General features: G+C 67.6%; 50 protein-coding genes and 5 pseudogenes. 26 read left to right on the top strand and 29 right to left on the bottom strand.

Going from position 1 to position 55,738, the window contains the following annotated elements; translation table 11 throughout:
* Positions 1 to 59 precede the first annotated feature (59 nt).
* Both ACFYXC_RS38285 and ACFYXC_RS38280 read right to left on the bottom strand, forming a co-directional pair.
* The gene (locus tag ACFYXC_RS38285) at positions 60 to 506 is read right to left on the bottom strand and encodes a DUF742 domain-containing protein (protein WP_389557325.1); all 447 of its coding nucleotides are present in this window, start codon (positions 504 to 506) and stop codon (positions 60 to 62) included.
* Positions 481 to 984, bottom strand: coding sequence for an RNA polymerase sigma factor (locus ACFYXC_RS38280; RefSeq protein ID WP_389557323.1), 504 nt, complete (start codon positions 982 to 984; stop codon positions 481 to 483). The genes ACFYXC_RS38285 and ACFYXC_RS38280 overlap by 26 nt, the downstream gene beginning before the upstream one ends.
* 932 nt (positions 985 to 1,916) lie before the next feature.
* On the opposite strand from ACFYXC_RS38280, the pseudogene ACFYXC_RS38275 reads away from it, so the two are divergent.
* Positions 1,917 to 2,142: pseudogene (locus ACFYXC_RS38275) on the top strand (transposase); the annotation flags it as partial.
* Between the two features lie 62 nt (positions 2,143 to 2,204).
* Here ACFYXC_RS38275 and ACFYXC_RS38270 read toward each other — a convergent pair.
* Complete coding sequence (locus ACFYXC_RS38270) at positions 2,205 to 3,110, bottom strand: oxidoreductase (RefSeq protein WP_389557321.1); 906 nt, start codon at positions 3,108 to 3,110, stop codon at positions 2,205 to 2,207.
* A gap of 131 nt (positions 3,111 to 3,241) precedes the next feature.
* Here ACFYXC_RS38270 and ACFYXC_RS38265 point away from each other — a divergent pair, with 131 nt between their 5' ends.
* Positions 3,242 to 4,117 (top strand): helix-turn-helix transcriptional regulator, encoded by an 876-nt coding sequence (locus tag ACFYXC_RS38265; protein ID WP_389557320.1) that lies wholly within the window; start codon positions 3,242 to 3,244, stop codon positions 4,115 to 4,117.
* Between the two features lie 216 nt (positions 4,118 to 4,333).
* Here ACFYXC_RS38265 and ACFYXC_RS38260 read toward each other — a convergent pair whose 3' ends face one another.
* Complete coding sequence (locus tag ACFYXC_RS38260) at positions 4,334 to 4,567, bottom strand: cold-shock protein (RefSeq protein WP_389557318.1); 234 nt, start codon at positions 4,565 to 4,567, stop codon at positions 4,334 to 4,336.
* Positions 4,568 to 5,294: 727 nt separating this feature from the next.
* On the opposite strand from ACFYXC_RS38260, the gene ACFYXC_RS38255 reads away from it, so the two are divergent.
* Together ACFYXC_RS38255 and ACFYXC_RS38250 are read left to right on the top strand one after the other, a co-directional pair.
* On the top strand, positions 5,295 to 5,489 hold the full coding sequence (locus ACFYXC_RS38255) for a hypothetical protein (protein ID WP_389557316.1): 195 nt from the start codon (positions 5,295 to 5,297) through the stop codon (positions 5,487 to 5,489).
* Between the two features lie 1,673 nt (positions 5,490 to 7,162).
* Positions 7,163 to 8,053 (top strand): MerR family transcriptional regulator, encoded by an 891-nt coding sequence (locus ACFYXC_RS38250; protein ID WP_389557315.1) that lies wholly within the window; start codon positions 7,163 to 7,165, stop codon positions 8,051 to 8,053.
* 546 nt (positions 8,054 to 8,599) lie between these two features.
* Here ACFYXC_RS38250 and ACFYXC_RS38245 read toward each other — a convergent pair.
* Complete coding sequence (locus tag ACFYXC_RS38245) at positions 8,600 to 10,045, bottom strand: MFS transporter (RefSeq protein ID WP_389557313.1); 1,446 nt, start codon at positions 10,043 to 10,045, stop codon at positions 8,600 to 8,602.
* Between ACFYXC_RS38245 and ACFYXC_RS38240 the strand changes: the two genes are divergently transcribed.
* A complete protein-coding gene (locus ACFYXC_RS38240) occupies positions 9,996 to 10,754 on the top strand; it encodes an AraC family transcriptional regulator (RefSeq protein ID WP_389557312.1) in 759 nt (252 codons plus the stop codon). The two genes, ACFYXC_RS38245 and ACFYXC_RS38240, sit on opposite strands and share 50 nt — an antisense overlap.
* Positions 10,755 to 11,195: 441 nt before the next feature.
* Here ACFYXC_RS38240 and ACFYXC_RS38235 read toward each other — a convergent pair whose 3' ends face one another.
* Positions 11,196 to 12,131, bottom strand: a complete 936-nt coding sequence (locus ACFYXC_RS38235) for an NAD-dependent epimerase/dehydratase family protein (protein WP_389557310.1) — start codon at positions 12,129 to 12,131, stop codon at positions 11,196 to 11,198.
* 266 nt (positions 12,132 to 12,397) lie between these two features.
* Here ACFYXC_RS38235 and ACFYXC_RS38230 point away from each other — a divergent pair, with 266 nt between their 5' ends.
* Complete coding sequence (locus ACFYXC_RS38230) at positions 12,398 to 12,622, top strand: hypothetical protein (protein WP_389557308.1); 225 nt, start codon at positions 12,398 to 12,400, stop codon at positions 12,620 to 12,622.
* A gap of 194 nt (positions 12,623 to 12,816) precedes the next feature.
* Here the strand turns inward: ACFYXC_RS38230 and ACFYXC_RS38225 are convergent, their stop codons facing one another.
* The 5 genes from ACFYXC_RS38225 to ACFYXC_RS38205 all read right to left on the bottom strand — a co-directional run bounded on the left by ACFYXC_RS38225 (position 12,817) and on the right by ACFYXC_RS38205 (position 17,108).
* Positions 12,817 to 13,890: a CU044_5270 family protein gene (locus ACFYXC_RS38225; RefSeq protein WP_389557306.1), complete on the bottom strand. Its 1,074-nt coding sequence runs from the start codon at positions 13,888 to 13,890 to the stop codon at positions 12,817 to 12,819.
* Entirely contained in the window at positions 13,887 to 14,519 is a 633-nt protein-coding gene (locus ACFYXC_RS38220) for an RNA polymerase sigma factor (protein ID WP_389557332.1), read from the bottom strand. Before ACFYXC_RS38220 ends, ACFYXC_RS38225 begins: the two co-directional genes overlap by 4 nt.
* Positions 14,520 to 14,825: 306 nt before the next feature.
* Positions 14,826 to 15,122 carry a hypothetical protein gene (locus tag ACFYXC_RS38215; RefSeq protein ID WP_389557304.1) on the bottom strand — a complete coding sequence of 99 codons (297 nt, stop codon included), beginning with the start codon at positions 15,120 to 15,122 and terminating at the stop codon, positions 14,826 to 14,828.
* Positions 15,123 to 15,226: 104 nt separating this feature from the next.
* A complete protein-coding gene (locus tag ACFYXC_RS38210; protein WP_389557302.1) occupies positions 15,227 to 16,444 on the bottom strand; it encodes an IS110 family transposase in 1,218 nt (405 codons plus the stop codon).
* Between the two features lie 181 nt (positions 16,445 to 16,625).
* The gene (locus tag ACFYXC_RS38205) at positions 16,626 to 17,108 is read right to left on the bottom strand and encodes a hypothetical protein (protein ID WP_389557334.1); all 483 of its coding nucleotides are present in this window, start codon (positions 17,106 to 17,108) and stop codon (positions 16,626 to 16,628) included.
* A gap of 118 nt (positions 17,109 to 17,226) precedes the next feature.
* On the opposite strand from ACFYXC_RS38205, the pseudogene ACFYXC_RS38200 reads away from it, so the two are divergent.
* Positions 17,227 to 17,355 (top strand): annotated as a pseudogene (locus ACFYXC_RS38200) (IS5/IS1182 family transposase); the annotation flags it as partial.
* Positions 17,356 to 17,639: 284 nt separating this feature from the next.
* Here ACFYXC_RS38200 and ACFYXC_RS38195 read toward each other — a convergent pair.
* On the bottom strand, positions 17,640 to 18,302 hold the full coding sequence (locus tag ACFYXC_RS38195) for a hypothetical protein (RefSeq protein ID WP_389557301.1): 663 nt from the start codon (positions 18,300 to 18,302) through the stop codon (positions 17,640 to 17,642).
* Between the two features lie 55 nt (positions 18,303 to 18,357).
* Positions 18,358 to 18,922, bottom strand: a pseudogene (locus ACFYXC_RS38190) (transcriptional regulator); the annotation flags it as partial.
* 264 nt (positions 18,923 to 19,186) lie between these two features.
* Here ACFYXC_RS38190 and ACFYXC_RS38185 point away from each other — a divergent pair.
* The 3 genes from ACFYXC_RS38185 to ACFYXC_RS38175 are packed head-to-tail and all read left to right on the top strand — an operon-like array spanning position 19,187 to position 24,884.
* Positions 19,187 to 19,849: a DUF7019 family protein gene (locus ACFYXC_RS38185; protein WP_389557300.1), complete on the top strand. Its 663-nt coding sequence runs from the start codon at positions 19,187 to 19,189 to the stop codon at positions 19,847 to 19,849.
* Between the two features lie 5 nt (positions 19,850 to 19,854).
* Positions 19,855 to 24,171: a protein kinase gene (locus ACFYXC_RS38180; RefSeq protein WP_389557298.1), complete on the top strand. Its 4,317-nt coding sequence runs from the start codon at positions 19,855 to 19,857 to the stop codon at positions 24,169 to 24,171.
* Positions 24,168 to 24,884 (top strand): hypothetical protein, encoded by a 717-nt coding sequence (locus ACFYXC_RS38175; RefSeq protein ID WP_389557297.1) that lies wholly within the window; start codon positions 24,168 to 24,170, stop codon positions 24,882 to 24,884. Before ACFYXC_RS38180 ends, ACFYXC_RS38175 begins: the two co-directional genes overlap by 4 nt.
* Positions 24,885 to 25,243: 359 nt before the next feature.
* Here ACFYXC_RS38175 and ACFYXC_RS38170 read toward each other — a convergent pair whose 3' ends face one another.
* The 7 genes from ACFYXC_RS38170 to ACFYXC_RS38140 all read right to left on the bottom strand — a co-directional run bounded on the left by ACFYXC_RS38170 (position 25,244) and on the right by ACFYXC_RS38140 (position 30,438).
* A complete protein-coding gene (locus ACFYXC_RS38170) occupies positions 25,244 to 25,834 on the bottom strand; it encodes a hypothetical protein (RefSeq protein WP_389557296.1) in 591 nt (196 codons plus the stop codon).
* Positions 25,835 to 26,029: 195 nt separating this feature from the next.
* Entirely contained in the window at positions 26,030 to 27,097 is a 1,068-nt protein-coding gene (locus ACFYXC_RS38165; protein ID WP_389557330.1) for a transposase, read from the bottom strand.
* A 165-nt stretch (positions 27,098 to 27,262) separates the two neighbouring features.
* A complete protein-coding gene (locus ACFYXC_RS38160) occupies positions 27,263 to 27,448 on the bottom strand; it encodes a hypothetical protein (protein ID WP_389557295.1) in 186 nt (61 codons plus the stop codon).
* Positions 27,449 to 27,733: 285 nt separating this feature from the next.
* A complete protein-coding gene (locus ACFYXC_RS38155) occupies positions 27,734 to 28,231 on the bottom strand; it encodes a DUF5994 family protein (protein ID WP_389557293.1) in 498 nt (165 codons plus the stop codon).
* A 363-nt stretch (positions 28,232 to 28,594) separates the two neighbouring features.
* Positions 28,595 to 28,852 (bottom strand): helix-turn-helix transcriptional regulator, encoded by a 258-nt coding sequence (locus ACFYXC_RS38150; RefSeq protein WP_389557292.1) that lies wholly within the window; start codon positions 28,850 to 28,852, stop codon positions 28,595 to 28,597.
* 107 nt (positions 28,853 to 28,959) lie between these two features.
* Positions 28,960 to 29,703, bottom strand: a complete 744-nt coding sequence (locus ACFYXC_RS38145; protein WP_389557290.1) for an ANTAR domain-containing protein — start codon at positions 29,701 to 29,703, stop codon at positions 28,960 to 28,962.
* A 3-nt stretch (positions 29,704 to 29,706) separates the two neighbouring features.
* Positions 29,707 to 30,438 (bottom strand): ANTAR domain-containing protein, encoded by a 732-nt coding sequence (locus ACFYXC_RS38140; protein WP_388924497.1) that lies wholly within the window; start codon positions 30,436 to 30,438, stop codon positions 29,707 to 29,709.
* Between the two features lie 729 nt (positions 30,439 to 31,167).
* Here ACFYXC_RS38140 and ACFYXC_RS38135 point away from each other — a divergent pair.
* A complete protein-coding gene (locus ACFYXC_RS38135; protein WP_389557288.1) occupies positions 31,168 to 31,584 on the top strand; it encodes an STAS domain-containing protein in 417 nt (138 codons plus the stop codon).
* A gap of 826 nt (positions 31,585 to 32,410) precedes the next feature.
* Here ACFYXC_RS38135 and ACFYXC_RS38130 read toward each other — a convergent pair.
* On the bottom strand, positions 32,411 to 33,361 hold the full coding sequence (locus ACFYXC_RS38130; RefSeq protein WP_389557286.1) for a LysR family transcriptional regulator: 951 nt from the start codon (positions 33,359 to 33,361) through the stop codon (positions 32,411 to 32,413).
* Positions 33,362 to 33,444: 83 nt separating this feature from the next.
* Here ACFYXC_RS38130 and ACFYXC_RS38125 point away from each other — a divergent pair, with 83 nt between their 5' ends.
* Positions 33,445 to 34,206: a sulfite exporter TauE/SafE family protein gene (locus ACFYXC_RS38125; protein WP_389557284.1), complete on the top strand. Its 762-nt coding sequence runs from the start codon at positions 33,445 to 33,447 to the stop codon at positions 34,204 to 34,206.
* A gap of 55 nt (positions 34,207 to 34,261) precedes the next feature.
* On the top strand, positions 34,262 to 34,792 hold the full coding sequence (locus ACFYXC_RS38120; RefSeq protein ID WP_389557282.1) for a hypothetical protein: 531 nt from the start codon (positions 34,262 to 34,264) through the stop codon (positions 34,790 to 34,792).
* A gap of 358 nt (positions 34,793 to 35,150) precedes the next feature.
* On the opposite strand, the gene ACFYXC_RS38115 is transcribed toward ACFYXC_RS38120, so the two are convergent.
* Complete coding sequence (locus ACFYXC_RS38115; RefSeq protein ID WP_389557280.1) at positions 35,151 to 35,657, bottom strand: hypothetical protein; 507 nt, start codon at positions 35,655 to 35,657, stop codon at positions 35,151 to 35,153.
* Between the two features lie 574 nt (positions 35,658 to 36,231).
* On the opposite strand from ACFYXC_RS38115, the gene recA reads away from it, so the two are divergent.
* Entirely contained in the window at positions 36,232 to 37,308 is a 1,077-nt protein-coding gene (recA, locus tag ACFYXC_RS38110) for a recombinase RecA (RefSeq protein WP_389557279.1), read from the top strand.
* 969 nt (positions 37,309 to 38,277) lie between these two features.
* On the opposite strand, the gene ACFYXC_RS38105 is transcribed toward recA, so the two are convergent.
* The gene (locus ACFYXC_RS38105; protein WP_389557277.1) at positions 38,278 to 38,730 is read right to left on the bottom strand and encodes a hypothetical protein; all 453 of its coding nucleotides are present in this window, start codon (positions 38,728 to 38,730) and stop codon (positions 38,278 to 38,280) included.
* Positions 38,731 to 39,780: 1,050 nt separating this feature from the next.
* Here ACFYXC_RS38105 and ACFYXC_RS38100 point away from each other — a divergent pair.
* From ACFYXC_RS38100 to ACFYXC_RS38065, 8 genes are all read left to right on the top strand, one after another.
* Positions 39,781 to 40,128 (top strand): STAS domain-containing protein, encoded by a 348-nt coding sequence (locus ACFYXC_RS38100; RefSeq protein WP_389557275.1) that lies wholly within the window; start codon positions 39,781 to 39,783, stop codon positions 40,126 to 40,128.
* A gap of 337 nt (positions 40,129 to 40,465) precedes the next feature.
* The gene (locus tag ACFYXC_RS38095; RefSeq protein WP_389557274.1) at positions 40,466 to 40,984 is read left to right on the top strand and encodes a hypothetical protein; all 519 of its coding nucleotides are present in this window, start codon (positions 40,466 to 40,468) and stop codon (positions 40,982 to 40,984) included.
* Between the two features lie 202 nt (positions 40,985 to 41,186).
* Entirely contained in the window at positions 41,187 to 41,492 is a 306-nt protein-coding gene (locus tag ACFYXC_RS38090) for a hypothetical protein (protein ID WP_389557272.1), read from the top strand.
* Positions 41,493 to 41,625: 133 nt separating this feature from the next.
* Entirely contained in the window at positions 41,626 to 41,748 is a 123-nt protein-coding gene (locus ACFYXC_RS38085; RefSeq protein ID WP_389557270.1) for a hypothetical protein, read from the top strand.
* 559 nt (positions 41,749 to 42,307) lie between these two features.
* The gene (locus tag ACFYXC_RS38080) at positions 42,308 to 43,594 is read left to right on the top strand and encodes an ice-binding family protein (RefSeq protein WP_389557268.1); all 1,287 of its coding nucleotides are present in this window, start codon (positions 42,308 to 42,310) and stop codon (positions 43,592 to 43,594) included.
* 95 nt (positions 43,595 to 43,689) lie between these two features.
* The gene (locus ACFYXC_RS38075; RefSeq protein WP_389557266.1) at positions 43,690 to 44,439 is read left to right on the top strand and encodes a DUF5819 family protein; all 750 of its coding nucleotides are present in this window, start codon (positions 43,690 to 43,692) and stop codon (positions 44,437 to 44,439) included.
* Positions 44,429 to 45,559: an HTTM domain-containing protein gene (locus tag ACFYXC_RS38070; RefSeq protein ID WP_389557264.1), complete on the top strand. Its 1,131-nt coding sequence runs from the start codon at positions 44,429 to 44,431 to the stop codon at positions 45,557 to 45,559. The genes ACFYXC_RS38075 and ACFYXC_RS38070 overlap by 11 nt, the downstream gene beginning before the upstream one ends.
* Positions 45,560 to 45,972: 413 nt before the next feature.
* Complete coding sequence (locus ACFYXC_RS38065) at positions 45,973 to 47,211, top strand: PP2C family protein-serine/threonine phosphatase (RefSeq protein WP_389557329.1); 1,239 nt, start codon at positions 45,973 to 45,975, stop codon at positions 47,209 to 47,211.
* A 31-nt stretch (positions 47,212 to 47,242) separates the two neighbouring features.
* On the opposite strand, the gene ACFYXC_RS38060 is transcribed toward ACFYXC_RS38065, so the two are convergent.
* The 5 genes from ACFYXC_RS38060 to ACFYXC_RS38040 form a co-directional block, all read right to left on the bottom strand.
* Positions 47,243 to 47,410 carry a hypothetical protein gene (locus ACFYXC_RS38060; protein ID WP_389557262.1) on the bottom strand — a complete coding sequence of 56 codons (168 nt, stop codon included), beginning with the start codon at positions 47,408 to 47,410 and terminating at the stop codon, positions 47,243 to 47,245.
* A 295-nt stretch (positions 47,411 to 47,705) separates the two neighbouring features.
* Positions 47,706 to 48,062 carry a PRC-barrel domain-containing protein gene (locus tag ACFYXC_RS38055; RefSeq protein WP_388924419.1) on the bottom strand — a complete coding sequence of 119 codons (357 nt, stop codon included), beginning with the start codon at positions 48,060 to 48,062 and terminating at the stop codon, positions 47,706 to 47,708.
* A 159-nt stretch (positions 48,063 to 48,221) separates the two neighbouring features.
* Entirely contained in the window at positions 48,222 to 48,398 is a 177-nt protein-coding gene (locus tag ACFYXC_RS38050; RefSeq protein WP_389557260.1) for a helix-turn-helix domain-containing protein, read from the bottom strand.
* 364 nt (positions 48,399 to 48,762) lie between these two features.
* On the bottom strand, positions 48,763 to 49,203 hold the full coding sequence (locus tag ACFYXC_RS38045; RefSeq protein ID WP_389557258.1) for a VOC family protein: 441 nt from the start codon (positions 49,201 to 49,203) through the stop codon (positions 48,763 to 48,765).
* A 236-nt stretch (positions 49,204 to 49,439) separates the two neighbouring features.
* Positions 49,440 to 49,946: a GNAT family N-acetyltransferase gene (locus tag ACFYXC_RS38040; RefSeq protein ID WP_389557256.1), complete on the bottom strand. Its 507-nt coding sequence runs from the start codon at positions 49,944 to 49,946 to the stop codon at positions 49,440 to 49,442.
* Between the two features lie 151 nt (positions 49,947 to 50,097).
* Between ACFYXC_RS38040 and ACFYXC_RS38035 the strand changes: the two genes are divergently transcribed.
* The 4 genes and pseudogenes from ACFYXC_RS38035 to ACFYXC_RS38020 all read left to right on the top strand — a co-directional run bounded on the left by ACFYXC_RS38035 (position 50,098) and on the right by ACFYXC_RS38020 (position 54,277).
* Complete coding sequence (locus ACFYXC_RS38035; protein WP_389557254.1) at positions 50,098 to 50,685, top strand: hypothetical protein; 588 nt, start codon at positions 50,098 to 50,100, stop codon at positions 50,683 to 50,685.
* 838 nt (positions 50,686 to 51,523) lie between these two features.
* Positions 51,524 to 52,660 (top strand): annotated as a pseudogene (locus ACFYXC_RS38030) (amidohydrolase family protein).
* Positions 52,661 to 52,816: 156 nt separating this feature from the next.
* A pseudogene (locus ACFYXC_RS38025) lies at positions 52,817 to 53,645 on the top strand (transposase family protein); the annotation flags it as partial.
* Positions 53,646 to 53,767: 122 nt separating this feature from the next.
* Complete coding sequence (locus ACFYXC_RS38020) at positions 53,768 to 54,277, top strand: hypothetical protein (protein ID WP_389557327.1); 510 nt, start codon at positions 53,768 to 53,770, stop codon at positions 54,275 to 54,277.
* On the opposite strand, the gene ACFYXC_RS38015 is transcribed toward ACFYXC_RS38020, so the two are convergent.
* Positions 54,216 to 55,025 (bottom strand): IS5 family transposase, encoded by an 810-nt coding sequence (locus tag ACFYXC_RS38015; protein ID WP_389557252.1) that lies wholly within the window; start codon positions 55,023 to 55,025, stop codon positions 54,216 to 54,218. The two genes, ACFYXC_RS38020 and ACFYXC_RS38015, sit on opposite strands and share 62 nt — an antisense overlap.
* Between the last annotated feature and the right edge of the window lie 713 nt (positions 55,026 to 55,738).

Raw genomic sequence — 55,738 nt, 5'->3', positions numbered from 1 at the left:
GGCTCAAGACGGGCCCACTGGTCGTTCGTCAGATCCCCACGTCCCACAGGATGTGATCATCAACGAACAAGATCCACTTTCGCAACAGACCCTAGCCCTTCCGCTGTCATGTCGGCGATGAGCATGCGTGCGACGCCAAGAGACACGCGGAGAAGTGCTGAGACCTCAGCAACCGACTTGATCTTCCGGCACAATTCCCAGATGCGCACGTGCTCGGGTAGTTGTCCCTGTACCTGGGAGCGGTCTGCCACGCTGCGCACCAGCGCTTCCACTGCGAGGTTGGGGTGTCGCCCGGCTGACCCACTCGCCGCATACAGGTCGGAAAGCGTGGCGGCCCGGCTGGCATACACACGTTCCGCGGCCTTCCGCTGGCGGGCCTGCGCCGTGACGCGTTCGAGCGCGGCAGCGACGGTCTGCGGCCTGGAGTACCGGGCGACGAGCTGCGTGTAGGTGGTGTCGGTGTCAGCCGACTCGGGCTCATCAAGGGTGCTGCGTGTCGGGTCCACCGCCGGCCTCCTTCTGGATCGCGCTGCTGACTGCCCGCTGTGCGTGGGCGAGATTGTCTCGCGCTTGTCCCGGGGTGCATCCCAGAACTTCGGCGATCTCCGAGGGCGTCATGTCGACGAGCGTCAGCGTCATGACTTCCCGCTGCCGCGGGGGCAGGACCGCGATCGCGGAACCGGTGATCAGCGCCAGTTCCACCGCCGCCAGGTCGTCCACCGCCCCGTGATCGACGACTGCCGGGTCGGGCAGCAGGGCCTGCTGCTTCTTTTTCAGGAGGTAGGCATGGCGTAAGGCGACGGTTCTCACCCAGGCTTGCGGCATGGCCACCTTGCGCCAGTGAAGAAGAAGGCGCGTCATGGCTTCGGCCGCAGCATCTTCTGCGATCTCCGGTGTGAAACCGCGGTAGGCGATCAGCATGGAGACCACCCGGGGGTACTGATGCTGGAAGAACGCCGTGTACTCGTCGGACTCACTGTCCACTCCGATCGTCCTTCCGGCCCGGGCGGGCCTCGCGTCCGTTCCTGAGCCCCACAGCGAGGACCACGACGATGATCAGCAGAATCAGTACGGCCGAACCGAGCGTGACAGTAGCCGACTTGGTGGTTACGTAGAAGGTTCCCAGGCCCCCGAGAACAGAGTTGACGAGCAGCACCAGGCCCGCCATCCCACTCCGCCACAGGCTGCCCTCTTCCGCCCCTGCCCCACCTGCCCCCCGGGTACCTCTTCCTCTTCAGCAGATCCGGCCACCCGTCCGGCAGCGGAATCAGGAAGTCCAGGAAGCCGCGGGCTGTTGTCCGTCATACCTCTCTGGAGCCTGCAGATCCCGCTCGCAGGAAATGTGACACCGGTCACTACCGGGAGCCGCAGGGTCACAGCAGAGCGAGAGGGGGACGCCCAGTACCGCGAGGCGCGCCGACCCGTCTCGTTCGTCCCGTCTCCTTCTACTGCAAGGCGGGGCGTGAGGGGAGCTCGGCTCACGTGGGAGCTCTTGCTCGGATACGCCGGATCGGCAGGTCACACGACTGGTCGCGGGGATTCCGGAGAGCAGGGCACCTTTATTCCTGACTCCGACCCGGCAGAGGAAGGGAAGAGGTCCCCGACCTCCACCCCCCAGCAGCGTGGCCTGACGATCGGAATGCTGGCCCGCATGCGGAGCGCCACCGCGTCGCAGATCGCCACCGTGACGACGGAGAACCGGGTCGGCGACGGCTGCGTCCGCCGGTCGCATCGCGACCTGGGGACCCTCGGGTTCGTCGGGTCACGGCAAGGCCGGCCGGCACAACGTCTACCACCTGACGACGTCCGGGCAGCGGGCTGCGCTGAAGAGCGGCGAGTCTGCCAGGTGGCGAAGTAGCCGTACACCGTCGCCCAGGGCGCGAAGTCGTGTGGCAGGTATCGATAGGGGATCCCCTATCGATGTCGAAGTCGTCCAACGCGACCCCAGCGTCAAAGGGTTCAGGGTGATCCCTCGACGTTGGATAGTCGAGCGGACCTTCGGCCGGCTGATGCACCACCGCCGTCTCGCCCGCGACTACGAGAGACCCCCACCGATCCGAAGCCATAATCCACGTCGCAATCATCGACCTCATGAGCCGACGACTCACCAGCGAATCCACTCCGAAGTGGCGCGACACCTGAACCTCGAACCAGACAACCTCGCCGGGACAAAACACTCTAACGCCGAAGGAAGATGCCGCCGGTCAGAGATAGCAGATGCCGGTCAGTTCTTCGGCCGCCGCCCAGAGACGCTTGCCAACAGCCGGGTCTGCCGCCTCCCGACTGAGCCGGGCGCCGGTGACCCGGCCCCTCGTCTCCCACAGCGCGGACGGTCCGAAGAACTGACCGCCCCGCAGGCCGGGTTCGGTCGCGGCGCGCAACTGCGGCAGCGCGCCCTGCTCCACGGACTGGGTGGCCAGGAGGCCGACCCACGCGATCAGCTGCCCGAACCGGCCACGGTGCTCCCAGGCGCGCGGGGTCAGGTTGGTGCGGGTGAGACCGGGGTGCGCCAGCGTGCTGACGATCGGTGATCCGGCGGCGCGCAGGCGGCGATCCAGTTCAACGCCGAAGACCGTCGTTGCGAGCTTGGACCGGCCGTAGGCGATAGCGGCCCGGTAGTCCCGCTCGAACATCAGGTCGTCGAAGTCGAAGTGCGCGTTCTTGTGGGTGATCGAGCTAAGATTGACCACCCGGGGTTCCCGCGCCACGGCCAGCTTGTCGAGCAGCAGGCCGGTCAGCGCGAAGTGGCCCAGCATGTTGGTGCCGAGCTGCAACTCGAAGCCGTCGACGGAGGTGCGGCGCGGGCCGAGCAACACCACGCCGGCATTGTTGATCAGCAGGTCAATCGCCGGGTGGTCGGCGGCCAGCTCCGCGGCGAACGCCCGTACCGAACCGAGGGAGGCCAGGTCCAGCTCCCGTACCTCGACGTCGCCGCCGATCCGGCGGGCGGCCTCCTCACCGGCGTCGGTGTTGCGGACGGCGAGCACGACGTGAGCGCCGTGGCGGGCCAGTTCGGTGGCGGTGACCAGGCCGAGGCCCGAGTTCGCGCCGGTGACGACGGCGATCCGGCCGTGCTGGTCGGGAATGCGGTCGGCGGTCCATCCGGTCATCCGTTGCTCCTGAGGGTATCCCTGCGGTACACCGACGAAGCTAGGAGCAGTACGCACGGGATCGGTCGTTCTCGGTTGCCTAGGTCTGCGGGACCTACCTTGCCTGCCCGGTGACGCGGCACACTTGGGGCATGAGCCATCCCTACGCTCGTGAGCTGGGAGATTTCCTGCGCGCCCGGCGCGGCAGACTGCGTCCGCACGACGTCGGTCTGGAACCCGGCGGCCGACGCAAGGTCACCGGGCTACGGCGCGAGGAGCTGGCACTTCTGGCCGGGCTGAGCACCGACTACTACCAGCGGATGGAGCAGGGCCGGGAGGTACGCCCGTCCGACGACGTCCTGGACGCGCTCGCCCACGCACTCGGACTCGACGACGAGGAGCGCCGGCACCTGTTCACGCTCGCCCACGCCGCCCGCCGACCCATACCCGCCCGGGCGAACCACGGTCCGGAAAGGGTGCCGGACAGCACCCGGCGACTGCTGCGGGTGCTGGACACCCCGGCGCTCGTACTCGGCCGACACCTCGATCTGCTCGCCTGGAACCCGATGGCGGAGGCGCTACTCGGCAGCCCTGACGCCCACCCGTCCGACCGGCTCAACATGCTCCTGCTGATGTTCGACGACACGCTGACCGGCGAGCGGAGCTGCCCGGACTGGGAGCGGCAGGCCCTGGACTACATCGGCATGATGCGCGCCGCCGTCGCCGCTGACCCCACTCATCCGCGCGCCACCGCCATCGTGGGTGAGCTGAGCATCCGCAGCGCCGAGTTCCGGCGGCTGTGGGCCCGGCACGACGTACGCGCGTCGGTCAGCGGCTCCAAGACCTTCCGAGTCCCCGAGGTCGGCGACATCGTCCTGGACTGGGACACCTATCCGCTGCCCGGCAGGCCCGGCCCGATCATGCTGGCCTTCACCGTCGAACCGGGCAGCCCCGACGCGGACCGGCTCCAGCTTCTGGCGTCTTTGCACGCGACCCGCTCGGCACGCGCCGACAAGCGCTCCTTCTAGAAAACGAGCGTTCGCCGTTGTGCAGCGCCCTCTCGCCCGGCCGGGCGACGAACCCGATGAGCCCGGCGTCCGCCTTCGACGTTAAACTCTGACCCATGGTGCAAATCGACCAGACCCGGGCACGCGTCTAAACCCAATGCCGTGACACTGTTGGCGAATCCGGTTCTGACGTGACGTCGGCCTACAAGATCACGTGCTGGACATACAAGGCCGACGTCATGGCGCGGCCGTGGCCGGGCTTATCCGGTCACAAAGGGTAGACGCCCTGGCCCGAGGGCCCTCAGCGCCCTGCGTCAGCTCGAAGCCGACCTTCTGCCTCTCCTCCAAAGACCTGTAGCCAGGGCTTGTGATGGCGGAGTAGTGGACGAACATCTCCGGGCCGCCACCGTCCGGCTCGATGAAGCCGAAGCCCTTCTCCGCGCTGAACCACTTCACTATGCCCTCTGCCATCGGCCAAACCCAACGTCCCCTGCCACCGCACGACGGCCTCGCCACACCGGCCGCACTCGGTAACCGCCGACACCAGCGCATGAGCCTTCCCCAACCACGGCCGCAAGGATGCACCGTTTCCCAGCCCCCGACCCTCTGGGGGTTTCCGACCTCACAGGTTCACGCCACACACGCGGTCCCGGATTCGTCAACAGCATCGCGCTCAACAACCGGGCCCTCTCTGGGCTTTTTGCCCAGCGTCTCGCCGGCGCGGTCGGCTGTCGCCCCGCACAGAAGTGAACCTGCGCTCTCGGCGCTCCGCTGCCAGCCCTCGCCCCGTTTCCTTGCTTTCCCGTATACGTCGGTCTGGTACGGCGCGGAGGCGGAAGCCGACGCGCAACGAGCGAGCCCGCGCCCGATCCCCCGGGATGCGCCGTCCCGCCCCGCCCTTCCCGTCTTCTTTCTCTTGGTCCGGGCGGAGGCGGAGAGGTGCACCCAGGGGGATGTCGGGCTGGCGACCACGGTTCACCCCGCCTGGTCACTCGCACTTTCGCCGTCTGCCGCCGGATGGGGTGCAAACAGTTGTCGGACCGGTCGGTGGCGGGGTTGTGGGCCCGGTCAAGGGTGGTCTTGTCGGATCGTGACCGTGGTCGGCCCTTCGTGGTAAGAGAACCGGTCGGGGTCGGCTGCTGCCGTGACAGGAGGCGCAGCACCCACCGGAGGGTGCTGCCGTGTCACGGAGGCAGCGATGGTGAACGTGGACGCGGGCGGCGCGGACCGGCTGGCGTTGGCGGTGCCGGCGCAGTACCGGATGGTGACGACCGAGCAGCTCTATCCGCTCACAGCCACGCAGGTGCGGATCGAGCAGACCCGGCGCCGGCTGATGAAGCTGCGCGGTGAAGGGCTGGTGGACCGCGTCACGTTGGCGGATCTTCCTTGGTGATGTGATGTAGCGGCGGACCAGCTACACGCCATGAGGTTCTCTGTAGCAGGGTCAGGAATGAACGCAGCCCCCTCCAGCACAGAGAACGGTGTGTTGCCCGGGGTCGGATGCGGGCGTGACCGACGCCTCCCAGGGCTGCGCGAGCTGCCCGCCGGCAAACGTATCGGGGTGATAACCACCCTGACCGTCTGCCAGAGCAACGCCGGAGTTCAGCGCGAACACGGACGTGATCGCCGCTGTCATGAGGACAGTTACTGCCCTTCGCCGCGTGATATACATGATCAATTTTCCTCCGTTTTCCATTCGTGCTCATGCCCCCGCCCGGGGGTTTGCTCCCGAGACTGCCGTCACCGAGGGCGGGCCAGGACCGCAACGACTCCAGGACGGCTGAGCGACTCCCACCGGCCCGAGTACCGTACAAAGGTGGGTTCTTCGCCCCACCATCGCCACCGGATCCTCATCGTGAGGCAGCTGACCGGGAAGCGGCATCACACTTCGGCCTCAAGCGAAACTCACCGAGGCGAACCGTGCGGTACGGCGATCCGAACACACTGATCGGTGATCAGTCCGATGCAGCGTTGCATGCCAGTGCCGCGACAGTCGCGTTGACACCAGTGCTGGCGAGGCCCGCGTAGCAGGCGAGCCAGCCGACTGTGCCGCTTTCACCGCTGTTGCAGTACTTGAGCCGATCCGGAGTGGTTGGGTAGTTGCTGGTGTTGAGGATGTACAAGCACTCACCGGCGCCGGCCGGGTTCGAAGGCGCCGCTGCCGCTGCCCCGGTACCCGACAGCGAGAGCGCCACGGCGGTAGTCCCAATCGCCGCTAAGAACCCTGCCCCGCGGCACGGAGTCCTTCTGGTGTTCACGCGCTCCCTGCTGAAACTCACTGTGCCTCCCGGAGGTGAGGATGGGCTGACCATGGTTTTGACCGACCGTCCACTCCCGGTATAGCGGCTCAAGCATTGTTCGTGTTCGGACCGTTGGTGCCGAACAAACCTCAGACAATAACCGACCCGATCTTCGGCAGCCGCAGACGCCAAGCGGACGGAAGGGAAGTCTGTGGCGCGTCGTACCCGGCGACCAGGTCCCGAAGAGCTGCCTCAAACGGCTCTGACTGCTCCGCATCATTCGGCGGGTGCGAGCGGCTGCTCCGACGAATCCGCACCACTGCTCCCGGCGTCGTGCGTGTTTCTGAACCCAAAGGCCGCAGGCGAACCCGCCAGTGTCCGAAACGCGAAGTTCGCCGAAGGGTTCGCAGAGCGGTCACCGTGACCGTTCGGCGAACGGAACTGCTGGAGCGAGTGGGACGGGCGGGGTGTTGTCCATGGAGAACGAGCCCCAGGAGCCGACGAGGCGGTCGGCGGACCGACCTGCCTTGATCGTGCTCAAGGTGGTGGCGACCACCTTGACCCAGAACCCACCTCGGAATCAGGCTACCGAAGCCGCCCACCCCGGGGTGTCGGCGGTCGGTGGGAATTCCCCAGCGGCGGCCACTCGGCGGGGAGCTATCTGGCCGCCGGTGGTCACTCTGAGTTGCCGAGTGGTTCGTCGTTCTTGATCGGTCCCGGCGGCAGCCAGGGGCTGGCTCCGGTGGCACCTGGATGAGGTTGTTGCACATGCCGTAGCGGCATGTGATGGGGTCGGGGCACCACAGCACGAAAGGCTCTCACTGCGATGTACCCCTCCCTCACGCCTCCCCGGCAAGTCAAGATCGGTGATGCCGCTGCGTTCGCCGGGATCACCCCACGCGCCATCCGTTACTACCACGAGATCGGTCTGCTGCCGGAGCCCGAGCGCGGCGGGGACGGTCGCCGGCGCTACGGCTATGACGACATGATCCGCCTGCTGTGGATCCGCAAGATGGCTGATGCCGGTATCAGCCTGGACGACATGCGGGCCGCCTTCGGCGAAGCCCGGGACAAGGCTGGAGACGATGCCCTGGACCAAGCCCCGGATATCGAGTCGGTCCTGAGCAGGCTTGAGGAAACCTTGGCGGCGCAGGAGGCCGCCGTCAAACGCCGGCGCGCGGCTGTCCAGCACCTGCAGGCGGTGGGCAGCCCGCTGGGGCTGCTCTCCGAACTGGTCACGGACCGTCTCAGCCACCTGCCCTCGGGCGCGTTGTGCCCCTCCGATCTGGATGCCCTGCTCATCACGGAACGGATCTTCGGGCCACTGGGCGCCGCCATCCAGGCCAGCACGTTCATCGTGCTGGCCACCCACCCCGCTCTGCGGGCCGAGGAGGACCGTCTTGAGGCGGCCGAGGCCACCCTCGACGACGGCGTCGAACCCGACGACCCGCGTGTCGAAGAGCTCGCCGTACAGCGATGCGCTCACCAAATGGCCCTGAATCAGGCCATCGAGGCAGCTGGTCTCGACGCGGCCGAGGAGAAGATCTTCGAGATCCACGACGCCGATCTGAAAGGGGAGGAGGGCACAGAGATGAGTGCCGCCGCAGCGATCACCAAGATGCCTTATGACTTCTCTCCTGCCCGGATGCGCTGCATGGAACTCGCCGGACGGCTCTTCGGTGAGGCCCTTGCCGACGCCCACTCCGCGGACAGCTGACCGCCCGTGCCTGGCACTGGCGTGGCCCGACAACCGATCGCGTTCATCCGCATGTGACCGGTCGGGGCAGACGTCGAGCCCAGGCCCGTAACCAAGAGTGACATCACAACTGGCCGTACATGGGGATTCCGAACTGGCCGCTGACACGGGGGCAGAAACAGGCACCGCGCTTGACGCTACCGCAGACGCCGCGGCGGGCGAGGCGGGAGCAGCGCAGCGACACGCTCCCACAGGTGATCACGCACAAGATCATCCGACACCCGCAGAACTCTGCCGCCACCAGCCCACCTGCCAAGCCTGGGAGCCAAACTCATTCTGAAACGATCAGTTGGAGACGCCGCCTCGCAGCGACCTGCCTCCTCATGCAGTTCGGCCATCCGACGGCGAGCGGTGGGTTCGGAGGGAAAGCAAGAATGGAGCCATGCAAGAACTCCATGTAAGAAGCGGGCCGTCGCGTCGGCAACTGACCGCGGCTTAGCTAGCTAGGCGGTTTCGTTCGGATCTCCGGGTGAACAAACGAGGGGAGACGGCCGTGACGCGCCAGTCCTATGGCTCGTGTGCGGCTTCGGGGCGCGTCGGCGCGAGCGGCTGTGCCGGGGTGACGGTGTAGCGCCAGAACGGTCGTACAAGCAGTGCTCCGATGATGACGACGATCATGCAGAGCAGTGAGCTGCCTGTCCACGCGACGCCGAGACCGGTGGCGGAGGCCATGGCGCCGGCGCGTAGGTCTCCGAGGCGCGGACCGCCGGCCACCACGACGGTGAAGACGCCTTGCAGACGGCCGCGCATGGCGTCAGGTGCGTAGGTTTGCAAAATCGTCTCGCGGTAGACCGCGCTGACGAGGTCCGCCGCTCCGGCAGCAGCCAGTAGGACTGCGGCAGCGAGGAGGTGGTGGACGGTGCCCGCGAGAGCGATGGCCGCCGCCCAGGCGGTGACGGCGATGGCCAGCGCTCGGCCTTGACGGCGCACGCGGCCGATCCATCCGCTGAACAGCCCTGCTACGACTGACCCGATGGCGATGGCCGAGTACAGCAGCCCCACTCCTCCGCCGAAGCGCAGCTGTGCCGCTGCCGGGAACAGAGCGGTCGGCATGGCCAACGTCATCGCCACGATGTCGACCGCGAAGGACATCCAGAGCACGGGGGCGGCAGCGATGAATCGCAGCCCGTCGAAGACCGAGCGCAGCCCACCAGTCCGGGTCTCCGAGCCAGTCGGCATGATCGGGGGCAGGTGAACAGCCGAGTACAGCAGGACGGAGAACAGCACGGCGTCGGCGCCGTATGCCCAGCAGTAGCCGTTCGGCAGCGAGATCAGGAGGCCCGCCACAAGGGGCCCGGCGACCTGCCCGACATTGCCGACGGTGAAGTACAGCGTGTTCGCGGCGGGTATCAAGGGAGTGGGAACGATGCGGGGAATGATCGCGCCCCGGGCGGCGGACGACACGGCGAAGGCGCCGGCCTGGACGGCGACGAGCGCGAGGATGAGGGGCACCGAGCGCAGATCGGCAACCGCCTGAAAAAGCAGGGCGAGTGTTATCACCCAGGTGAGGCATGCCGACGACAGGTAGAGCGTACGGCGGTCGAACCGGTCGGCGATGGCGCCGCCGTACAGGCCGAAGAAGACGAGCGGCACGAGGCCGGCCAGGCCCGTCAGCCCCACGGACAGCGACGACCGCGTCAGCGCGTATACCTGTACCGGGATGGTGACTCCGGTGACCATGGTCCCGACGTATGCCGCGCCCTGCCCGATCAGCAGGCGACGGAAGACGGGGTGCGCCAGCGGGCGGGTGTCGAGGGCAACACCGCGCAGACCGGAGGCCAGCCGGGCCTTCAGCGCCGACGGGGCGGCAGGAGGAAGATCACGCGGGGTGTGAGACGTCGTGGGCATGGTCACCACGCTGGCAGGACCGCACGGGGTACCGCTTCCGTTATTCTGCCGTTGCATGTCGGGAAACAGCCAGGCGGAGAAGGCGGCGGAACCCAGGGGCACCACCCACGCCCACCTCGCAGGTGAGGTCATCGGTCGCCACCAGCATGGCTATCACCAGCTCCTCTACGTCAGCGCCGGTGTGTTGGCGGTGCACACGGGTGAGGCTTCCTGGGTGGCATCCAGAGCGCGCGCCGTGTGGATTCCGGCGGGCATCTGGCATCAGCACCGGGTACACGGGCACAGCTCCGTGCACACGCTCGGCTTCGCCGCCCACGACACCCTGCTGAAGTCCAAGGCGCCGGTGGTCGTGGCCGTGGACGCCCTGGTGCGCGAACTGATCATCGCGTGTAGTGAACCGTCCCTCCCGCAGCAGGAGGCACGCCACCTGCGCGCCGTCCTGCGGGACCGGCTGCGGCGAGCCCTCGTGGAGCCATTGACGCTGCCTACCCCCAACACCTCCCTGCTGCGGCAGGCGTGCGCACTGGTGACCGACGATCTGCGGCAGCCGCGGACCGCCGCCTGGCTCGCACGGAGCATTGGCGTGAGCGAACGCACCCTGGCCCGGCTGTTCAGGACCGAGTTCGGCATGACCTATCCACAATGGAGGACCAACGTCCGGGTCTTTCACGCCATGGTGCTGCTGGCGGAAGGAGCAAGCGTCAGCGAAACGGGACGACAGTGCGGTTGGGCCACGACCAGTGCGTTCATCGACACGTTCAGCCGCACCATGGGCCAGACACCGGGAACTTATCGCGTCGGATCCGGTGGGTGAATCCACAAGCCGGCTGCGTGATCCAAAGGCCAACTCGACCTGGAGCAGCGCCGAGGGCGCACCCCCGGCGGTGCCATCACCCGCATCATGCGGCGAATTCTCGCGATGACCGCCGCGATCCGGCACAACGACCACACCGGACAGCCCGTCCTGCGCTCCCTGACCGCCTATGACCACTGACCCTTGGAATCGATCATCTAGGCGCGGTGACGGTCGGCGTACGCCTCGCGCACCTGGGCCGACCCCACCGGGCGGATCCGCAGGTCATGGACGTTCACCCAATCGCAGTTGGCCACTTTGCTCAGTCCCACTGCGGTCTCGACTGCGTCTGGATGCTCGAGGTCCCGCACGACGGACCAGCCCACGGTACGGACTCGCGGACCGCCTTTGTGCGACTTGTGCGGGCGCTTATGGGCTGTTCCCCCCGCGCTACGGTTCTGCTCACTGATCTGCCGTATCCGCAACCGGGACGAGGTCAGTGGTGAGCCAGTCCGTGATCGAGTGGTGCCGGGGGCGCCAGCCGAGGAGGCTGTGGGTGCGGGTGGTACGAACGCGGCTGTTGGAGCCCAGGGCGTGGCGGGCGAACTCGGGGTGCCAGAGGTTGTCCGGTGAGTCGGGGTCCCAGGGGCAGGGGTCGGGCAGGCCAAGGGTGGCGGCGATGGCGTCGGTCATCGCGGCGAGGGACTCCTCGCCGTTCTCCACGAAGTAGAAGGTGCCGGCGGGTGTCTTCTCCAGGGCGAGGAGATAGAGGTCGGTGACGTCGTCGATGTGGACGTTGGACCAGACGTTGCGGCCGGCGCCGACGCGCCTGACCACGCCGCCGACGCGAGCCTGGTTCACCAGCGCGGCGATCAGGACGCTGTCCCGGGCCTGGCCGCGTCCGTGGCCGTAAATGAGGCTGTTGCATAGAACTGCGGAGCGCACGTTCTGCTCTGCAGCGGCCAGGACCAGGCGGTCGACGGCGACGCGGGCCCGGCGTACGGGATGGTCCGGTTCCCAGGCGGATCTCTCATCGAGGATGTCCTCGTCGTAGACCGTGGCGGATGCCTCGCCGTCTGTGCCCACCCCCACGATGCTGGAGCCGCTGGTGTGGATCAAGGGTTTGCCCGTGCCCGCGAGCGCGGCAACGAATGTCTCGACGGCACCGTGGTGGTCGCTGTCGGCCGCGTTGACCACCGCGTCCGCGCGGCGCGCCTGCTCGGTGAGGACATTGGGGTCGTCCAGGAAGCCCACCACCGGCTGGACGCCGACGCGGGCGAGTGCCTTGGCCTTGGTCCGGTCCCGGGTCAGTCCGGTTACGGTGTAACCGGCCCGGACCAGGCGAGTGGCGACACTGCCGCCGATATAGCCGCTTGCGCCGGTAACGAAGATGCGCATCGGGTTCCTTCCGGGCTGGGGATTGTCTTCGCGTGCAGCCTCGGCCGGTACTTGGCACGACACCAACATCAGTTGCGGAAACGGCAAAGACCGCCCCCAGCTTGCGCCCCGCCCCTCAACGCCCAGTCCGCAGGCGGCCAACTACGGGAGTGTAAATCTAACGGCGGATCCGACGATCATGAGAGAGACGTCAAGTGACTGAGCCCGCGGTGGAGTTGGAGACCGTGAAACCTGTCTAGAGTGCCCAGTCTGGGCAGCCTGGGCCAGTGTCCGACGAGCAGCTGGTCGCGATGCTGGTGGAGCGGGGCCGGTCGGAAGGACTGCAGCTGACCGGGCAGGGCGGGCTGCTGCAGCAGCTGACAGTGATGATGCAGCCCGCGGCACCGCTTGGAAGTCTGACCCGGCAGCTGACCGGCACTTGGGTTGTCCTTGCCTGGAATTGTCGATCTTCCAAGTGGTGTCGCTGCGCGCGGCCGCGATCTCCTGGCTGAGCGCCGGGTAACGACGGGCAAGACGCCGCAGAACCACCCTGACGCGCCAATGGATGCACCCGTCCGAATCTAGGGGGCGCGGGCCGACGGGGCCATCAGGTGGGATAATCACCAGCGAGGGGCGACGAGTTGGGATCGCATCTTGCAGGGGCCCTCGATCCCTATCGGGACGAGAGTCCGCGCTGTCCCGTTGTTCAAGCCGTCTTTTGCTTGTCCGCAGGTTCGCGGTCGTCCCGGTCCACGACGCCGGTTTCCATAATGGCGGTGCTGTTGTAGAGAGTGGAAGGCTTGGTCCCGGCTGTATGCGTGAGGTAGGAACGCGAGCCGAGGAGTGTGAAACTGTTTCGGTCGAAGATCCACTCGTCTCGAGCTGCGGTGCCGGTCTCCTCGCGGGTGATTCCGATCCCGTGGCGCCCGGCAGCGTCGGTGGCGTCGGTGGTCACGCTCACGCCTGGGATCGTGGCGACAGTCTTGTACAGGGCTGCGGCAGTGGCCGGCGGCATGACTGTTTCGTTCAGGAGGCCGCCGATCTTCCTGAAGACGGCCTGGTCCTTCGATTCGTTTTCGAGGGGTCGAGTCTGGGCGTAGAGCAGTTTACGCAGAGCATCCGTGTCGGTGGGCAGCTTGGCCAACCACTGGTAGGTGGGACGGTCGATCCCGGCTGGGACTCCCTGCTGAGAAGCATTCTCGATGGGAATCCGCTGTCCGGACTTAGGAACGCCCTTTCCGGACTCACGGATCGTCCCGGTGCGGGTGACCGGTGCGGAGTCCTGCGACACCCAGATCTCGCGGCGGTGTGGAGCGCCGAGCCTCACCGGGCCGTCGAAGGTGCCTTCGTTGCTGCGGACCAGGCTCCGGACGTAGACGAACTGGTCGTCGCGGACCGGCTTGACGTCGACTTGCATGGACGCGGCAGCGATGCGGTCAAGCATGAGCACTACGTCCTTCGCTGCGGCCTGCTGCGCTTCGGTCGCCTCTGCCTTGGCTCCAGGTTCCTGCTCCGTGCCAGGAAGTGCGAAGACCAGAGCGCCGGTGAGGGCGACGGCCGTGGCGGGCAGCAGGAGGGCCGAACGCAGCCGCTGACGCTGGCGCGCAGGAGTTGCCGGGGTGGGGGCGGCCATCTGCTCCTGGTCGATCTCGCGCAGCAGTATGTTCCGGTGATGGAGGTGGCGGGCGGGCGGGAGGTCCCATTCGGGTGCGTCCGCCAACAGCCCACGCAGATGTGCGGCGTCGTCGCCGAAACCGTCATGGCAGTTTGAGGCAGTCATCGGTTTTCCTCCTGTGAACGTGTGGCCGCGAATGCGGCCTGCTTCTTTACCTCTCCGCGGGGGCCGTGCGGTTCCATGCTCTTTGCACTGAGCCGATCGAGCCGCCGGCGGGCGCGCGCGAGTCGGGAGCGCACGGTGCCAAGGGGAATGTCCAGTGCCTCGGCGCACTCCTGGTAGTTGAGGCCGGACCACACGCACAGGACGAGAACTTCACGGTCCTGACTGCGCAGCCTGCTCAGGGCGCTGCGGACCACGGCCAGCCTGCGGGCGTCGTCGATCCGGCCCGCGCTCTCCTCGGCGAAGTCCGTCACTGCAGGTGGAGCCGGTTGGCGTGAGAGGAACAGACGCTGTCGGCGCAGGCGGCGTGTGGCATTGTGCGCCTTATGAGTGGCGATCCCCAGGAGCCACGGTTTGAGCGACCCGCCCTCGGGGTGCAGGGAAGCACGGGTCCGCCACGCGGCGAGGAACGTCTCGGACATGATGTCCTCCGCCAGTGACCAGTCCCCGGTCAGCCGCAGCCCATGGTTGTACACCGCACGCGCGTGTGCGTCGTACAGGGCGCCGAACGCTTCGCGGTCCCCGGCTCTTATGCGTGCACGTAGCTCATCATCTCGATCTGTGTCTCTCACATCATGTACTCTCCGCAGCCCGGCCGGGGTTCCCGTGGCCTGCGTCACACCCATTCCGAACCGACACAACTCCACAGGGGGATCTCCCCTGCACCCGCGCAAACAGGCACACGCCCCGGAGCAGCGCCTTTCGACCACTATCCAGGGTGACCGGACCGCAGCGCGCACCTGAGACATGGCCGGACGCGACATCTGTCCCAGTGGCCTTTCCGACGTGCGGTGGGCACTGGATGAAGGGCGCGATCCCACGACGAGGGACGTGCCGCTCCGCCTCGGCCTGTCCGGCTCGCTGACTCGTTGGCCGCATCATCGCTTGCGGCGGCTCTGAACGAACGTCGTTCTGCACTGATCAACCCGCCGAGGGAGCCTGCGGTACCGGGCCCGGCGTAGTGCTTTGGCCAGCATCGCCTGGAGCTGCTGCTCGTCCCCCAGCGCCGACAGCGGGGAGCGGGGAGCGGGCTGCAACGAGGTCGAACAGCTGTTCATCATGGCACGGTCGGACAGTCCGAACAGGCCGGAGACAACGCCGGACAGTTTGATCTGGGCATCCTGCAGGATCTTGTCCACCTGCTGCTTGTGTCGGGTGCGTTCCTGGACGAACACGGTGCGGGTAATGTCCCGCAGTCCCCGGACCGGCTTGGGGGGGTGCCTCTATGTCCTTCGTCAAGGCGCCCAGGTTTGGTTTGGGGTGGTTTGACTTGGTGGGGTTATGCGGCGAGTTCGACGTCCTTGGGGACGCGGGGTTCGTAGAAGGTGCCGTCGCGGAGCATGGCGAACAGGACGCTGATGCGTTGGCGGGCGAGGCGGAGGAGGGCCTGGGTGTGGGTTTTGCCGCGGGCCCGCTGGCGGTCGTAGTAGGTGCGGGAGGCCGGGTCGGCGTTCATGCAGGCGAAGGCGGAGAGGAACATGGCGCGTTTGAGCTGCCGGTTTCCGCCTCGGGGTGCATGTTCGCCGTGGATCGAGGTCCCCGACGACTTCGTTGTCGGGGCGAGTCCGGCGTAGGAGGCCAGGTGGGCGGCGCTCGGGAAGCCGGTGCCGTCGCCGACGGTGACCAGCAGGACGGCGGCGGTCCTGACGCCGACGCCGGGCATCGACGTCAGGACCGGGGAAAGAGGGTGGGCCTCCAGCAGGGTGTTGATCTGGGCTTCCAGGGCCCGGCGCTGGGTGTGGACGGTGGCCAGGGAGGCGGCCAGGGTGGGGATGACGATGTCGAGGGTGCCGGTCCCCGGGACCACGACGGTCTGCTCGTCCAACGCCTCGAAGACATCGTCGATCAGCCGCTGGGCCATGCGTGGGGCCTTGGGCCGGATCAGTTCGCCGAGTCTGCGGCGGCCGGCTTTGCGCAGGGCGGCCGGGGAGCCGTGACGCTCCAGCAGCCAGGTGACGGCCTGGTGGTCCAGGCGGGGGCCCAGGACACGTTCCAGCGACGGGTGGAACTGGGTGAGCAGGCCGCGTATCCGGTTGGAGGTGCGGGTGGCCTCGGCGGCGAGGTCCTGGTCGAAGCCGACCAGGACAGTGAGCTCGGCGGTGATCTCGTCGGTCAGTTCCAGCGAGCGCAGGGTGTGGGACATCGTCCGGGCGGCGTCGGCGATGACCGCGGCGTCCTTCGCGTCGGTCTTGGCCTCGCCCGGGTAGAGGTCGGCGATCCGGCGCATCGCGAGTCCGGGCAGGTAGGCGACCTGGCAGCCCGCATCGCGGGCGACGGTCAGGGGCAGAGCGCCGATCGAGGCGGGCTGGTCCACGATCACCAGGACGGTGCCGAACTTCGCGGCCAGCTTGTCGAACACGGCCCGCAGCTTCGGCTCGCTGTTGGGCAGCTGCTTGTCGAAGACCTTCTTGCCGGCCGGGGTGAGTCCGTGGCCGTGATGGGCACTCTTGCCGACGTCCAGGCCGAGGAACACGCCCACGTCTTCAGTGTCGAACATCGCGCCCTTCCAAGGGTGTTGGCGGTGCCGGCCTCGGCAGTGGTGTCGTACTCGCGCATCCACGTTATGCAGACCTGCCATCCCGCGAGCTGTCCGGCATTGCGCCGGACCGGGTGGCGGCCAGACCTCTCATCAGCGTCTCCGACGGCACCTCCCGGGCCCGGTGACACCACCCCCCAGGTCATCGACTTCGACAGGGGGACACAGTCATGCCGGGCCCGGAGGCCAGCGGCCCTCTTGCAGGACCGCGGAAAACATAACGGGGGACGAACAAGGAGCGGATCATGCCGTGTTCGGTGAGCTTGGCAGCCGGACCGCGTCCAGCTTGTCGGTCTTCGGGCGGCCGGAGACGTTCTTCACATCGCGCGTGTTGACGAGCCGACGGTCCAGACCGCGGGCCTTGAGCAGGTAGGAGAACGGGCGCCAGTACGAGCCGGGGCGTTTCCGGGACGACTCGCTCGACGCCCTGGCAGATGAGCCGGTCGCCGAGTTCCAGGATCGTGTTGGTGGTCGAGGCGACGACGTTCCAGACCTGCTGGATCCGCCGGCCGTCGATGGTGTCGTGCGTGACGCGCAGACAGGTCATTGCGGTTACCTCGGCGCTGTCGATCGCCGCGACCCTGGCGACCGTTCCGTCGCCGTGGTCTTCTCTCAGCTCCTCCATGCGGTGCTCCCTGTTACGCCGGTTCGGGCAGGGGCAGCCTGAGGGGAACGGAGAAGCTGATCGGCGTGCTCAAGACGACAGTGTCCGGCCCCTCGGAGGGCTCCCTCACCAGACTCCCCAGTCTCACGCCAAGATCCGGGCCCTGGTCGAGCAAGCCGTCGCCACCCTCAAGTCGTGGAGACTCCCCCGCAAGCTACGCTGCTCGACCACTCGCGTCACAAGCCTCCCCCGAGCCGTCATGACCCTGCCGGCTCAGACCGGTGAGGGAAAAGGCTCACTCTCACGGACTTCAAGTGCGACTACCGGGGACATGGCGAGGTACGGCTGATCCAGGCTCGGGCCACCTTTCTGTTGCTCGAAGCGAAGACCTCCAAGCTGATCACCCGTTTCAAGGTCGAGGGGCAAGGCATCTGCCCAGGCACGTTGAACTACCCTCCCGATAACCGCCCGGCACCGCAGGCCGAAGTACCAACCGTCGGGCTTGCTCGTGGGTGCTCAATCGGTCCAACTTCGATAGCAGACGATCCAACGTCAACGCCTGAGGACAGCGGAGGAACGCGGCGAGCGCGCTGGCGGCTTCGGGCTCGGTGGTGGCGATCCGGGCCGAGAACGCCAGCTCGTCGACGTCGGCGCCGGGGACCAGGCCAGCAAGTTGGGCGAGCGCGCGGCGTGCGCAAGGACCGGAGGCGTCCAGAAGGCCGGCGGCTTCCTCTCGGGCGGCGAAGGCGCGATAGTGCCCGCGGTGCGCAGCCAGGGTGTGCACGAGCCAGCCGCCGACGTCGGCCTGGACGTAGCCGCCAGCTCGACGGGTGAGTTCCTCCCGGACGACTTCGTCACCGTCGCGGGGCTCGGTCTGCTCCAGGGTGCCGCGCAGCGCATGGAGCTCGTCGGCGCGGGCAGCGCTTCGCGCAGCTCGGCTTCCCAATCGGCGGCGGCCGCGGTGTCGGGGCCGGGCTCGGCCTGGACGACGTCGTCGGCGTCCGGGGCGTAGACGGTGCCCGCAGGCGCGGCGGCGAACAGTTGGTCGATGCGCTCCCACTTCGCGAGCTCCGCCGGGCCGCGGGCGTCATCGGCCAGGTCCTCGTGCCGGGAAGCCTGCCGCGCCTCGAACCGCGCGTCCTCGAAGGCCCCCACGACGGCGCCGACCAGACGCTGACGGGATTCCTGGACCGAGGGCTGCCGCTCGTCGTCCATGCCCCTTGCCCTGCGCCGTACGACACACCGCCCGATGCGGGCCGAGTCGACGCTAGTGGAAGCGCGGCAGATCCAGCTTGTTGAGCACCGGGTGCCCGTCCGGGGCCTGGCACGGTGCGCAGTCCACCGGGTCGCTGCCCAGCGACCCGGGCGTCTTGGTCTCGACCTGCCGCCGCAGGGCGCCGGTCTCCTCATCGCGTATGGCGTGGGTCGGCGGGGGCAGCGCCGTCATCAGCCCCAGGCCGGTGACGGCGGTGGAGCCGCGCGGGTCATGGCCCAGGATGCGTACACGCCCAGGACGCGGGCGCGCTCCGCCGGCGGAAGCTGCGCGGCGGCGCCCCGCAACCCGGGGGTCCAGCGCGTTCCACGACGGGATGCACAGCTGCACGCGCTGGCGGTCCGAGCCCTTGGCCGGACGGTGAATCCGTACCCACGGACCGAACCCCCGCTTGGTCGGCTTCCACTGCGCGCACCAGCTGCTTGATGACCTTGTGGCCCTCCGGGATCCGCCCGGTGTACTTCTCCTCCTCCGTGAGCACGACGGGCAGGCCGTAGCGCTCACGGGCGGCCTCGGTGAGCACGAGCCGCGGGTCGGCGGGCCGTCCCGGGCCGGACAGCTGGCCTCCTTCAACTCGACTCCACCGGCGGCTGCGATCTGCTCCCCGCGTTCGCGCAGGTTCTGCCGTGCCGGGCGTGTCCCCACTTCCGGTCTCGGATCCGGACCCCGCCGCACTGCAACCGCCTGGGTGGTGTGGATCGCCGTCGCCGCTTGGCTCAACTCCCTTCGACCGCGCATCCCATGGCTCACAACGGGCCGTGATCGATAGGCTGGGAAGGTCGAAGCTCGGGAGGCTGGGAAGGTCGAAGCTCGGGAGGATCCGGCAGTGTCGTTGAGCTACTACGTGTACATCTCCGACAGCAAGGTCGACATGCTGTTGCCGCAGATCGACCCCGGGTTCGGGGCCAAGCGTCAGACGGAGGTAGGCGTGAACCTCTCCGTGCTGTCGGCGAAGCGCACCACCGAAGGCCCGCCGAACGACCGGATCACCCGTTGCGAGGCGGTCGTCCGGTACCTCCGCGACCACGGTGACCTCGGCACAGTGGACGCACCGGGCCAGTACTTCTGGGGTTCGCTGCGGATGCGCTGGGGTTCGTTCCGCGATGACCCCACATCCTCCCTGGTGTTCTTCGGCGGGCGCAGCGAGGACACTGTCGTCGCCCTGGGCGGCTCGTACCGGCACGTGTACGACTACGTGCCGGACGCAGAGGCCCACGGCGTGGGGCGCTCGATGATGTCCTCCATGCTCGACGGCCTCGGGATCACCTCCGACCTGGAGGACGAGTACGTCGCCGACGCGGTGGACGGCGACCTCGACCGCGTCGATCGCGCGGCGCTGGGCCGCGTCGAGCGGGCCGTTGCGCGACTGCGCTGGCCGGCGCAGAACGTCGAGTTCGTTGCGAAGCGGCTGCTGCACGGCGAAAGCCCGGACGGCACCGGCACGTCGGTGCTGCTCGGAACACCTCTGTACGCCGCCGTGGTGGACTGACGCCGATGGCCACCTGGCGCCACGGCGACGTCATCCTGGACCTGTACGAGGTCCTGGATGTGGTGCGCACCGGCGGCCTCGGGCTGGTGCACCGGGTCCACCACCGCGGCTGGGACATCGACCTGGCGGTGAAGACCCCGCGCCCGGCCGTCGTCCGCTCGCCGGACGGAATCGGGGACTTCGAGCGGGAGGCGGAGGTGTGGGTGGGGCTGGGCCTGCATCCGCACATCGCCAACTGCGCCTACGTGCGCACCCTGGAGGACGTGCCCAGGGTCTTCGCCGAGTGGGCCGACGGCGGCAGCCTCGCGGAAGCCGTCCGTAACCGGACCCTGTACGGCGACGATCCCCTCGCGACGCTGCTGGACGTCGCGATCCAGTCCGCCTGGGGCCTGGACCACGCGCACGAGAACGACGTCGTGCACCAGGACGTCAAGCCTGCCAACGTGATGCTGACCCGGGACGGCACGGTCAAAGTCACCGACTTCGGTCTGGCACGGGCCCGCACGGCCGGGGACGCGGATCCGTTCGTCAGCCGGGGCGGCCTGGACCCCGCGTACTGCTCGCCCGAGCAGGCACGGTCACCGTCCGGGCTCACCCTGGCCACGGACGTCTGGTCCTGGGCGGTCACCGTGTTCGAGATGCTCCTGGGCAGGCCGCCGGTGCGGGACGGGACCACCGCGGGCGACGCGTTCGAGGACTACACCCGGTCCCGGACGCCGGGCGCGATCCAGCGGGTGCCGGTCGAGATGCTGGACGTACTGCGCGAGTGCTTCGCGGAGGACCCCGCCGCACGCCCCTCACGACTCGGCCCGGTCGCCGAGCGGCTGGTCGAGGTGCACCGGCGCGAGATCGGCCCCTATCCCCGCCGTGCCCCGTCCGCGGCCACCCTGCTCGCCGACAGCCTCTCCAACCACGCGCTGTCGATGCTGGACCTCGGCCGCCGCGACAGCGCCGAGGAGCTGTGGACCCGCGCCCTGCGAGCGGATCCCCATCACCCGCACGCCCGCTACAACCGCGGACTGCACCGCTGGCGGACGGGTGTGATCACCGACGCCGAACTGGTGGACGAGCTGGAGTCCGTGCGGTTCGGCGACCCCGACGACGGCACGTACCTGCTCGCGCTGGTACACCGCGAGCGGGGCGACGCCCCTGTCGCGGCCGAACTGCTGCGGGACGCGGCCGCACGGATACCCGACCACCCGCAGATCGCCGCCGCCCTCGCCTCGGTGCGGGACGCGCCCGCCCCGGCCCAGTGCGTGCTGCCCGGGGAACACGACGGCTGGATCACCGCCCTCGCCCTGACCCCGGACGGCACGACCGGAATCTCGGTGGACCGTTCTGGCGGGCTGCGGATCTGGGACCTGGCCACGGGGGAATGCCGTCAGGAATCGCGGTTGGAGAACTACCGCGCCTCGACACTCGCGGTCAGCGACGACGGACGCGTCCTGGTCGTCGGCGGGGGCACCGGGCGCGCGCTGGTGCTCGACCTCGAGGCCGCCACCGGGTTCGACCTCCCCGGCCACCCCGGCTGGGTGCTCGCGGTCGCGCTGACGCAGGATCAGCGGCACGCGGTCACCAGCGGGTACGAGGGAGAGATCGTCACCTGGGACCTGGCGACCGGCGAAGCCGTGGAGGTCCGGCAGTTCGAGATGCAGGCCGACTTCCTGGGCGCCCGGGGCACCCTGTGCTGCGTCGTCGACCACACCCGCCGGACGAGCTCGGTGTACGACGTACGCACGGGCGCACTGGTCCACCGGTTCGACCTCGCCTGCCTGAGCGTGCGGTTCACCGACGACGGCCGACTCGCCGCGGTCACCAGCGGGAGCGCCCACGTCCGACTGGCCGACCTCGGCTCCGGTGACGCCCCACGGGTACTCAAGACCGGATACGGCCTGACAGCCCTCAACACGGATGGCACGGTCGGATTCTCCAGCGGCGGACGCGCCGAACCGTCACGGGTGTGGGACCTCACCACGGGCCGCTGCCGCCTCTCCCTGGAGGCCACACCCGACACCAAGGAAGTCGCGCTGAGCGCGACCGGGCACCGCGCCCTCACCGCGGAGGGCAGGACCGTGCGCGTATGGCACCTGCCACCCGCCGGACCACCGGCCCCCTGGAGCTACGTCCGCCCCCACCAGGCCAGGGACGTCACCGCCGCCGCCACCCGAGCAGCCGAACTGCTGGACCACGCGGCCACGCACGGCGCCGCCGGACGGCTGCAGGAGGCGGCCGAACTGATCCGCGCCGCCCGCGCACTGCCCGGCCACCGGCGCCACACCGAGCCCGTACGCCTGTGGCGCCGACTCGGTGCCCTCGGCCGCCGTACCGCACTCGTCGACGCCTGGTCCGCGGGCCGGATCGCCCCCGACGACGACCGGTCCTGGGCGCTGGAACTCAGCGGGCGCAGCCCCACCGCGCTCGCCCGCGCAGGGAACTCCGAAGCCTGGGTCTTCGACGTGGAGACCGGGCAGCTGCTGCACACGCTGAGCCTGCACACCGGCCGCCTCGGTGCCCTGGCGATGACCGCCGACGGCCGGCTCGCGGTGTCCGGGGGCGAGGACGGCCGGGTCGTCGCCTGGCAGCCCCGCGGCAGACGCATCGTCCAGCTGTTCACCAGCCCCCGCGACCACGTGTACTACGTCGCGCTCAGCGAGGACGGCCAGGTGGCCCTCTCCGGGACCGCCGACGGCGTCGTCGCCGCCTGGGACATCCCCAGCGGCCGGTCCCTGGGACGCTGGGAGGCCCACCCCGGAGCCGTGCTGGACGTGGCCGTCAGCGCCGACCACCGTTACGGGCTCTCCCGTGGCCAGGACGTCACCGTGAAGATCTGGGACCTGCGCACAGGCGAACTGCGGTGGGTGCTGGGCGGGCACGAGGAATGGATCGGCGCCGCACGGCTGAGCGAGGACGGCCGCCACGTCGTCACCGGCGGCTCCGACGCGACCGTACGCGTCTGGCGGACCGCCGACGGACAGTGCGAGGCGGTGCTCACCGGACACACCGATGCCGTGGTCGACGTCCTGCCCGGCGCGGACGGCCGGCACCTGCTGTCCTGTTCCGCCGACGGCACCGTCCGGTTGTGGGACGTCGTCGCCGCCCGCTGCGTCCATGTGCTCACCGGGCACACTGCCGCCGTGCGCAGCCTCGCCGTGACGCCGGACTTCCGGCTCGCGGCGTCAGGCGGCGAGGACCGCCAGGCACGGCTGTGGGACCTGACGAGCGGCCGGGAACTACGGGCCTTCACCGGCTTCTCGGACGCGGTCACCGATGTCGCACTGGCCCCCGACGGCGCCCTGCTCCTGGCCGGCGACGAACGCGGCCGCCTGCTGACCTGGGCCCTGGACTGGGAGTACGACTTCGGCTCGGCGACCGGGGTGCTGCGCGCGGAGTCCGAGCCCGTGATCGAGGAACTGCGAGCCGAGGTCGCCGTCGAGCTGCCGTCCCGTGACGACAGCCGCCCGGCGCTCATCGAAGCGATGGCCCGCATCGGCGAGCGGCAGCGGCGCGCTGTCACCCGCACCCTGGAACTCGCCGCCGAACTGGACAAGGTCCCCTCCCGCAACGACACGGGCTACCGCCTCTACATGCGCTTCGTGGCCGAGGACCTGGCGAGCCGGGAACCCGACGAGACACCGGGCACGGCCGAGGCGCTCACGCTGCTGCTGAGACCGGAGGAGGAACTCAACCGCTCCGAGTCCTTCTGGGCCAACCACTTCGCCCACCAGCTCCAGGACGACCTCGTCACGCTCGCCGAGGCCGCCCCCCTCCTGCACCGCGAGGGCGATCCGGTCGCGGCCGAGCGGACCTGGCAGCTCGTCGTCGACGTGCGCTCCCACCTGTGGGACGCCGGGCACGTCGAGACCCAGCGCGCGATGCTCGGCTGGGCCGCGGTACTGATCGATCTGCGCCGCCAGACGGAAGCCCTCGCCCTGATCCGGGCGGTGACCGCGGAACGCGAACGGAACCTGGGACCGGACCATCCGGCCACCCTGGAGGCGATCACGGCACTCGCGTCCCTGCTCACCGACAAGGGCGAACTGGACGAGGCCGAGCGGCTGTACGACATGCTGGTGCCCCAGCTCGTGAGGCGCCTCGGCCCCGACGACCTCCAGACCCTGGAGGTCCGGGTGGGGCTGGCCCGTGTGCACCGCCGGCTCGGACGGCACCGTGACGCGGCGCAGGCCCTGCGCGAAGTGCTGGCGAAACGGCGGCTGCGTCTGGGCGAGCACCACACGGACACCCTCGCCGTCCAGGCCGAACTGGACGGTCTGCCCGGGCCGGTACCGCCCGAGCCGACACGGAGGGGATGGAGGAGACGATGATTGCGGACCCGTCCAGCATCGGCACCCTGATCACCGGCAAGGCGTTCATGGCGGAGGTCGGGGCGTACTTCCCAGTCAGCATGGCCTTGCGCGGTGATGTGTTCGAAGCCGTGTTCATGATGCGGGAGGGCGACCTCGGGCATCGCACCAGCGGGCCCTACTCACCGGGGCGTCCCCCGTCCGACGCGATGGGCTGGGCCCAACTGCGGACGGGGATGGGCATGGCGGGCCACTTCCCCTCCTTCCGGATCGAGGCCGGCGGACACTGGCCGCGTATCCACGTCGCCCTGTCGGGCACATCTGTCAGCGGTCTGATCGTGATGCCGGAAGAGGTGACCGCGGAGGCGGTGAACGCGCCCTACCTCGGCAAGTGGCAGGACCAGATCTCCTCCGACGTGCGGATCGGGCTGGACCACCTCGCCAACTGGCTGGGTTCCTGTCATCACGAGGCGGGCGGCACGGCACCGTCGATCGACCTCGATCTGGTCTACCGGCCGTTCGACTACGAGGCGAGTCTCGCCAGGTTCGACCAGCCGATGCGTGAACTCATTCCTCCGGTGCACCCGGTCCTCGAACTGCGTTGGCGCTCGGCGACCCCGGCCCAGCGCAGGGCCTTCGTGAAGAACCTGAAGGGCGCCCAGAAGAGCGGCTCCCGGTCCGACCCGCGCTGGAGCTACAGTCTCGGCGGCATCAAGGTGGAGGTGCCGCGCTGACACGGCGGTACACCCTCCCGCTCTCCGGCACCCGCACCGCGCGTCACACCGGCGTCGGCTCCGCTGTCGCATCCCGAAGGTTGCCCGCATGAGCGATCGACCCCGTGGTCGCCTCCGCCGATCCGGCAGCCTAGAGGCGCAACGACTCCAGTGAGGCAGTTGTGACGGCGTAAAATAAATGAAAACGACCTCGCAACTTGCTTTGCAACCTTCGTCCGTTTGCTGTGTTCACTGTCCCTTGCGTGGCGGCGGGTGCACACCTTCCACGCGAACCCCCCGTTCGATGCGGTGGGACGGGGCGGTGAAACCGGAGGTGTCCTTGGGTCGGCCGACCGGCCTCGACGCAAGCCGGGCCTGACCTACGGTGCGACGAACGGCTGAAGCGCCTTCTCCAGGTCCTCGGTGCGGACAGACTGTGGAGTCTCTGACGGGTAGTCTCCTTCCGGGTATGTGATGTCGAACGGGCAGGTTTCGGCCCCTTTCAGGGTGAACTGGGTGACCTGCTCGGCCGTTCTGGCAGCCAGCACCCGGTAGGTCCACGTGGCGCTGACGAGCGGCAAGAATTTATTGCCGACGTACTCACATGAGTCCACCACCGCCCCGGTCGACACGAGGTACTCGCAGACGACCAGTTGGGTATCGAGGGTGTTGTAGTTCGCCTCCCACCCATGGGGAAGGTCCCGATGCGGAGCATTCGCCTCGGAAAACCCTGACTCGTTCACAATCTTGACGGGATGTGGGGCCGGTCCCTCGTAGGGTGCTGCCTGGTCGGTGAACTTCGACCGACGTGGCTTGTCGCCGAGCTCGGAGGGACAAGGGTCCTCAGCGGGCCGATCCGGTAAGGGCACTGAAGACGCGCGCGGTTCGGGGTCGTTCTTCAGGTCCAAGATCGCCAGAGTCGCCAACAATGCCACCATCACCAAGACGAACGCCCATATGCCGCGCAGCATGCGCCCCTCCAACCGATCCTCTTGCCGCCATGGTCTTGCCGGCATCAGGGCACAGGCTGCCAGCTGACCACCACATCTGGAACCTGTCGGCAGGCATTGGCCCTCTGTGGCCGCTCACCGGTGTCATGTCCCGGCCGTCAGGGGAGGGCGTCTATGGACGGCTGCCGCTGCGGGTGGGCTCGTTGGTTTGTCCTTTCACGAGTTCGGCGCGGTTTTGTGCCCACCTCGTGGTGGGCTGGGCGGCTGAATGCCTCGCCGGTAGCGAGGACTCTGCCCACGTCGTGACGGGTGGCGGGGCGGCGGTTTTCCGAACCGGTGGCCTGCCAGGACCGGGACGAATTGGTTTCGGTGCACCGGCCCGTGAGCCGAGAGGATGTCGCGCAACTGCTGTCCGGGAGTAGTCAGGAACTTGTTCTGGCCCTGCGGGAGACCACCGAACCCCTCGATCACGTGGCGCTGGGCGACTCGTTCGTCGCTGCCCCGCTCGTGCTGCCGATCGACCCCTCGAACCTGCTCCGCCTGCGACACCTGACCGACTACCCGCACATCGCCACCAAGGCGCTCGGTGCCAGAATTACCGACGTCAGCTGCTCGGGCGCGACCGCCGAGCACCTCACCACCTCCCAGCACCTGGGAACCAAACCGCACCTCAACGCCCTCACCAGCGACACCGACGTCGCCAGCATGACCGTCGGCAACAACACGGGCCTGGTCACCGCCGCCCTGGGGTGCATCAACCTGCTGCCCGACCTCGTCGGCAGGAGACCGGTCCACCGGTCGACCAGCAGTTCGTCCGCCGTTGAGGCTCGGGCCAGGCGCAAGACGGTGCCGCGGCTGATCTGCAGTTGGCGGGCGACAGCCCACAGACTCACGCCCCTGTCGATCAGTTCGTGGACGGCCGAGTGCTGCCGGCGCACCCGGTCCGACAGGCGTCCCGAAGTGCGGGGGCCATGCAAGGCTGCTGCCGTCCGGGAGCAGTGCCGTCACAGCCGGGGCCGGGACGTCGTCCTGGGGTTGCCGCAGGAAGGCGCGGTGTCGGGCACCGGTCTTCTCGACGGCTTCTGCGAGGTTCTTCCAGATGTGCCAGCGGTCGCCGACGTGGACGGCGTCCGGGACGCCGGTGCGTCCGGCTTCGGCGTAGGCGCTGGAGCGGTCCCGGCAGATGAAGGCGATGCCGGAGCGGGCGGCGAGCCAGGCGGAGACCGTGGCCACGGTGCGGTCCGGCAGCAGGTCGAGCGGCCTGCGGGACTCGACGTCGACCAGGATCGTGCCATAGACGCGTCCCTTCCGCAGGGCGAACTCGTCGACCCCCAGGACACGCGGGGCCGGGCTTCCGGGTCGGGCAGCGCGCGCATCAGCCGCAGCAGGGTTGAGCGGCTGACCGCCACCTGCAGAGTCTTGGCCGGCTGGGCCCCGGCCCGGCCAGCATCACCGCCAAGCGCTGCAGCACGTGGTGTAAACCACTGCTGCGGCGGCCGTAGCGGAAGGAAGTCCGTCGACCTGCCCGGCGAACGTCGTTTTTGCGCAACCTCTCTCCTGGCAGCGGAACCGGCGGACGCGTAACTCGACCACCGTCCGCCTGCCCCCGACCGCAGAATCCGTGAGGCGCCGCACGTAGTGGCTGTGGACACGGACCGAGACCACACCACAAGCCGGACATGCAGGCTGACGCCGTACTCCGAGCCTTCACCATCACCAACCCGGCATCGGGCACGACCAATTCCACCTCAACGCCGTCGACCTGGTGGAACCAGGGGTCGCGGAAAAGCGTGTCACCCATGGCCGTTCATGATCACGGTTTCAGTGACCGTCCGTGGTGCTGGCACAGAAAGTGAGCCAGAACCACTTTTCAAGCATCGCCGACATTTAGGCAGAGTCTGCAAATGATTTCCTGGCGAATCATGGTGTCGTGGTACGTCGCCATGAACTGTCCGATGCCGAGAGGGAGGTCTGTTCCGCCGCCATGAGCGAGTCGGCGGTCACCGTGAGAGCGGCGACCTCACTCGCGGCGACCATCAGGCGGGCGCCTGCCGGGGCGCTGGTCTGCGGCGGGATCACCAGCAGATCCCAACGGCCCGTGGTGTAGGACAGCAGGACGATCTTGTGAGGGTCCAGCTCCGAGAACCAGCCCACCCGCACCACATGTCCGTTGACAGGAACTCTCCGCGGGACGGTTGGCCAGTGCCGGGGGTTGACGGCAATTCGGGTGATCCGGCCCCACAGAGGATCCAGCATGTCTGCGAGAGCAGGAAGTTCCTGCGTCAGATCCCGGGAGCTGGGCCACCATGCGCCGTCCAAAAGCGCACGAGGCCCGCCCGCAGGCTTCAGGGCGAGGCGAGCGGTCGGAGCCCTGAACGGCGCCGTGTTCAGCGGGGCGTGGTCAGTGATCGCGGACATCGCGCGAACCTGTCTCCGAGCCGTCGCACGTCAGCCGCGGCCCAGTGTCGTCGCTCACCGAGAACGACTCCGGCGGAGAGGCCGGGGTGCGAAATGTCCTCGATACCTTGAAGGCTACTCCTCGGCACCCGGGAACGGACCGTACCAAAGCTGGGAATTCCGGCGCTCCGCTTCTGATCTGCAACAAGTGCCGCACCACACCCTCCGGTGCTGCACAGCGTCACCAAGCAGGTTGCACAGATGAGTGGCACAGACAGTCCGGATGCGACCTCGCCTCGGATCCCTCTGACGGCTTCGATAAGTGAGCGGGGTGTCCTTTGTACCGGTGACCACGACGGCCTCCGCCACTACGGGGGCGTCACCTCAGGATCGCTGAGGAAATCTTCCAGCGAGATCGTGCAGGAGCTGCGCATACAACCATCGGTGTGGCTGGCGAGGTTCGGCCCGCCCTGTCTCCCACCTGGCCACCTGGACACGGTTGACACCGACAGCCTCAGCTACTTCCGCCTGCGTCAAATTTGCGGCCAGGCGCAACCGAGCCCTTTCACCGGGCCCGGGAAGTCCAACGGCCCGTTTCAGCAGGGACCCGATCGGCTTGGACGGTTGTCGTGGGGTCGGCATTCGTTTTCCTCGGTCGACTGGCCGGCCGGACGCTGGACGGAAGGGGTGCGGGCCCCGGGGGATGCGGGCGGGCGTCCATGTGCAGCTCTGGTCCGTGTCGGCTTCTGCTATGGCTGGTCGGGGCTTTCGGCGGTGAAGTCGCCGTCGAAGGTGTTGTCGATGATCTGTTTGGCGAGTTCGGTCAGGCGCAGGTGGCGGGGGCGGGCGTAGGTGCGCATGACGTCGAAGGTGTCGTCGAGGCTCAGGCTCTGGCGTTCGGCGAGGATGCCTTTGGCCTGCTCGATGACCACTCGGCTGGACAGGGCACCCTGGAGTTGTGCCTTTTCGACGTGGACCTGCTCGATGGTGCGCTGCTGGAGGATCGCGATGGTCGCGACGTCGGCAAGGGCTTGGCCGATCTGGACATCGGAGTCGCTGAGACGCTTGAGTCGGGTACCGAACAGGTTGACGGCGCCGATGGTCTGGTTACGCAGTTTCATCGGCAGTGCGTGCGTGATCGTGAAGCCCGCCGCCCGGGCATGGGCGGCGAACGGACCAAAACCCACGGTGGCGGCGCTTGAGGTGAGGCTGATGTTCAACTGGGCCTGGCCGCTGTGGTAACAGCGCACGCACGGGCCCTGGGCGTGCTGGAGAGCAAAGAGCTCCAGCAGATGGGTCTTCTCGTCGGAGGCGGCGATGAGCTGGAGTTCGTCGTGCTGATCGACAATCATCACGCCGACCGCCTCCACGTCGAGGAGTTCCACACAGCGGATGGACAGACGGTGCAGGAACTCGATGACATCGAATTCCTCGGTGAGCGTGTCCACGGCCTCCACCAGGATTTCCAGCACGCGTTGCTGATTCGTCATCATCGATCAGTCCCTGTTCCCGGACGGAGTGGATGTCCCGTCGCGATTGTCCCGGAAATGCAGTCGCCGGGCGACGACGTCCTCGGCCGTTGCGAGCAGTGGTATGTCGGTGCGGTAGGCGTGCGCACGCAGGATGACCAGGGCCTCGGGCAGGGGGACGCCGGCCTGGACACTGATCATGCCGGTGGCCTGGTGGACAGCGGCACGATGCAGCTCAGTGTGAGGCTCAGCCCGGGCGAAGGACGCCCGCTGCCCGCTGTCGCGGATCAGCGCCGAGGTGACGGCGGCCGCCAAGATCAGCGCATCGTTCATCTGGGCAGGGCTCAGAGGACCGGGGACGGTGCGCTGCGCCGTGAACGTCCCGAGGCAGACAGCCCCCAGGTGCAGGGGAAAGCAGAACAGCGCCTGCACGCCAGTCCGTTGCGCTTCAGGCAGGAAGGCCGGCCACCGGTGCGTATCGGCGTGCTCCAGATCCGGCACCGCGACCAGCGTGCAGTGGCGGTAGGCGTCGAAGGCCGGCCCTTCACCCACAGTGCACTGCACGTCGTCCAGCGCGGCACTGCGGCCGGGAGTGGACCACACCAGCTCAGTCAACACGTCAAGAGTTCCCAGCGACACGGCGATCCCGTCCACGCCGAGCACATCTGCACACCGCATCGGATCACCACCCAGCAGACCGGATCCGCTCCCGTCAGGAAGATCACGCAAGATGCGGGCCAGGGTCGCGCTTACGTCCATCACGCCACCAACTCCACACCCACACACACGCGCCACCCGAGGTGAGCAGCCGCCCGATTCACCCTACGCACGGACAGAATATTTATTCGGACCGCGCGCACTGGGCCTGAGCGCGAGGACACCGTACAGACTCCCCCCGGATCACTGAACGGTGTCCTCGCACGGGCTGTCCCAACCGGGCGCCAGGAAGTAAGCAGGACACTCCCTGGCGCATCTGCGGAGAGGACGTCGGCTGAAGCCGTTGTGTCAGTAATACGGCTCCAGCCCGCTCTCGGTCGGCCACCACACGACCCAGGAACAAGGGGCCATCGAAGCGCCACGGCCAATAACCACGCCGCGCCAGCTCATACCCCCACAGTAGGGCACTGTGCCTCAGGGCGGACCACGCGTTCCAGACCTTTCCAACCAGGATGCTCGATCCGGGTGTCCTCCGCCAACTACCGAAGACGACGTAGGAACATGCCCCGTACCCGGCGCAGGAACGTGCACGGTCACGCTCCTCACCGTCCGGACGCCTCCCCTTCACGACCTGCCCATGTAGCTGCCACGGCGCTCAAACCCCCACCGCCACGCCGCGCATGTCACTCATACGGGTAGAACACCACCTGCGTGAACGTTTACGCATCTGCTGCTTTCATATGGTTACTGGTGCGTTGCCCTTGTCCCCGGTGACGGTCCCACGACCGCCCATCCCTGGCTCCTGCCGGGGATCTCACCACAGGAACCGCCATGGACATCCAGGACGCGATGTCAGCCTCACCCCAGCGCCCTCAGGCACCGCACGAGATCCCGGGCCCCAGCCCGCACGTGCGCAGCCACCTCGAACACGGGATCACCGTGACCGAGATCCACGGCATCACGGACCTGAGCACCGTGACCGAGATCAGGGACCACATCGACACCGTCACCACCCACCACAGCCCTCGGGTGATCGTCGACCTGCGGCACGTGGAATTCCTCGACTGTTCCCTCCTGGGCCTGCTCTGCAGGGCACAACGCCGTACTGCCGAACGAAGCGGCCAACTGACACTGGTCTGCGTCCAGCCCTGGCACCTGCACATCCTCGAAGCCGTCCGACTCGGCGAAGTCTTCCAACCCGCAGCCACGGTGCAGGACGCAGTTTGCAGACAGCGACAAGAGACCTGAACACGGGCGTCACCACCAATCCCTGCCGCCCGGCGTCACACGGGCACGGCGATGTCCTCGATCACCAGCCGGACACGATTAGCAAGGACGGTGATCCAGTTACCGCCGCGTGTATGTCTCGTTCCCGCAGGTCCTGCTGAGAGCCGGGCCTCACCTCCAGCCCATGGGGACGATCGTCCGGCTGAAGCCCCACGGTGCCTTCCGCCGCGAGGCGACCGCCCGCCGCACGCCCCCCACGGCCCCGGCTGGTCTCCCCCGTCCAGCCGGGTCTCCTCCCCCACACCGCGCCGGCCCGCTGCGTGGCAGGTGGGCAGCAAGAGTTCATTCTCGAAGATCGCGGTCACCACTGGTGCCCTCTCGACCTTTCCTCTCACCGCCGCACCCGCCGCGCAACAGACGCCGCGAAGCACCTGCCGCCGGCCGACGCCGTGTACCTCCTGCCGTCCGCAACCGAGTCCCGCGACGGCTAACAGCGCAGCGCCTTCAGGCACTGGACCGACGCCGACCACGACGCGTGTCACTCGCTCCGAGGTACTGATCGCCGAGTCCCGTGTGGAGACGGCCATCGAGGCGGGCCCGTACGATTCCAGGCGGCACAGGATGTCGGCGTGCGCGACCTGCTCGTGGTCCCTCAATGCGGGAAGGCTACGCGACGGAGGTCGCCCGCAGGGCACTTCGCAAGGGCTCACAGCCGGGTTACCAGTAAAGGACCCGGGAAAAGGCCGTCCTGGTTCGCAACCCGCGCGCTGGCCATCCCTGATCTCGATATCCGCCCCGCATTACGTACGAGGCCAGCCGAGGAAGAGAAGTCTCGGCTCGTATTCGGTCAGCCCTCGGGGAATGACTGCCAACCGAGGGGGATCTCGTGTGCACCACGGAAGGAAGGCTCGGACCGGGCCGCATGACGCAGGTGTTCGGCGAGCGCCGTGGTAGCCGTGGACGAGGCGCGGTCCTTGACGCCCCAGGCCAGTAGATGGTGACGGCGAGCCCAGGGCTCCTGCAGTTCGCACACGTCGAGCGGCTGGTGGGAGTCGATGGTGCGGCGCGGTACGACGGCGAGGCCGACGCCGGCGGCGGCCAGGGAGACGACGACGTTCAGGTCGGCGACGGTGGTGCGATAGCGCACGGCCGGGGCGTGGGGCCCGAGATGCTTCTCGATCCAGCGGCGCAGCGAGGAGTCGGCGTCGAGCCCGACGAGAGGATGTTCGGCGACCTCGTTGTAGGTCAGCGCGGTCCGCCCGGCGAGAATTCCTCCGTTCTGGCCGATCACGACGAGGGAGTCGTCGCCGAGGGGCTCCATGTGCAAGCCGCAGTCGCCGGCCTCGTCGTCGAGGACGACCCCCAGATCTGCCTCGCCGTCGGCGAGCATGCGCACAGTCTGCGGGGTGCGGCTCTCCGACACCGTGACGTCGACGTCCGGGTGGGCGCGGAGAAACGAGGTCAGTGCCTGCGGCACGAGCCGGTGCATCGCGGAGCCGCCGCCCAGCAGGGCCACGGGAGCGGTCGGGGACCGGGTGTAGCTCGCGACAGCGCTTTCGAGCCGCGCGGTCCGGTCGAGTACGTCGCGTGCGTGGCGCGCCAGGGTCGTTCCCGCCGGCGTGGTCCGCACGCCCCGCCGGCCGCGGATCAGCAGTGCCACGCCGGCGTGGTGTTCCAGCGAGCGCACTCTGGCGCTGGCCGAGGGCAGGCTCAGATGCATGCGGTGAGCGCCGGCTGTGATCGACCCCTCCGTGACGATGTGGAGAAACAGCCGCAGGTCGTCCAGGTCATAGCGCACCGCCTCAGCCTAAGGCTCACCCTTAGGCTGAGTACACCGATTCCGCATTGTGCGCCCGCTCGTCACAGGGCGATGCTCGGCAGGTGCTCGAGTTCTCGCTTGTCCTGCTGACCGGTCTCGCCGCCGGAGTCCTGAACGCCATGGGGGGTGGCGGAACGTTCGTGGCGCTGCCCGCTCTCGTCGCCTTCGGACTGCCACCGGTGACGGCGAACGCTGTGTCGCGGGTCGCCCTCGTACCCGGCGCCGTGGCCAGCGCGTGGGTGTACCGGCGTGATGTCATCCCTGTCGGGCCCACATCCACGAAGGCGCTGACAGCAATCAGTGTGATCGGCGGTGGCCTCGGTGCCGGTCTGCTGCTGGTCCTGCCCGCCTCGTCTTTCGATGCCGCGGCGCCGTGGCTGCTCACTTTCGCCACCGTGATCCTCGCCTCCGGCCGCCATCTCTCCCGGGCGTTGAGCAGGGCGCTGGGCCGCTTGGTGGGCATGCGTTCACGAGGCGTCCTGATCGGACAGTTCGCCCTGGCCGTGTACGGCGGATACTTCGGCGGAGCCGTAGGCATCCTGATGATGGCCTTGTGGACCATCGGCCTGGACCTGGACGCCGCGATCAGCAATCCGATGCGAATCACCCAACTCGCGGCCATCTACCTGAGCGCAACGGTGCTGTTCCTCATCGCCTCGGACGCGCTAGGCGCTCCGCTGCCCCTCACCGCCATGCTGACCGGCGCTGTGGCCGGGGGCTTCGCCGGCGCCTACCTGGCCCGCCGTCTTCCCGCCTGGCTGCTGCGGAGCGTCCTCCTGGCGACTGCCGTGATCACGACCGTCCTGTATTTCCTACGCGGCTGACCACGTGGAAACCCCCAGCGATCACTGCCGTCGTCGAAAGCGGAGGTTGACTGACATGACCGAAAGCGGCACGGGAGCGGGATCCAGCGCACCCTACGCAGACGCGGCGCGAGCGAGACTGGTGATGGCTTACGAAGCGTGCGAACTGGCCGACCTCGCACGTGCCGCCGTGCCCATTGGCGAGCACGAACTCAACCCCGACGGCACCATCCGAGCGCCAGGCACTGTGCTGGCCGACGCCGCCTGTGTACTCGCCGCCGCGCAGCGATTCTTCCAAGCCGCCGTCGTGTTCGAGCGCGTCGGCGGCGCCGACTGGCAGCTTATCGGCGACGTCCTGCACGTGTCTCCGCCCACCGCTCGCGTGCGCTTCGCGATGCCCGAGGCCGTTTTCCGGGAAGGTCTGCTCTCCCCAGAGGGGGCGCGATCTGACCGAGCCGCTGAGGTGAGCAGCCTGCGAGCCCACATGGTCAGAGAGCCACTGGAAACGGCCCTCGACCTCGACGACTGGGTGCTGCGCCATGAGGATGGCGACAGCGACCTCGGCACCGCACCGGTCTCCGGCGGCTTGGTCCGCAGGGGTACATAGGACAGTGAGTCCACTGAAGGTGACCACCGAACGCACCGGACGCACCGGACGCACCGGATGAATGCTGTCCCCCAAAGGGGACTCCATGCCGCCGCAACAGCCGTGCCGACCACCTGGACCCACGTCCCCACAGTCTGCGGACCATGCAACGAGCGGCTGCGTAGCCCGGCTGTTCCACACAGTTCGTTAGCCGGGATCACCAGTAGGTGGCTCGGAATGGATCAGCAAGTGCAAAGTTGCGCCGAGTGTTCGTCCCGCAGGCAGCCGACAGGGCAGACGACTTGCACCCTGGACACCCGCCGCCGAACAGCGCGAGCACGGCAACTCGCCCATACACCAGCGACCTCACGTGCACGTTTCACGATGCATAGGTCTCAGTGGGTCCCGCGTTCCCGCCCCACGCCGGGGTCAGCAACCGGCGGATGCGCTCGTACTCAGCGGCCATCTCCGGGCTGGCGAGGATGTCGTCGAGGTCGGCGGAGACCTCGTGATCGATGTCCTCGAGGGAACGGATGGCGAGTTCGTAGAGCTCACCGCGCCGGTTCTGCTCCAAGTAGCTCTGCCAATGCGCCAACGCACGGATGGCGGTAAGGACTCCGGGGTCCAGATCGTCCTCGACCAGGACGCCGTCATAAATTGTCGCAAGCGCATCGTGCAGCTCGGCGGAGCTGATCGTCAGGACGTTCACGCAGGCAGCGGTCAGCGCGGACCGGGCCTCATCGGTGAGTTCGTCCTCGTTCGCGCCACGGAACAGCTCCGGCCGCACCAGACGAGTGACCGTCTCCTCTCCGAACGCACGAACGCCACCCTCGGTGGCCGCGACGATCAACCGGAGAACGTCCGCCTCAAGTTCGCTGTACTTCACGCCCGCAGCTTAGCCAGGTCCAGCTCGGCGTACTCACCGAGGAGATCACCTTGTGGGAGCCGTCCGCGCACGCTCTCAACCAGTCGAATTCGCCGACAGTGTTCAGGAGGATCAGACCTCTGCAGCCCACTCTCGCCAGCACGCCTACCGCGCGGAGCCGACCCTGGTGATCAGCGGGACAAGCCTCAGACTTCCCACGTTGTGCCCCGGCACCGTGGTAGGCACAACTGCCTCTTCTCATCGGCTTGCAGGTCGGAAACCCAACGGCACACAGCCTTTCCACTCGACCCGTTCGGCGGAGGAAATCAGGTCGAGCACACCACCAGAGCAGCAGAACGGCAGGCCGGACACGGTTTGCGACGGGCTCCGAGATCGCCACGCGTACCACATGCGAAGTTGTCGGAAACACGCCAGTTCGCAGCCCGGCCCGTCCTCCTCAGTTTGGTACCTTTCACCGGACACGCAAATCGATCGGATGTTCGCCTACGGGATCTCCGAGACGTCCGTTGTCGGCAGTAGACGCTCACGTCCTCCGACGTGCGGCGTGCCACTCAATCGGACCGGGTGAAAGCTCATGGCAGGAACCGACCAGGAAAAGGCGCTGGACACCGCGCTCGCCCAGATCGAGCGGAAATTTGGCAGGGGCGCGGTCATGCGCCTCGGCGAGCGGCCCAATGAGCCCATCGAGGTGATCCCTACAGGATCGACCGCCCTGGACGTCGCCCTCGGCGTGGGCGGCCTGCCCCGCGGCCGCGTGGTGGAGGTATACGGGCCGGAGTCCTCCGGCAAGACGACCCTGACGTTGCATGCAGTAGCGAACGCACAGAGAGCTGGCGGCTCGGTGGCCTTCATCGACGCCGAGCACGCTCTCGACCCCGAGTACGCGAAGAAGCTCGGCGTCGACATCGACAACCTCATCCTGTCGCAGCCGGACAACGGTGAACAGGCTCTGGAGATCGTAGACATCCTGATCCGCTCCGGCGCCCTCGACCTCATCGTCATCGACTCCGTCGCCGCCCTGGTGCCGCGCGCGGAGATCGAGGGCGAGATGGGCGATTCCCACATGGGTCTGCAGGCCCGTCTGATGAGCCAGGCACTCCGCAAGATCGCCGGCGCACTGCACCAGTCCCAGACCACCGCGATCTTCATCAACCAGCTCCGCGAGAAGATCGGCGTGATGTTCGGCTCCCCGGAGACCACGACCGGTGGCCGCGCGCTGAAGTTCTACGCCTCGGTGCGCCTCGACATCCGCCGTATCGAGACCCTGAAGGACGGCACCGACGCGGTCGGCAACCGCACCCGCGTCAAGGTCGTCAAGAACAAGGTCGCGCCGCCCTTCAAGCAGGCTGAGTTCGACATCCTCTACGGGCAGGGCATCAGCCGCGAGGGCGGCCTGATCGACATGGGCGTGGAGAACGGCTTCGTCCGCAAGGCCGGTGCCTGGTACACGTACGAGGGCGACCAGCTCGGCCAGGGCAAGGAGAACGCGCGCAACTTCCTGAAGGACAACCCCGACCTGGCCAACGAGATCGAGAAGAAGATCCTCGAGAAGCTCGGAATCGGGACACCGGCGAAGACCTTGGTCGCCGTGGACACAGGTGCTGTCCCGGCCCTCGACGTCGCCCCGGCCTCGGCGGGAAACGCCGCTTGACAGACAACAGGTGGACCCCGGCCGGAAGGACCAAGATCACCGAATCAAGTGGGATGATCCATTCGACCGTCGGCGAACACCGGCCGAGCACGGCGCCATCACCCTAGATGCCTTGGATGCCGTGGAGAGGCGACCGCGGTGCCCACGTCCAGGAAGAGGGGCGGGCGGTGACGTTGTGACGGCAGGTTTTGGCTACGCTCACACTGCGCGCGTACGCGGATCTCGGTCCGCGGCGCCGCCCTGCTCGCTGCCCGGTTCGACGCGATGGTGTCGTTCGCGCTCCGGCCGGAAGCTCGAACGAACTCGACGTGCAAGCGCGCGAAGTGCGGTGTGGCAGGTGAAATGTGTTGAGGCCGGTGCCATGGCGGCGGCCGGCGCTTCGCACGCTTCACCTGCGATGGCCGCGTGCCCTGCGCAGCGACGCCCCCCGGACACCACTGCTGAGCGCTCCCTCCAAGCGACCGGGGACATGGGCGGCCCGGCAGTCCACTGCTCCAAGGGACTGACCGGTCCTCCACCACATCCACTGAAAGGGCATGCAGGGCCCGGCGTATAGACCAGTATCGCCGCCCTGAGTACGGCATGCCCCGCACCGAGTCCGACGACGAGGACCTTTGTCGGGCATCCGAGCGGTTCGGGTTGCCCGGGCGGACAGGGCCGCACTGCTTGCCTGCTGGCGCGAGATCGGCCACGCTCAACGACCGGTGCCTGCTGGCATTCTGCCGAGCGTGCCGCCGGATCCGGTCGATCCGGCTACGTGAGGCACCCGGGTTCGGGTTATGCCCCCAAAGCGCCTCGTCCAGCTGATGTGGGACGACTGCTGCATCCGTTGTGAAGCCCGGGCGGGTATAACGTCCGAGCACATCGCGGGCCTGACGGCAGACCATCGTCGTGCGGCTGAAGACGTTGCACCCGGAGCCGTGCACGGCAATGAACCACACGGGAAAGGACGCCTCAGTGCATGCCTCGTCAACAGAACAAAGCGCGGCGATCGTGGAGATCGTCGCGGCGGTCCGGAATGTGGACTACTGGCGGGCGGGCGTTTTGATGGAGAGATTCGTACGGGACGCGGACCTGACCACCCTGGCCGTTCGGCGCCAAGCCCTCAACGAGGCCGCCGCCGGAGAGCAGCCGCCATAACCCACTGCTCTTGGCAAGTCCGGTCAGACGCAGATGGCATGGGCGGACGTAGGCACGCATGGGAGCGGCAGGTCGGCCAGCAGCGACCGCAGCCGACCGCTTTGATCCGGCCCCGTTAAGGCCGTTGTTCGTAGCGCGATGCCCGCGCCGGAGGGGGATATCGAATTCCGGAGCGGACTCCAGCAGCCGGTTGGTCAGCTGCTGCAGCTGACCGTCACCGGCTGTTTGCAGGCCCTCGACCTGGGCGCGGTCCACCAGCTCTTCGATCAGTTGATCGTCCACGGCCTTCGCTGGACCGCCTTCGTGGGCTCGACGGCTTCGAATTCGAACACGTTCTCACTGGTCATCGGTGCATCCTCCGTGATCGGAAGTCAGACTGAACGTTTTACGGACCCGGCGGGAGCATCCTTGAGCGGCGTCTGCCTGGTCGTGTTTCGTACCAGTCGATGCGATACCTGTGCGGTAGGTGACTGAGTACTCTATGTTCGAAGGTAGCCTCTCCGTATCAGTCAGGCGTTGACTGCCTGAGGCTTTCCTGCAGCAGAGCGAGTCTGTGGCGCACAAACGCCGGGCGTCGGTATTCCTTCCGTGGATGGAGCGGGACCCTGTGCGTCCCTTGGAGCACTGGACCGCCGGGTCCGCCGGCTCATTGGAGCCAGTGCTCATCATCACTGTCAGGGATCAGCGCAGGGCCCTGCGACCGCCGCAACCTGAAGAGGCCATCGCCACCACGCCACCCTCACACGCCGGGATCATTTACCGCCCCTGCGGCGGCAACACGAGCGAGTCGTACCTGTTTCGCCGCCCCCTGGCCCGTCACAAAGGGCGAACGCCGCCTGGTCCGACCGCGCGGAAAGTTCGACGGCGCCTCCCGTGGTGCCCTCGCACTCCTGTTGCGGGGAACCTGTCGCAGCACGCTGGATGCCTGGCTCATCGTCGGCTTCAGCAGTGTGACCTTTATGGACTACGCCCGCTGTACGAACTGTGCACCGCTCAAAAGCGGTGTGAGCAGGTGGGCTGCGGGCTGCGCCTGGTCCATGACCAGCCCTCCATCGGCAGGCTTCTCGCGCTCAACGAGCTGACCACTAGATTCCCGTGGTTCACACACCCCGACGACGCCTGGACCGGACGGGCGGCTGTCGCACAGGTGCGACAGCCGGCCAGGTGGCCGCGGGACGCGGCAGCGGGTGGAGGAGACGGCCGATGACACACCACAAGCCTCCGCTCGTCATCCCTGTCCCCTTCAGCGATGACGACAACGCCGCCTCGGTCCACCCTGCACCCACCGCGTCGAGGTTAGGCTGTTCCTCACGGCAGATCAGGAGGAGCGCTGTGGCTGATTCCTCGGTCGAGGTGGTTCCCTCCCTGCACTGCCTGGTAGCCAGGGTCAGCGGTGAAATGGCCCAGAGCACCGTGCCTCTCTTTCGGGCCCGGTTCCGGCAACTGATCGTGCCGCCTGCCCGCGTCATCGTGCTGGACCTGGCCGGGGTCTCGTTCTGCGACTCAGCCGGACTGAACGTGCTACTTGCCGCCCGGCGGCAGGCGCACGCCCTCGGAGCTGTGCTGAGGCTGGCGGGCGTACCCGAACAACTGCAGCAGACCTTCCGCAGGACCGGTACGGATCAGGTCCTGCGGCTCTACGACAGCGTCATCGACGCAGAAACCGCCCCGTGCGGCTGAGCCACACCACCTGACAACGTCACGGAAACAGCCGCCGTCGCCGAGCCCGCAGTGCGTGCCGGCAAGGCCATCGGGCTGATCCTGGGGCGCTCCGCACAGCCGCCCGCCGGTTGGCCCGGGGCGAGGTGACGATGCGCGAGTTGATCGGCGGCGGGTCGCTGGAGGTCCGCGACCGCATCCACAGGCCGTCTACACCCTCGCTCTGCTCCTCGTCTCCTTCAGCCGCAAGCGGGTCCAGCAGATGCTCGACAAGGCCACGGACATGACCGAGACGATCGGACGGCCGCGCCTGTACGGCGTCGCGTGATGTCCGGATCGGAACGACGCCCTCGGCCACTTGCCGGCGACGGTGCTGGGCCGCTACAACGACATCCTCGCCTGGAACACGGCCGCAGCGGCCCTCTACCAGGACTTCGGCAAGCTGACGCCATCCGAGCGCAACTACACCAGACTGCTGTTCCTCGACCGGGCCATGCGCAGCCTCTTCACCGACTGGGAGGACACGGGCCGGCTCAGCGCGGCACTGCTGCGGATGGAGACGGCCAGCAACCCCGACGACCCGCGCCTGGCCACACTGGTCGGCGAGCTGTCGGTACGCAGCCCCGAATTCCGCGAGTGGTGGAACGGACGGATCGTCTCCCACACCACCTACGGCCCCAAACGCTTCCGGCACCCCCTCGTCGGCCCCCTCACCCTCGACTGCGACACCTGGACCAGTCCGAACGACCCCGACGTTATGTTCATGATCCTCACCGCCGAACCTGGCACCCCTGAGGACCACGCACTGCGGATCCTCAGCTCCTGGCAGACCGCCCCCGCCCCGACTACACATCCGGCCGACACCCCCCACGACTGAGCCGGGGGTCCGACGCGTCCGGACCCGCCACCCGGCGCTCAGGCACGCGGGACAGGTCTTCCCAGAAACGACCCTTTCTCGGAGCAAGATCAAGAACAGTCGACGAAAGCGGGTCCGCCCGCAGTTCGAAGCCGCGCTCGCCGCCGCGAGGGAGATCAAGGCCCACGCCCCGCACTGCCGCGTCATCTTCACGGTGAACGAGATGAAGTGTCTGGGACGCGACGCCGCTGAGCTGACAGCGCTCGCCGATCACCTCACCGCCCACGGCCTGGTCCTGGAGATGCTCGCCGGCCCTCGCCAGGGGATGTACGACCCCAGTGGACCGGGGCGCCTGCTGTTCGGGTTCTTCCTCATCCCCACTGGCCGCCGCAAGGGACAGAGTCCCAGCGTCTCCAGCATCTACCGGGCGCTGGCCGAGCACGAGAAGACCCAGGCGTACCCGGAGGCCGTCGAAACGGCACACGCCGACTTCGCCGCCCTCCAGCAGCGCGACCACAGCCCCAAGTAGTTACTCAGCGCTACACACCACCTGGCGGTAGCTATACGAGAACAGGGCCTTGAGGGGGCGTCCGCTGGCCTGTCCACCCGGGCCGTTCAGCAGAGCGATACGGGCGGTTGATGCGCTCGCCGACCGCCTCAGGATGACCTTTGCAACCCTGCGCGACGACCACGACAACCTCCAGACCGTGCCGCCCGGCCCGCACCAGCAGCCCGCGCCACCGGCAGCACAGGACGCAGAAGAATTCGACAACGGCAAGAGTTGACGAGAAAAGATCCTGCACGCGTACGCATGGACGCATTCCCCGTCCGGAGAGTCATCGATACCGGCACGTCCGACCTGAACACGCCGGATTCACTCCTATGGGGGCTCGCACGTGAGAGTGAACCGGTCCGAATTCGATATTCATACTGTCGCCGCGGCCCGTCCGTCGCTGGATTCCGAGGGATCGGTCGCGGGCCTTCCGGCAGCTGCGGAAGATCGCACAGTACTTCGGATCGCGCCTCCCCGAACCTGCGGGGCATGACCCCGGCGCAGCCGTAGAACCACGACGGGGCACATCCGGGAACGACTCGACCGCGCGCCGCCCACGGGAGCACAAACACTCCCCCGGCCCGCCGCGACCGCCGACCGGAATGCGACTCCATCCAGCCCTTTAAGTATTTCTATGTATTTCTCGACCTGCCCACCGATTGCGGGGATTCCGGTCGAATGGACCCGCGTACGGATTCGCCATCCGCATTATATTTCAACGCCAGAAGCAGGCGATTCCGCGATCAGAACCGCCAGGCAGGAACCATCCCCTCACAGGAGTTGGCCCACCGATGACGCTGAACATCCCCGACGCGCCAGTACGGCGCGCCATGTCGCTCTGGATCGCCGCGGCAATGGCCGTGGTGATTGCTGCTGCCGTGCTGGCGGTGACACCGACACGCGCGAACGCCGTTGCGACCCCTGTGCCACTGGGTACGGCGGCCAGTTTCGGAGTACTGGCCGGTGCGACAGTCACCAACACCGGTCCCACCGTGGTCAACGGCCTCAGTGTCGGAGTGAGCCCCGGTACGGCCATCACCGGGTTCGCCACCTCCGACGGAGGGCCCGGCATCGTGACCCCGCCCGGGACGCTGCACTCCGCGGACGCCGTCGCGGGCCAGGCCAAGAGCGATCTGACCACGGCGTACAACCAGGCCGCCTCGCAGGCCCTGACGGATGCGGTGTACAACGATGCTCCCCACGAGTTCGGCGGGCAGACGCTGACGCCGGGCCTCTACCGGGCCAACAGCTCCGCGCAGATCACCGGCACCCTCACCCTGGACGCCCAGGGCGACCCCAGCGCCGTCTGGGTGTTCCAGATCGGTTCGTCGCTGACGACGGCATCCGCCAGCTCGGTGAGCCTCGTCAACGGCGCCTCGCCGTGCAACGTGTACTGGCAGGTGGGCAGCTCGGCCACGCTGGGTACCGACTCCACGTTCGTGGGCACCATCCTGGCCGACACCTCCATCACCGCCACCACGGGAGCGACCATCAACGGCCGGCTGCTGGCCGATGCCGGCGGACGAGGTGACGGCGCCGTGACGCTGGACTCCAACAGGATCTTCCAGGGGCCGTGCGGGACCGGTGGCACCACCGGCGGCACGACCACCGGCACGACGGCGGGCACGACCACCGGTGGTCTCATCTCGGGTGGTGTGATCGCCGGTGTCACGACCGGTGGTGCCACCACGGCGGGCACCACGGGCAGCACCACCGTCGGCATCATCGGCGGCGTGCCGACGGGCGGCGGAACCGGCGGGGCCCTGGGCGGTCTCATCGCGGGTGTCACCACAGGCGGAACCACGGGCGCCACCACCGGCGGTACCGCAGGTGGCTCCACCGGCGGCGGCCACGGCGGCACCACCGGCGGGAACGGTCACGGGGGCACCGGCGGCGGACACGGTCACGGCGGCACCAGCGGCGGACACGGTCACGACCACGGCGGCGGGAAGCCCGGCAAGCCGGGTCACCACGACCACGGCGGCTACGGCGACCGGCCCGACGAGCACGGCAAGCCCGGCCACCACGACGAGCATGCCGACAAGCGCAGGGACCACCACAAGGAGAAGTCCGCCTAGCTCCTTGTGCGCGGGCGGTGCGGACGGCGCGCGACGGATCGACATCGACTCCGTCGCGCGCCGTCCTTGAAGTTCCGGGAGACGAAGGAGCAGTGATGGAAAAGCCGGGTGAGGCCATGCGAGGGGGCGCGGGAACGGCGGAGGTCGAGAAGCCGGACCGGCGCGGCGCGGAGGCGGCCTCGTTCGGGGACGGCGGGCCTGCCGGGTTGCCGGCGGATCCAAGCCGTCCGACCCGCCCCATGCGGGTTCTGAGGACGGGCACGGGAGCCGCTGTGGTCCTGTGCATGGCGACGGCCCTGGCCCACGTGTTCCTCGTGTTCTTGCACGTGGCACCCCCGAACCCGCTCTCCCAGCAGTACAGCCGGCAGATCAACGCGTGGGTCTTCCCCCTCTTCGAACAGAACTGGCGGCTCTTCGCGCCGAACCCCGAGTCGGTCAACCGACAGATCATGGCGAGGACCGCGCACACCGATCCGGACGGGACTGTGCGGGTGAGCGGCTGGTTCGATCTGACCGCCGTCGACAACTCCGCGGTGAGACACAACGTCTTCCCGAGCCACTCGGCACAGAACACGCTGCGGCGGGCCTGGAGTTCGTACCTGGAGACCCATGGAGACGACGACCGGCCACGCTCGGAGCGGGCGCTCATGATGCGGCGATACCTGACCAACATCGCGGTCCAGCGCGTCGCCACGCAGCGTGACGGCGTCTTCGAGTCCGTCCAGCTACGGGTGATCACACGGCCGATCGCCGCGGCCGACAGCCCCGGCTCGGCCGCCGCCGCGGCGACAGCCGCCGAAACACGGTACCTGCCCTGGTGGAAGGTGAACTCCGATGGAAACTGAACAGTCGGTTGCGCCGCACCGGCGTGTTCCCGAAAGGGCGGACGCCGACGTGCCGCAGAGCGCGGCGGAGCGGGTCGGCGCGCTTCTCGGCGACCTGACCGAGCGGCCGGTCGCCCTCTGTGGCGCGGCGGCGCTGCGAATCGGCTACGGGCTTCTCTACTTTGTCTTCCTGCTGCGCGAGTTTCCGCACCGCAACGAGATCTGGGGTCCCGGATCACCGTGGACACCCGAGCTGGCCAGGCAGCTGTTCGACCAGACGGGGTGGGCCAGCATCCTCACCCTGTCCGACAGCCGCGTGTACTTCGAGATCTGTTACGCGGCAGCCCTCGTCACGTCGGCGCTGTTCCTGCTGGGCTGGCGAACCAGGGTGATGTCCGTGCTCTTCGCCGTCATGGTCGCGTCCTTCCACGCGAGGGCCATCTTCATGACCGACGGAGGAGACAACCTCATCCTCCTCATGGCCGTGTACCTCGTCCTCACCGCATGCGGCCGACGCTGGTCCCTGGACGCGCGCCGGTACCGGACGCGAGCCTGCGCGGGGAGGACGGAGAAGGACGCGACGAGCCCCGCCCCAGAACACTTCCAGCGGCAATTGGGTCAGTCCCGACGGACGTTGGTAGCGGTCCTGCACAACTGCGGCATGTTCGTCATCGCGGCCCAGGTCTGCTTCCTCTACGGTTCCGCAGGGCTCTACAAGGTGCAGGGCGACACCTGGGGCAACGGGACCGCACTCCATTACGTGTTGAACCTCGACCTGTTCCGGCCCTGGCCCGAGCTCTCGCTCCTGGCGGACGAGCACGACGTATTGATTGCCGTCGTCTGCTGCCTGACCGTGCTGTTGCAGGTCGCGTTCCCGTTCGTCCTGTTCGGGCGGCTCAAGTACCCGGTTCTGGCCCTGTTGTTCGGCATGCACCTCGGTATCGCGGTGCTCATGGGACTTCCGCTCTTCTCCGGCGCGATGATCGTGGCGGACGCGGTGTTCCTGCCGGACCGCTTCTACCGGCACCTGGGACAGGTGTCGCGACGCATCGGCCGACGGCTCACGCCGACGAGGTGGCGGGTTCGTGCGGGCGCCGAGCCGGCATTCGTGCCGCCTCAGCAAGCATCTTCCACCCGTTGACGGCCCCACGACCGACGTGACGTCCCCGTCGTCGGCCGACCCCGCGTCACCGCGGCGATCCGGCCGCGCCGGGCAGTGCCTGGAGTGCGGCACCGGCCGACAGCCCGGCACCACGGGGACATCTGCAATGCCGGCCGGACATGAACCCCGGGTGGGACGGATGGCTGGGACGCCGACCGATCTCCGCAAGGCTGCGGACCGTCCGACAGGGCGATCGGTCGACAGGCACATCCGTTCAGCGGCTCTGTGGTCCAATGACATCGGCCCATACCGGGCTCGGCACCACCCTCTCGCTCATCCGGGCCGGAGCCTCGATCACCAGCGAGCAGCGAGGAGTCACCGTGACCGTAGGCGAGCCCGACGGGAACGGTGAGCCGACTGCCCGTACTCCCGGGGGCGGACAGGGCGGAAAGATGACCTTGGCGGGGACATTGGCGGCGGCGGAGGCCGCGGCTCCCGTGGAGTCGCTCGACGTCGTCGCGCGCATGCTCAAGGACCGGCTCGGAGCCGCGGCGGTCTCATTCCTCATCACCGACTTCACCGGCGGTTCGGTCGTACGGCTGGGATCGGCCGGCAGCGTGGACACCGATGAGCCCGCCCAGCGCATCGCGCTGCGGGGTTCCCTGTACGACAACGTGATCCGCACCCAGCGGCCGAGCACGGAGGACAAGGGCGAGGGCGCGCTGGTAAGGATCGTCGCCCCGGTAACCAACCGTGGGGAGGCCATCGGGCTCCTCGAACTGTTCCTGCCCGCGGCGCCGGACGCGGAGGTGATGCGGGAGATCGGCGAGACCGCGCACGCCCTGGCGTACATCGTCATCGCGAACCGGTCCTACACCGACGTCTACCAGTGGGGCCGCCGCACCATCCCGCTGAGCCTGGCCGCGGAGATCCAGCACCGGCTGCTCCCGGCATCCCTGACGTGCGAGGCGGCACAGTTCGCGGTGGCCGGCGCACTGGAGCCGGCCGACCACGTGGGGGGTGACACCTTCGACTACGTGATCGACCGGGACACGGTCCAGCTCTCCGTCACCGACGCCATGGGCCACGACGTCGAGGCCGCGCTGCTGGCCACCTTGCTGGTGGGTGCCCTGCGCCGGTCACGGCGGGCCGGTGCCGGCCTCGCCGATCAGGCCATCGAGGCCGACCGGGCGATGCGTGAGCACGGCCGCCAGGGCTACGTCACCGGACAGCTCCTGCGCATCAGCCTGATCGACGGCAGGACCGAGTTCATCAACGCCGGGCACCCCTGGCCGCTGCGCATGCGGGACGGACAGGTGCGGGAGCTCACTCCGAAGGTGGACATGCCGTTCGGCTTCCACACCCCGCACACCTACCAGGTCCAGTCGCTGGATCTGCGGCCGGGCGACCGGCTGGTGATGCTGACCGACGGCATGTTGGAGCGCAACGCCAACAGCCTGGATCTGGCGGAGCTGATCGTGCGCACCCGCGCGTTGCATCCCCGCGAGGCCGCCCGTACCCTCATCGGGGCAATCGTGGACGTCAACGAGGGCCACCTGCAGGACGACGCGACCGTCATGTGCCTGGACTGGCACGGCGTAGGCGCCTCCCGGCGGGACGCCGACACGGGCGCCGACCTCGCCGATGCCTCCGCGGCGTCCCGCACCGGTCCGACCCGTCCCGGCGGCTGAACGAACCGAAGGCGCGACCGGGCACTTCGTGTCAGCGGGGGAGCCGCCTGCGGCGACGGCCCATGATTACGCCGAGCAGGACGAGGTCGACTACCAGAACCACCACGCCGATGACCAGCAGGTAGAACAGGCCCTTCGCCACCACCCCGACGATGCCGAGCACGATGGCCACAATGACCAGCAGGAGAAAGAGAGCCATTCGTGTCACCTCGTGGTAGAAGTCGCTGGTGGGAAGCACCTGGGTCGGCCGGATCGGTCGGCCAGGTCGGGGGGCAGGGTCGGGACGCACTGGGGCTGTCGAGATGTGGCGGAGGGGATCGGCTCGGACCGGACGGGCCGACTCGGCCGCACCGGGTGGTCCTCGGGACGCGCCGTGGGTGACGTCACACGGCAGTAGCGGTGGGGACCCGTGCTGTCGGCGCCACAGTGCGTCAGGGTCGCTGCGCCTCAGGTCCGTGGAATGCCAGGACACAGGAGCACAGGCGCACAGCACCTCAGCGACGGGCGAGGCACCGTTCACCGTTCGCGCCCGCCCGATAGGCCAGCCCGTAGTGGGCGAAGACCGATTTCTCGTCCTCGGCCGGCAGCTCGCCGTCCGTGTCGATCGACGGCGCGTCCTTGACCTGCTTCTTGTCGTGGACGACCTTCACATAGCCGGGACCGACCGTCGCGTCGCCCAGCGGGACGAACACGAGCCGGTGTCGGGTCGGCAGGCCCACCGTGACCGTCGCGAAGGAGGGCTGGTCCGTGACCGTGTCGACGTAGATCGCCTCCAGGACACCGATCTTGTGTCCTTCCGGGTCGACCACGTCGTGGCCGCGCCACTTCCTGATGTCTTCCGCCTCGAACATGGGGATCCCTCCGTCGCAGCCCATTGGAGGACCACTGCCTCGTCCTTCTTTCCCTTCTTACCTGACCACGAGGCGTTACACCCGCCCGAGAGGCCGATGCTGGCGGCCCTTTCGAACCGCGGTCCGGGCGAGTCACCGTCACTCTGTCAGTGCCTGACGTCACGGGACGTCTAAGCCGGCGATGTGGTGCTCGACGAATCGCTTCCTCCAGCGGCCCACCGCATGCGGTGTCGAACCGAGCTGAGCGGCCACATCCTTATTCGACGCACCGCTCGCGCAGGCCAGGATGATCCGGCACCACAAAGCCCATGCCTGTGGGGTCGAACGGCGCCGCACCCGACCCTCCAGCGCAGCTCGTCACGCATCCGACGAGATCAACCAGGCCCCTCGCCCAGCCAATACGCGTCATCAGGCAACCCTACAACTGAACAGGATTCCTGACACAGAAGATCAAGGGCTCCTGGAAGGTGCTCTCCAAGGCGAGCTGTGACTCCTGTCCGAGGCGAGAGTGGCGGCATCGGGTGTTGCGACCGCCGGAAGACGTCCAGTCCGGCCTGCTCGTTGGGCCAGTTCATTTCGGCCCTTGCAGCGTTTCGCAGTCGCATTGAAGGACCTCTGAAAGAGCGTTGTCCGTGCTGGAGCCAACCCGCTCCTGCTCTGGCCAGGCCCTTACACCGGCTGATCAGATGCCGTTTCGGTGTTATCCGTCTGCTCCGACATGATCCTTTAGTCGCAGCTGGTTGGCAACGAACACGGCTAGCGTCTTCCGGGAAGGGTGTCCCCAGCCGATGCAGAATGGGTGGCCGGCCGGGTCGGCGTAGACCTGGTGTCCCTCCTTACTGTCCAGGTCAGGAGCTGGCTGGAGCAGGCGGGCGCCAAGGGCGATTACCTCATCGTGCGCAGCTCGTGGGTCATTGACATGGAGGTCGAGATGCACTTGCTGGGGGACTCCATGTGGCCATTCAGGAGGAACGTGGTCCGGTGCAAGTTGTACACCGACCCGCCACTCCCCCTCGGCGTCGATAACACTGTGCCACGCCTCGTCCTCCAGGACATGGCCACCGAAGATTCCAGCCCAGAACGCGCTCTCAGTAGTCAGGTCGGCTGCATCGAACACGATCACGTTGCGCACTAGTTGCATAAGCCGAGGCTACAAACTTGGACAGCTCTGCGCCTGGGCGCCGGCCAAAACCATTCGCGAGCTGCCGGTGACGTTTCGTGTGGCTGGTGCGGCACTGTCGGGGTCGGTTTGGAGGGCCCAAGGCGGTTTCCGACACCGACAGCACCCCTTGGTGTCGTGGTCGCCGACTGCTGCCGGGCCGCCGCAACGCTCGCCCTGCAGCGAGGTCGCGGGTGGCAAAACCGAAAGCTCACACACTATGTACCCTGCGGACCAGTAGTGAGGTTCATGTGCGCCGTGAGCGCCTCACCGTCAGGCACGAGATCGACGCCCCTTGCAGACAACAGAGACCGCACTGCCGTGTTGTCCGGCGTAGTACTGACGTATACGGTGGTGAAATCCTCCGCTCTGGCTCTGCTCAGGAGGAGTTCGAGTACAGCTGTTCCCACGCCTGCGCCTCGATGGGACCGGCCGATCCACACGCCGGCTTCCGCCGTACCGGGCTGCCCGCCCATAGGACATAGGCGCGCAGCCCCGGCGACCTTGCCTGCGACGGTGATGGCGAAGGTGGTCTCCACCGGGTCTGCCGAGAGGGAACGCGACTCGTGGAACTGCACGAATGCTGCCTGACGCTTTGGCGTCCAGCCGTCCGGTCCCTTTACGGGTGGCATCACCTCTAACGGGTCGGCGTCTGTGACGGCTGCATGCAGCAGTTCCGCGAGCAGATGCTGGTTGAGGAGGCACAGCTTGATATCGGTTCGCATGATCTCACTTTCAGCGGCTTTCTCGTGTGCTCCAGCTCCGCCCGGCCAACGGTCAGTCCTGCATAACCTACGCGATACTGCACCGCTCACGGGTGCGGGTCGGTGATGAACTCACGGAGGATGCCGGGCCAGTCCTTCCGGGTGGTCCGATGTGCCCGCGGCTGCGTACGACTACCTCGACCTGGACTACACACTGGATCTCGACGCAGCCGGCTCCCCCGAGATCACGCCTCCGGCGACGTGGGCCTCCAGGATTTGCTGCGATGATGAACTGTCCGTGGCTAACACGTCCGACTGCGCCGCCAACTGGGTCATGCCGACCTTCAACGTCTCGCGTGCTCAGTACGGGTCATCTGCAGACATGATCGACTGGGCGCAGACGGACCTCTCCGGGCGCTGGGGTCTGAGGAACTCAGGCCAGCCGCTTCACCGGCTTCACAACACCAGGGACAGCGCAGCCAACCGTCAACCCATCTGCGGAGCAACCAGGTTCACCGCAGACCCCGCAATCACCGAGGACACCTGCGACGAGTTCCCCTTCACCGGCACCTATGAAGGCGGAGCGCTCAACGGTGTCGCGGACGGCCGGAACTGTGCTCAGGTGACTTCCGTCCGGAAGAACACCACCGGCGGTCTGGCGTCTGACTGGCAGACAGTGACACCCATTGGGACCGTGGCCGAGACCGAGAAATGCGTACGGGGTCACATTCGCGGCCCTCTCAACTCCGACGGGCAGTAGCTATGGCGTCTTCGTCAAGGCGGCACGGCTGGCCGACAACGACGGCTTCTGGCTGAGGGGCACCTCCTGACCCAGTCGTGACTGCCGCTGCCGACCGTTCAGTCCGGCCGAACCGGCACAATCACGATCGGCAGCGGCCCCACGACGGCCCCGGCTCCACCGCCAGGCCGAACTCGCTCTCCACCGCGTTCAGCGCTGCGAGCGCGTCATCGAAGTCGCCCTCGGTCTCGTCCTCCGGAAGAACCCTGCCCTCTCCAGCGCCCGGTTGAGGCGGCCGGGCTCTACTCCGCTCGCCTGCGTGAACATCCACGTGCTGCATGTCGCGAGGATCCCCTCGTCGCGGACCTGGGCAATAGATGCGCTGCACGCACTGCCGATCCGGCATCGACCGCGGACCGGGCGTCTGCATCGGGCCACGGCGGAAGCAACGGCTCGAGAAGCTCCCACAACTGATCATATGGCAGAGCGCGTGAGCAGCTCTTTAACGTTCGTCTCAGGTTCGCTCGGTAGGAAGTAGACATGCGGATAAGCGATGCAATCCGTATGCAGGAGGCTAGTGATGGCAGTCGACGCAGCATCATCGGGGAAAACGCAGCCCGGCCGGTTGCGGTTCGAGGCGGCCAGCAGGGCGCTGGCGACGGCGTTCCCTGTCGCCGCATGCGGGGTCACACGCCGACAACATTGCGGGGCCCACCACAGCAGCTGCGCACCGGCGAGCGATTCCTTGGCCTGAGCGCTGCCGTGGTGCGCGAGCAGGACGCGAAGACCCCTGAAGCATCTCGCAGACGGATGCCGTACGGATACCTCACCCCACAAATTCCTGAAGAGAGGGACTGACATGAAGCCCATGGGACGCCGCGGCTTTCTCACCGCCAGCACCGCACTAGGCATTGGTGCCGGCTTGTCCACGCACGCCATTCTCTCGGAAGTGAGCGAGAACAAGACTTCGGACAAGACCTCGGACATTTCACGGCGGGACCAGGACCTGCCATTCATCGGCACGGAGGAGACCTTTTCGACTCCCACGTTGTTGAAGCTGAACTCCATCAATCAGGATCACATAGCGTTCCTTGAGGAAATTGGCCTTTCCGATGTAGGCCAACGTCGCATCGGCGATATGGATGCGGGAGGACTCAATGTTCAAATCCTCTCGGCCCATACACCCTCCGTACAGAATGTCCCTGGGCAGAGGGGCATCGACCTTGCCTATCGTCTTAACCGGCAACTTGCAGACGGGCCGATCGCCAAATATCCGGGCCGCTTCAAGGCTTTCGCAACCTTGCCCTTGCGGAGCCCGGAGGCGGCGGCGGACGAACTGGAACGCTCGGTTCGGGAAGACGGCTTCTTGGGCGCACTGACCAACGGACACATATCGAAGAAGTATCTCGATCATCCCGATTTCGAGCCTGTGCTGGCACGTGCCGTTGCTCTCGATGTGCCGATCTACCTGCATCCCGGCTATCCAGCTGACGAGGTCTTCGAGATCTACTACAGCACCACACGGTCCAAATAAACTGAAGAGTACCAAGACTACATTTTCAGTGGGTCTGGATATGGCTGGCACCAGGAGGTGCTGACCCAATGCATTCGGATGATCGCGTACGGGGTTTTCGACAGATTCCCCAAACTGAAAATCATCATCGGCCACATGGGCGAAGGTCTTCCCTTCTACTACGAGCGGATCGCCAATGACATGGGCGAGCCGACCAAAGACTCGCTCGAGAAGCCCATCGGGCAATACTTCCAGGACAACTTCTGGATCACAACCAGCGCATTCCCCCAGACCGAACTGCTCAATCTCCTACTGAAGTACATAAGCGTGGATCGCGTGATGTTCGCAACCGACTACCCGTTCGCGGACATAAAAGAGCAGACCGACTGGTTCCGCGGAGTTGATTTGCCACGCGAAGACAAGGAAAAGATTGCGTTCCGAAATGCAGAGAAACTGTTCAGAATGAAAGTGTCCGTGAATTGATACGCCAGCGTCGGCCGGAGTGAAAGAATTCTTTGTTGTGATACGAGAGTACGGCCGAAGTATGCGATGCGCGGCTGTCCCATAACGTGGTCTCATACAGGCCCTCTAACGAGTTGGTGCGTGATAGCCGGTGGGCATGCTCTGCCGGTGAAAGGCATGGTGGACCGCTCGGTTCTCACGCATCCGTTGTTCACGGGTGTCTCGAGGGCTCATCTGTCGTCTTTGATCGCGGAGTTGGCCAGGCCGTGGGTGGCTGAGGGTCGAGAGTCGCCCGCATCAGGCACGTGGCGGGGCCAGAAGGCGGGCGCTTGGGGCCGGTGCCCGCCATCAGCTGGTCTTCGTGGACCAGCTGGTAGCCACGCTCATCCATCTGCGTCACGACCTCCCGCACGTGGCGCTGGCCCTTCTGTATGAAGTAGACCGCTCCACTGTGACTCGCGCGGTCGGTGAGGTGCGTCGGCTCCTGGCGCGGCGGGGGTTCGCCGTTCCGGACCGGCCCGGTGTTCGGCTGCGGACCCTGGAGGACGTGTTCGCCTACGCCCAGAACGAGGGGGTGCGGCTGCGGCTGGACGCCACTGAGGTCCAGGTCCGCCGCCCGACTGCAGGCCGCAGCGGCAGGCGGGCGTTCGTGTCGGGCAAGAGGAAGCAGAACACGATGAAGGCCACCGTCATCGCCGACCATCAGGGCCGCACCCTGTGGACCAATGCCCTACGGCCTGGGCGCATGCACGACGCCACGGCCGCCCGCCTGGCCGGTATCAGCAGATGCTTCCATGCCTTCGAACGGGTCCAGGTCCTCCTCGACGACGGCTACCTCGGCCTGAGCAGAGACCATCGAGGCAAGGCTCTGACCCAGCCCCGCAAACTACGACCAGGCGCGACACTGCCCTTCCTCGAGCACAACGAACACCAGCGGCACGAGCACTCCTCACAACGGATCACGGTCGAACATGCCCTCGCCGACCACAAAAGCTGGAAGCAACTGAGAGGTCGTTCTCTTTCCGAACCTCGTGTGCGGATTCGGCTGGTCAAGCATGGGATTGCGACTGTCACGGAAGCCTCGACTCGTTGCTGATCGAGTTGCCGTGGGGGTGTCGGATGCCGTCGATGCGGGCGGTTCTGGAAGCGCGACGGAAGGCTGCGGCCGTGCGAGTGCAGGAGCTTGAAGCTGAACTCGAGAGGGTGAGGGAGGACTTGGCGGACGCCGAAGAAGTCTTCAGGCGCCGGGCGATCGGTCTCGAGCAGTATTTGGAGGCGCTGGCCGAAGAGGAAGCACCTGCCGATACGGCCGTCGGTCCGTCACGGAGGAAGCAGGTGGGACCGCGCCGTGCGGTGCCGCATCGGGAGAACGCGGCCGGACTCGAGGATCTCTCGGTGGATTATCAGGCGGTGATGGCCGCCGCTGCGGAGGCCGGAGCCGACGGGTTGGGTGCCCGGCGGGCGGCAGTGGTGCTGGGCTGGGACAGTGCGTCCGCCTCCCGCGTCGAGGGCGCGAGGGCTCGTCTGAAGCGGCTGGTGGAACGGGGCTGGCTGATCGAGGAGAAGCCGGGCAGGTTCACTCTGCCCGAGCGGGAACAGCCCGATGATGATGCCGGGCGGCCAGGCGGCGGTTCATGAGGGCGATCATCGACCAGCGGATGACGGCTTCGCTGGTGTCGGTGCGTCGTTCGTAGTCCCGGACCAGGCGCCGGCTGCGCAGAAGCCAGGCGAAGGACCGTTCCACGGCCCAGCGGCGGGGCAGTGGCTGGAAGCCGTGGACGCCGTCCGGGCGGCGGACGATGTCGAGGACGATTCCCAGGTGCTGGGCGGTCCAGTCGGTGAGGTGGCCGGTGTAGCCGCCGTCGGCCCAGACCCGTGCCAGGTGCCGGAAGTCCTTCTTTGCCGCGGGCAGAAGGGTCCGGGCGGTGTCCCGGTCGGTCGTGGATGCAGGGGTGACCTGCACGTCCAGGAGGAGCCCGAGGGTGTCGGTGAGCAGGTGCCGCTTGCGGCCGTTGATCTTCTTGCCTGCGTCGAAGCCGCGCGAGGCGTGGGCGACGGTGGCGTCCGCCTTCACCGACTGCGAGTCCACGACCCCCGCGCTCGGCTCGGTGCTGCGGCCCTCGCCGGTGCGGACAGCCTCCCGCAGTCGTTCGTGCAGCTCGGTGACCAGTCCCGTGTCTTGCCAGCGGGCGAAGAAGGCATAGACGCGCGGCCAGGGTGGGAAGTCCGCGGGCATCGCCCGCCACTTGATGCCGTGGTCGACGAGATAGCGCACCGCGTCGATCATTTGCCGGAGGCGGTAGCCCTCCGGACGCCCGCCGCGGCCCGAAAGCGAGCCCGGAACCGGTAGCGGGTCCCTCACCACGGCCCACTCGGCATCGCTCATGTCCGAGCCGTATCGAGGCCGGCGCTGCGGCCACTCGACGGCGTTCCCGAACCTGTGGGCGAGGCAGTCACACCCACGAGTGGACGAACTGGACTCGGTGACCACGACCCCGCGACACTTCGACAACAGGGCCTCTTGGTTCTCGCTGGACTCGACATCCGCGAGCTACCAAGAGGCCCTTCCTTCATGCACCCGCCCCGGACAACTCACCCGAACCAGGACCGCGTTCGAACCTGTCCGACCACACGGGCGGATAGAGAACAGGCAGTGACACGCTGGACCCACCGCCGCGACCGTCTCTCCGACACCTACCAGGCCATCGCCACCCTGGTATCAGACCGCAGCATCACCGCCTGACGGGCGCCGTGAAGAGAACAAACATGGCCCATCCGCTATCAGGCACCAACTCGTTAGACCATCTCATTTGGCGAGTCTGCGGTAGCAGATGAGGGTGCAGGCGGTGCTGGTGAAGGCCAGGAAGTGGTCGCCGCCGGCGGAGCAGGTGGGCTCGACAGCGGCGCGCCCGGGTTCCGGCCGCGCCGCTGTCGAGCTGTGGTCAGTCCTCGGAGGAGCCCCCGGGTCAGTGGAGCTTGTTGACGGCGGTCTTCGTCGTGGTGTGGAAGGCGGTCAGCGGGGCGTCCTCGAGGTCGCCCATCTGGCCCCAGCGGACGAGGGTGACGGTGCGGCCGTCGCGGCCGACGGAGAACAGGTGG

The organism is Streptomyces sp. NPDC002701 (genome assembly GCF_042889045.1).
Lineage (GTDB): Bacteria > Actinomycetota > Actinomycetes > Streptomycetales > Streptomycetaceae > Streptomyces.
Note: the sequence above shows the minus strand (reverse complement) of the source record. Positions and strands in the feature narration are given on the sequence as shown.

Excerpts from the sequence above, each read along its gene's own strand:
- ACFYXC_RS38270 (WP_389557321.1), bottom strand. The coding sequence starts at position 3,110 with ATGACCGGATGGACCGCCGACCGCATTCCCGACCAGCACGGCCGGATC.
- ACFYXC_RS38265 (WP_389557320.1), top strand. The coding sequence starts at position 3,242 with ATGAGCCATCCCTACGCTCGTGAGCTGGGAGATTTCCTGCGCGCCCGG.
- ACFYXC_RS38260 (WP_389557318.1), bottom strand. The coding sequence starts at position 4,567 with ATGGCAGAGGGCATAGTGAAGTGGTTCAGCGCGGAGAAGGGCTTCGGC.
- ACFYXC_RS38255 (WP_389557316.1), top strand. The coding sequence starts at position 5,295 with ATGGTGAACGTGGACGCGGGCGGCGCGGACCGGCTGGCGTTGGCGGTG.
- ACFYXC_RS38250 (WP_389557315.1), top strand. The coding sequence starts at position 7,163 with ATGTACCCCTCCCTCACGCCTCCCCGGCAAGTCAAGATCGGTGATGCC.
- ACFYXC_RS38240 (WP_389557312.1), top strand. The coding sequence starts at position 9,996 with ATGTCGGGAAACAGCCAGGCGGAGAAGGCGGCGGAACCCAGGGGCACC.
- ACFYXC_RS38235 (WP_389557310.1), bottom strand. The coding sequence starts at position 12,131 with ATGCGCATCTTCGTTACCGGCGCAAGCGGCTATATCGGCGGCAGTGTC.
- ACFYXC_RS38225 (WP_389557306.1), bottom strand. The coding sequence starts at position 13,890 with ATGACTGCCTCAAACTGCCATGACGGTTTCGGCGACGACGCCGCACAT.
- ACFYXC_RS38210 (WP_389557302.1), bottom strand. The coding sequence starts at position 16,444 with ATGTTCGACACTGAAGACGTGGGCGTGTTCCTCGGCCTGGACGTCGGC.
- ACFYXC_RS38205 (WP_389557334.1), bottom strand. The coding sequence starts at position 17,108 with ATGGAGGAGCTGAGAGAAGACCACGGCGACGGAACGGTCGCCAGGGTC.
- ACFYXC_RS38195 (WP_389557301.1), bottom strand. The coding sequence starts at position 18,302 with ATGGACGACGAGCGGCAGCCCTCGGTCCAGGAATCCCGTCAGCGTCTG.
- ACFYXC_RS38180 (WP_389557298.1), top strand. The coding sequence starts at position 19,855 with ATGGCCACCTGGCGCCACGGCGACGTCATCCTGGACCTGTACGAGGTC.
- ACFYXC_RS38175 (WP_389557297.1), top strand. The coding sequence starts at position 24,168 with ATGATTGCGGACCCGTCCAGCATCGGCACCCTGATCACCGGCAAGGCG.
- ACFYXC_RS38170 (WP_389557296.1), bottom strand. The coding sequence starts at position 25,834 with ATGCTGCGCGGCATATGGGCGTTCGTCTTGGTGATGGTGGCATTGTTG.
- ACFYXC_RS38155 (WP_389557293.1), bottom strand. The coding sequence starts at position 28,231 with ATGTCCGCGATCACTGACCACGCCCCGCTGAACACGGCGCCGTTCAGG.
- ACFYXC_RS38150 (WP_389557292.1), bottom strand. The coding sequence starts at position 28,852 with ATGCCGACCCCACGACAACCGTCCAAGCCGATCGGGTCCCTGCTGAAA.
- ACFYXC_RS38145 (WP_389557290.1), bottom strand. The coding sequence starts at position 29,703 with ATGATGACGAATCAGCAACGCGTGCTGGAAATCCTGGTGGAGGCCGTG.
- ACFYXC_RS38140 (WP_388924497.1), bottom strand. The coding sequence starts at position 30,438 with ATGGACGTAAGCGCGACCCTGGCCCGCATCTTGCGTGATCTTCCTGAC.
- ACFYXC_RS38135 (WP_389557288.1), top strand. The coding sequence starts at position 31,168 with ATGGACATCCAGGACGCGATGTCAGCCTCACCCCAGCGCCCTCAGGCA.
- ACFYXC_RS38120 (WP_389557282.1), top strand. The coding sequence starts at position 34,262 with ATGACCGAAAGCGGCACGGGAGCGGGATCCAGCGCACCCTACGCAGAC.
- recA (WP_389557279.1), top strand. The coding sequence starts at position 36,232 with ATGGCAGGAACCGACCAGGAAAAGGCGCTGGACACCGCGCTCGCCCAG.
- ACFYXC_RS38090 (WP_389557272.1), top strand. The coding sequence starts at position 41,187 with ATGAAGTGTCTGGGACGCGACGCCGCTGAGCTGACAGCGCTCGCCGAT.
- ACFYXC_RS38085 (WP_389557270.1), top strand. The coding sequence starts at position 41,626 with ATGACCTTTGCAACCCTGCGCGACGACCACGACAACCTCCAGACCGTG.
- ACFYXC_RS38080 (WP_389557268.1), top strand. The coding sequence starts at position 42,308 with ATGACGCTGAACATCCCCGACGCGCCAGTACGGCGCGCCATGTCGCTC.
- ACFYXC_RS38075 (WP_389557266.1), top strand. The coding sequence starts at position 43,690 with ATGGAAAAGCCGGGTGAGGCCATGCGAGGGGGCGCGGGAACGGCGGAG.
- ACFYXC_RS38070 (WP_389557264.1), top strand. The coding sequence starts at position 44,429 with ATGGAAACTGAACAGTCGGTTGCGCCGCACCGGCGTGTTCCCGAAAGG.
- ACFYXC_RS38065 (WP_389557329.1), top strand. The coding sequence starts at position 45,973 with ATGACCTTGGCGGGGACATTGGCGGCGGCGGAGGCCGCGGCTCCCGTG.
- ACFYXC_RS38060 (WP_389557262.1), bottom strand. The coding sequence starts at position 47,410 with ATGGCTCTCTTTCTCCTGCTGGTCATTGTGGCCATCGTGCTCGGCATC.
- ACFYXC_RS38055 (WP_388924419.1), bottom strand. The coding sequence starts at position 48,062 with ATGTTCGAGGCGGAAGACATCAGGAAGTGGCGCGGCCACGACGTGGTC.
- ACFYXC_RS38045 (WP_389557258.1), bottom strand. The coding sequence starts at position 49,203 with ATGCAACTAGTGCGCAACGTGATCGTGTTCGATGCAGCCGACCTGACT.
- ACFYXC_RS38040 (WP_389557256.1), bottom strand. The coding sequence starts at position 49,946 with ATGCGAACCGATATCAAGCTGTGCCTCCTCAACCAGCATCTGCTCGCG.
- ACFYXC_RS38020 (WP_389557327.1), top strand. The coding sequence starts at position 53,768 with ATGCGGGCGGTTCTGGAAGCGCGACGGAAGGCTGCGGCCGTGCGAGTG.
- ACFYXC_RS38015 (WP_389557252.1), bottom strand. The coding sequence starts at position 55,025 with ATGAGCGATGCCGAGTGGGCCGTGGTGAGGGACCCGCTACCGGTTCCG.